Here is a 57,671-nt window from a genome sequence, read left to right on the forward strand (position 1 = left end):
AGGGCCTTGTCCCACCGAAGTGGAACAAGGCCCCGAACTGCGACAACGTTCACAACGCTGTCGGGACGACAGGATTTGAACCTGCGACCCCTTGACCCCCAGTCAAGTGCGCTACCAAGCTGCGCCACGTCCCGGTGCGGACCGGCCGGGGCGGTGCCCCGGAAGATCACGTAAAGAGGAGAATACCCGAAGGACGCTGATCAGCCGAATCGCTCGATCCGAATCCGCCCGGACGGCTGCCCGCCGTCCACCAGGAGGCGGGAGGCGTGCTCCGCGAAACCGTTGCCGCCGCACACGTACGCCTCCCAGCCGCCCGGCGGCGGATCGGCCAGGTACGGGGCCAGATGCGCGGCGGCCAGCCGGCCCTGGGAGCGGGTGAGGACGACGGTGGTCTCGGCGCCGTACTCGCGGGCGTAGATCAGGTCCTCGCTCGTCCGGGCGGAGACGATCAGCCGCAACGGCACGTCCAGCCCGCGCAGCCGGCGGTGGCGGATCATCGACATCAGCGGCACGACGCCCGAGCCGGCGCCGAGCAGCAGCGCGGGCCGGTCGCCCGACCAGGCGAAGAAGCCGCTGTGCGGGCCGCGGACCTCGACGGTGTCGCCGGGCCGGGCGACGGTGTGCAGATGCCCGGAGACCTCGCCGTCCGGGACGTGGTCGAGGGTGAGCTCGATGTGGCCGGAGCCGTCCGGCGCGGAGGCGAGCGAGTAGTTGCGCTGGGCGGTGTAGCCGTCGCCCGCCGTGAGGCGCAGTGTGAGGTACTGGCCCGGCAGGTGCCCGGCCCAGCCGGGCACCGCGAACCGGAACGTCGCGGCGCGCGGGGTCTCGCGGCGCACCTCGGTGAGTGTGGCGCGCCGCCACACCGCGGCGGCTGCCTCGCCGACCGCGACGCGGCCGGGCACGGAGAAGCGCGTCGGCGGGACGAAGGGAGGAACGGCGAGCTCAGTCATGGGCGTAGCGCTGTTCCTGCCACGGGTTGCCGCGGGGGTGGTAGCCGTTCTGCTCCCAGAAGCCGGCCTCGTCGTGGTCGAGCAGGCGGATGCCCGCGATCCACTTGGCGCTCTTCCAGAAGTACAGGTGCGGGACGACCAGCCGGGCCGGCCCGCCGTGCTCGGGGGCCAGCGGCGCGCCGTCGTGCTCGAAGGCGATCCAGGCCCGCCCGCCGGTGACGTCGGCCAGCGGCAGGTTCGCGGCGTAGCCGGTGTGCGCGTACGCCACGACGTGCGTGGCGGCGGGGGAGGGGCGAACCGCCGCCAGGAAGGCGTCCAGTGACACCCCGCCGAAGTGCACGCCGAACCTGGACCACCCGGTCACGCAGTGGATGTCGCCGCGGTAGGTAGACGAGGGCAGGGTCCGCGCCTCGTCCCAGGTCCAGGTGCGCGGCGCCGTCACCAGGCCGTCGACGCGGAACGTCCACTCCGCCGCCGTGAGCCGGGGGGTGACCTCGGCGGACAGCACGGGCCACTCGTCGCCCGCGTCGTACTGCCCGGGCGGCAGCCGCGGGTCGCGGTCGGCGGCCCGGGCGCGGCCGGTGAAGCCGCGGGTGGGTTCCAGCGCGGAGGTCATGCCGGGTGCTCCTGCTCCAGCGCCTCCAGCGCGCGCAGCGCGGCCGGCTCGTCCAGGGTCAGCAGGGCGCGGTCGCGCATGAGGACGCGGCCGTCCACGACGGTGTCGCGCACATCGGCGGCCGCGGCGGCGTACGCGAGCATCGACCACGGGTCGTGGCGCGGGGCCAGGTGCGGCCCGCCCAGATCGAGGACGACGAGGTCGGCGCGCTTGCCGGGTTCCAGGGAGCCGAGGTGGGCGTCCAGGCCCAGGGCGCGCGCGGACTCGATCGTCGCCATCCGCACCGCCTGCTCGGCGCCCACGGCGGTGGGGTCGCCGCCGGCCTTGTGCACCATCGCGGCGGCCCGTACCGCGCCGAGCACGTCGAGGGTGTTGGAGCTGACGACGCCGTCGGTGCCGAGGCCGACCGTCACACCGGCGGCCAGCAGGTCCGGCACGCGGGCGATGCCGCAGCCCAGCTTCAGATTGGAGACCGGGCAGTGCGCGACGGCCGTGCCGGTCCTGGCCAGCGCGGTGATCTCGCCGTCCGTGAGGTCCACCGCGTGGGCGAGGAGCACGTCGGGGCCGAGCACCCCGAGCGAGTCCAGCAGTTCCACCGGGCGCTTGCCGTGGCGTTCGACGACCATGGCGACCTCGGCGGCGTTCTCCGCCGCGTGAACGTGCAGCAGCGCGCCGTGCTCGCGGGCCAGCGCGCTGATCGCCACCAGCTGCCCGGGGTCCAGGGTGTAGGCGCTGTGCGCGAAGACCACCGGGCGGGTGCCCGGTGCGTGGGACGCGCGTGCCGCCAGGTCGGCGGCGGCCCAGGACATGCGGTCCTCGTAAGGGCGGCCGTCCGGCGGGCCGGGGACGTCCATGAACGTCGGGCCGGCCAGCAGCCGCCAGCCGGCCTCCCGGGCGGCCTTCTCGGCGGACTCGTGGAACCAGTACATGTCCAGGCCGGTGGTGACGCCCGCGCGCACGCTCTCCGCCACCGCGACCCGCACCCCGGCCGCCACCGCCGTCGGCGACAGCAGTTCGGCCTCGCGGGGGATCACCCGGGCCAGGAACTCCTGGAGGTCCACGTCGTCGGCGCAGCCCCGCAGCAGGGTCATCGCGAGGTGGGTGTGGGTGTTGATCAGGCCGGGCAGCACCAGGCAGCCCGTCGCGTCGATCTCCTCGGCCGCCCGGTGGGCGGCGCGGACCTGTGCGGCCGGGCCGACCGCCACGATCGCGCCGTCGCGCACCGCGACCGCGCCGTCCGGCACGACGGTGCCCGTCGCGTCGACGGTCAGCACATCGCCGCCGTGCACCAGCAGATCGGCGTCCTGAACGCTCACTTCACGTCGCTTCCGTACTCGGTGGCCAGCAGATGCAAGGCGTCCAACGTTACCCGGCTGCCGCGGGCCACCCCCGCGGCGACCACCGAGCGGTACGGGTCGTAGCCGCCGGTCGCCTCGACGTCGACGAGGTCGTCCGCGTTGGCCCCGTCCACGACCAGCGCGCCGCCCGCGACCAGGCCCCGCGTGGAGGCGAGCACCAGCAGCGCCGACAGCTCCATCTCGATCGCCGCGATGCCGGCGGCCGCGTACGCCTCGCCCGGCAGCGGCAGGAAGCCCGGCTGGAACGCCGCCCGCGTCCAGACCACCCCGCGGTGGTGCGGCGCGTCCAGGGCCCGGGCCGCACGCACCAGGGCCAGCACCGCCTCCGGCGTCGCGAACGCCGGGTACTCCGGCGGCAGCAGTTGCTGCGTCACCCCGTCGTCGCGCACCGCCGCCTCGGCGATCACCAGGTCGCCGTCGCCGATCCCGGCCGCGATCGCCCCGGCGGTGCCCAGCCGCAGGATCGTGCGGACCCCGGCGTCCGCCAGCTCCTGGAACAGCAGCATCGCCCCCGGGGCGCCCACCCCGTGCGAGGCGACCACCACGGCCGTGCCCTTCCACGTCCCGGTGAAGGTGCGGTACTCGCGGTGGTGCGCCACCTCCCGCGCCCCCGCCAGCATCCCGGCGACCTCCGCCGCCCGCGCCGGGTCGCCCACGACAACCGCGTACGCGGGCAGCCCCGATCGGGGGACGCGGGTGATGGGCTGCGTATCGGTGGTCATCGTGCCTCCAGGCGCGGTTGGGATGCTCCCGGACGCTACACGGACGCGCCCCGCCGCCTCAGGCGGCCCGGCGACGGAGCAGCCCGAAGGCCGCGACGCAGGCGAGGGCGGCCACGGCCAGGACGAGCGCCGACTCGACGAACTGGAGCAGCCAGTAGTGCGACGCGGGGTGGATCACGGCGTAGGCGTCCGTGGCGCCCATGTCCCTCAGGCACTGCTCGAACTCCCTCGGCAGGTCCAGATTGCACTGGGCCCCGGACAGGGGTTTCCCGGCGGCCGTGACGAGGCCGACCTCGATCCGGTCGGCACTGGCGGGCAGCCGCGCCGCTTCGAAGCCGGTCCACCGGGTCGTCGGCCACAGACGGGACCGGAACGTGACGAGGGTGAGGTGGACGAGGACGGTGGCGAAGAAGGCGAAGCCGAGACCGCTGAGCGTACGGCGCATCAGCAGGCCGCTCAGCGTTCCGAGTGCCAGACCGAGCAGGACGTACGCGAGCCCGACCGGGCCGCTCGCGAAGAAGACGTCCTTCTCGTACCAACCGGGTGCCGCGTCGCTCGTACCGGAGGTCCAGACCCAGCGGAAGACCAGCGACAGGACAGTCATGCCCACCGTGAGCGCCAGGGCGGGCACCGCCAGGGTGGCGGCGAGCCAGCGGGCCGGGCTGACCGACTGGGTCCAGGCGAGTGCGGCGGTGCCGTTCTCGAGCTCACGGCCGATCAGCGCGCCGCCCGCGAAGACGGCGACGGCGAACGGGAGGAGGACGATCGCGTTGCCGGCCAGATGGAGGCCGGCGAAGTCGTCGCCGGGAAGGGGGTCACGTCCGCCGTTCCCCATGGCCATCCGGTACGACCACAGGAGCCCGCCGACTCCGGCGGCCACGAGGGCGGTCCAGATCCACAGGGCCGTACGGTGCACCCGCAGCACCGACCAGGTCAGGCCGTGCGCGTTCCGCAGGCGGTGCGGGGGGAGCGTCAGGGCGGTCATACGGTGGCCTCCTGCCAGGACGTGGGAACGGCGCTGCCGGTGATGAGGGCGGGTGCCCCGGGATTGCGCAGGTGGGCGAGGACCAGTTCCTCCAGGCCGGGGTTCTCCACCAGCCAGCGGCTGCTGTCGACCGCCCCGCCGGGGCGGACCAGCGCGGTGCGTCCCCGGCCCGAGACGCGCTCCTCGATGACCGTGTGGGCTCCGAAGTCCTCGCCGACCCCGGTGAGCAGGCGGTGGGCCGCCAGGAGATCCTCGATCCCACCGGCCAGCCGGACCTGACCGCCGCCGAGCAGCAGCAGGTGGTCGCAGGACTGCTCGAGTTCCTGCACGACATGGGAGGACATCACGACGGTCGTGCCGTGCTCCACCGCCTCGGCCAGCAGTGCGCCGGTCAGTTCGTGCCGGGCCTGCGGGTCGAGCTCGGACATCGGCTCGTCCAGCAGGAGCAGATCGGACCGTTTGCCGAGCGCCAGGGCGAGGGCGACGCGGGTGCGCTGACCACCGGACAGGGCGCGGATCCGCGCCCTGGGAGACAGCCCCCCTGCCTCCACGATCCGCATCGCCGTCTCGTGGTGCCAGCGGCCGGGGTTCAGCTCGGCGCCGAGGCGCAGTGTTTCGGCGACGGTGAGGTGCGGGTGCAGAGGCTTGTCCTGGGCGACGTACGCGATGCGGGCGCGGGCGGTCGCCGGCGTCGTGCCAAGGACGCGTATCTCCCCCTCGGCCGGCCGGAGCAGCCCCGCGGCCAGCGCGAGGAGCGTCGACTTGCCCGCGCCGTTGGGCCCCACGAGTGCGCAGATCCGGCCCACGGGCAACCGGAACGAGCAGTCCCGCAGGACGGGTTCGCGGCTCCACGGGTATCGCACCGTGAGCCCGGACGCCTCGAGGGCGGCCGTTTCCTCGTTCATTTCTCCTCCTCGGAGAACTCCTGGTCCAGAACGGACTGGAACAGCGCGGAGGCGTCCTCGCGGTCGAGTCCGCTCACGCGTGCCCGGCGCATCCAGCCGGCCAGCTCCGCGGCGAGCGGCGAGTCGGCGGGCGCGGCGCCGAGTGACCTCTGCACGAAGGTGCCGAGGCCGCGGCGGGCCACCACCAGGCCCTCGCGCTCCAGTTCGCGGTAGGCCTTCAGCACGGTGTTCGGATTGACGACGGCCGTCTCGACCACTTGGCGGGCGGTGGGCAGCTGGTCACCGGGCCGGAGCAGCCCGAGCCGCAGGGCCTGTTTGGTCTGATGGACGATCTGCAGGTAGGTGGCGACCCCGCTGCGCCGGTCGATGCGGAACTCGACCATGCGTCAACCCCCCTTTAACTAATCAAGTAGTTAAAGGGTGTTTCAAGAAGGCGCCGATGTCAACCCGGCGCCAACCCGCCCTGTCGCGGGGCGGGTTGGCGGGTTGGCGGGACGGGAACGCGAAAGGGCCCGGGTGGGCTGTGCCGGTCGCACAGCCCACCCGGGCCCGGGGCGCGGGAGTGTCAGCCGCGCCGGTCGGCCAGCATGGCCTCCACGCGGGCGCGGACGTCCGCGGTGTCCAGTCCCCGCACCGTCAGGGTGGTGCGGCGGCGCAGCACGTCCTCCGCGGTCTGCGCCCACTCGTGGTCGCGGGCGTAGACGACCTGGGCCCATATCTCCGGGCCGTCGGGGTGGATGCGCTCACCGAGCGCGGGGTCCTCGTTCACCATGCGGGCGATGTCGAAGGACAGCGCGCCGTAGTGGGTGGCCAGGTGACGGGCCGTCAACGGGTCCATGCGGTGGCCCGGGTCGCGGTCCACGAGCAGCCGGTGGGCGACCGCGTTCGGGTTGGCGACCCCCGGCAGCGGCACCCGGCGCGGCAGCTGGTCCAGCGGCTGCATGTCCTCGTTCAGCGGGCCGCCGGGCAGCTTGGCGAGCTTGGCCATGACGGTGCGCCCGATGTGCCGGTACGTGGTCCACTTGCCGCCCGCGACCGACAGCATGCCGCCGCTGCCCTCGGACACGACCGTCTCGCGCTTGGCCTTCTCCACACCGCCGGGGCCGCCCGGCAGTACCCGAAGACCTGCGAAGGCGTAGGTGATCAGATCGGGGGACAGGTGCTCGTCCCGCACGGAGTGGGCGGCCTCGTCCAGGATCTGCCGGATGTCGGCCTCGGTCGCCCGTACGTCGGCCGGGTCGCCCGTGTACTCCTCGTCCGTGGTGCCCAGCAGCAGCTGGTCCTCCCACGGGAGCGCGAAGGTGATGCGGTACTTGTCGATCGGCGTCGCCATGGCCGCACGCCACGGCGCCTTCCGCTTCAGGACGACGTGGGCGCCCTTGGACAGCCGGATGCTGGGCGCGGCGCCCTTGTCCTCCATCTGCCGCAGGTGGTCGACCCACGGGCCGGTGGCGTTGAGCACCAGCCGGGCGTCGACGCCGAACTCGGTGCCGTCCAGCCGGTCCTTGAGGTCGGCGCCGGTGACCCGGCCATGGGTGAAGCGCAGTCCGGTCACCTCGGCGTGGTTGAGGACGACCGCGCCCGCGTCGACGGCCGCGCGCACGGTCATGACGGCCATGCGCGAGTCGTTCATCTGGTGGTCGTAGTACACGGCCACGGCCTTCAGGCCGTCCGTGCGCAGCGCCGGGTTGGCGGCCGCCGCCCGGGACGGGGAGATGATTTTGCCCACCCCGTCGCCGAAGGCGGACAGCGCCGAGTAGGCGAAGACGCCCGCGCCGAGTTTGGCGGCCCCGACCGGGCCGCCCTTGTAGACCGGCAGATAGAAGGTGAGCGGGTTCACCAGGTGCGGGGCCACGTCCTTGGCCAGCACCCGGCGCTCCATGTGGTTCTCCGCCACCAGCTTGACCGCGCCGGTCTGCAGGTAGCGCAGGCCGCCGTGGACGAGTTTGGAGGAGGCCGAGCTGGTGGCGCCGGCGAAGTCGCCGGCGTCCACCATCGCCACCCGCAGCCCCGACTGCGCGGCGTGCCAGGCCACCGAGGTGCCCAGGATGCCGCCGCCGATGACCAGCAGGTCGTAGGTGGCGCGGCTCAGTAGTTCCCGGGTCTCGGCGCGGCCCGGGTTCCGGCCGGCTATCGGATGCGTCCCGAGTGCCGGGACGTGCTGCGGGGTGGTGGTCATGATCGGTTCAGTTCTCCTCTTCGATCCAGCCCATGGTCCGCTCGACGGCCTTGAGCCAGCTCTTGTACTCGCGGTCGCGGATGCCGGCGTCCATCCGCGGGGTCCATTCGGCGGCCCGGCGCCAGTTGGCGCGCAGTTCGTCGGTGTCCGACCAGAAGCCCACCGCCAGTCCGGCGGCGTAGGCCGCGCCCAGGCAGGTGGTCTCGGCGACCAGGGGGCGCACGACGGGCGCGTCCAGGAAGTCGGCGAGGGTCTGCATCAGCAGGTTGTTGGCGGTCATGCCGCCGTCGACCTTGAGCGCGGTGAGCTCCACGCCCGAGTCCTTGGTCATCGCGTCGACGATCTCGCGGGTCTGCCAGGCGGTCGCCTCCAGCACCGCGCGGGCGATGTGCGCCTTGGTCACGTACCGGGTGAGGCCGGCGATCACACCGCGCGCGTCGGAACGCCAGTACGGGGCGAACAGACCGGAGAAGGCCGGCACGAAGTAGGCGCCGCCGTTGTCCTCGACCGACATGGCCAGCGTCTCGATCTCGGCCGCCGTCTTGATCAGGCCCATCTGGTCGCGCATCCACTGCACCAGCGAACCGGTGACGGCGATGGAGCCCTCCAGGGCGTACACCGGCTTCTGGTCGCCGATGCGGTAGCCGACGGTGGTGATCAGGCCGTTGTAGCTGTTGATCGGCTTGTCGCCGGTGTTCATCAGCAGGAAGGTGCCGGTGCCGTAGGTGGACTTGGCCTCGCCCTCGGAGTAGCAGGTCTGGCCGAACAGCGCGGCCTGCTGGTCGCCGAGCGCGGAGGCGACGGGCACACCGGCCAGGGCGCCCGAGGCGGCCTCGCCGTACACCTCGGCGGAGGAGCGGATCTCCGGGAGCACCGCGGCCGGGATGTTGAGGGAGGAGACGATCTTGTCGTCCCAGTCCAGGGTGTGCAGGTTCATCAGCAGGGTGCGGGAGGCGTTGGTGACGTCGGTGACGTGCCGGCCGCCGTTGACGCCGCCGGTGAGGTTCCAGATCACCCAGCTGTCCATGGTGCCGAAGAGGATCTCGCCGGCCTCGGCGCGCTCGCGCAGCCCTTCGACGTTGTCCAGCAGCCAGCGGATCTTCGGGCCGGAGAAGTAGGAGGCCAGCGGCAGGCCGGTCTCACGGCGGAAGCGGTCCTGGCCGACGTTGCGGCCGAGCTCCCTGCACAGGGCGTCGGTGCGGGTGTCCTGCCAGACGAGGGCGTTGTGCACCGGCTCGCCGGTCGCCTTGTCCCACAGCAGTGTGGTCTCGCGCTGGTTGGTGATGCCGATCGCCTTGACGTCGGCGGAGGTGATGCCCGCCTTGGAGACGGCCTCGGCGACGACCTCCTGGACGTTGGTCCAGATCTCCGCGGCGTTGTGCTCGACCCATCCCGGCTTCGGGAAGATCTGCTCGTGCTCCTTCTGTCCGACCGAGACGATGCGGCCGTCCTTGTCGAAGATGATGCAGCGCGAGGACGTGGTGCCCTGGTCGATCGCTGCGATGAAGGGGCCTTCGGTGTGGGCGTTGGTCACGGTGTGCTCCTCAAGTCCAGTGGGTCGTCGGGTGCTACTGCTCAGAATGCGATCCGGTGGAGGCCCGCAGCGAGGACCGCGCCCACGATCGGGCCGACAACCGGTATCCAGGCGTAGCTCCAGTCCGATCCGCCCTTGTTCGGCAGCGGTAGGAGCGCGTGCACGATGCGCGGGCCGAGGTCGCGCGCAGGGTTGATGGCGTAGCCGGTCGGGCCGCCGAGTGAGAGGCCTATGCCGACGACCACGAGGGCGACCATCAGCGTGCCGGTACCGGAGACGGCGAGGCCCTTGGTGAGGCCGAGGGTCAGGATGAACAGCACGAGGACGAAGGTGCCGATGATCTCGGTGGCCAGGTTCTGGGCCACGTTGCGGATCTCGGGGCCGGTGGAGAAGATGCCCAGCACCGGGCCGGGAGCGGAGGCCGGCCGCTTCCCCGAGGCGTCGGTCGCAGCGGTTGCATCGCCGTGGGGGCCTTCGACGGCGCCGACGATCTCGCCGTCGGTCAGGTGGGCCTGGAACTGACCCGCGTAGGCGGCCCACACGAGGGCGGCGCCGATCATCGCGCCGAGCATCTGGCCGGCCAGGTAGACCGGGACCTTGCTCCACTCGCCGCTGTCGACGGCGAGGCCGATGGTCACGGCCGGGTTGAGGTGGGCGCCGGAGAGGCTGCCCGAGATGTAGGCACCGGTCAGGACGGCGAAGCCCCAGCCGAAGGTGATGGCGAGCCAGCCGGCGTTGCGGGCCTTGGAGCTCTTGAGGGTGACAGCCGCGCAGACGCCGCCGCCGAGGAGGATCAAGATGGCGGTACCGATGGTCTCGCCGAGAAAGATGTGCTCACTGGACACGTGCGACTCCTTTGTCCTTCGTCCAGGGGAAGGCGAACCCTCGTCCCGTACAGGGGTTCGCGAGCCTGTCACCAGGCCCCCCGGCGGTCCCACGGCCAGGTACACCGTACCGACTCCGTCGGCTGCTGTTCGACAATGTCGACCGCCGAACGAGAGTGTTCTCCTGCGTGACCGGATGCGTCAAGAGTTCGACAGGTTGCGGAAGGGTCTCCCGGTCGGGCCCAGAACCGGCCGGACTCAGAACCGGCCGGACTCAGAACCGGCCGGCGCCCAGGTCGCGGGAGACCGCGCGGGCGCAGTCCCGCACCGCGGCGACCAGTTGGGCCCTGATGTCGCCCTCGTCGTCGCAGACCCGTTCGACCGCGCCGGTGACGGCCACCGCGCCGACCGGCATGCGGTGCCGGTCGAGGATGGGTGCGGCGATCGAGGCCACGCCGTCCCAGGTCTCCTCCAGGTCCGCCCCCCAGCCGCGGGCCCGTGTGAGGTCGAGCACTCCCTCGAACTCCGCGGCCCCGGTGACCGTGCGCGGTGTCAGCGGTTCGCGCTTCATCTCGGTCGCCTCGCCGTGCGCCACCGGGTCGTAGGCGGAGAGCACCTTGCCCAGCGCGCTGCTGTGCAGCGGGTGCATGGCGCCGACCTCCAGCACCTGGCGGCTGTCGTCGGGGCGGAAGACGTGGTGGACGATGAGGACGCCCTGCTGGTGGAGGACGCCCAGGTAGACGGCCTCGCCGCTGGAGCGGGCCAGGTCGTCGGTCCACACCAGCGCGCGGGCGCGCAGCTCGTGCACGTCCAGGTAGCTGTTGCCCAGCCGCAGCAGCTCCGCGCCCAGCTGGTAGCGGCCGGAGACCGGGTCCTGTTCGACGAAGCCCTCCTGCTGCAGCGTGCGCAGGATGCCGTGTGCCGTCCCCTTGGCCAGGCCCAGCGAGGAGGCCACGTCCGACAGGCCGAGCCTGCGCTCCCCGCCGGCGAGCAGCCGCAGGATCGCGGCCGCGCGGCTGAGCGACTGGATGGGACCTGGCATGGACAACCCCTCAATCAGGAACGATCATGAACGAGTCGACAATGCTGAACACTGTCAGACGATGCCGACCATCATCATCCCAGAGACGAGTGTGGCACCACGGTCCGCCCTTCGGAATGCCGGAGGCGGATTCCGCGGTCCCGGCTACGCTGGCCTGGTGCGTACCAGCGACAGCCGGTGCGCGCCAAGCCGACAGCCGTCGCACTCAGGGAGCACATCCATGGCCCATCCGTCGTCGTTTTCCTTCGATTCCTCCGAGGGGATCTCCCCGGCACACGCCCGCGCAGCGGCGCTCCGGGAGGCCTTCGCCCAACGGGTCGTGGTCGCCGACGGGGCCATGGGCACGATGCTCCAGTCGGAGAACCCGACCATGGACGACTTCCAGGGCCACGAGGGCCTGAACGACATCCTGAACATCTCCCGCCCCGACATCGTGCGCGCCGTGCACGAGGCCTATTTCGACGCCGGCGTCGACTGCGTGGAGACCAACACCTTCAGCGCCAACCACGCCGGCCTCCTGGAGTACGGCATCGAGGAGCGCGTCCACGAGGTCGCCGAGGCCGGCGCCCGGGTCGCCCGCGAGGTCGCCGACCGCTACGCCACTCCCGACCGTCCCCGCTGGGTGCTCGGCTCCATGGGCCCGGGCACCAAGCTCCCCACCCTCGGCCACGTCGCGTACGGCACGCTGCGCGACGCCTACGAGCAGAGCGCCGCCGGCCTGCTCGCCGGCGGCGCCGACGCGGTGATCGTGGAGACCACTCAGGACCTGCTGCAGACCAAGGCCGCCCTCATCGGCGCCCGGCGGGCCCTGGACGCGGCCCACTCCGTCGCGCCGCTCATCTGCTCCGTCACCGTCGAGACCACCGGCACCATGCTGCTGGGCTCCGAGATCGGCGCCGCGCTGACCGCGCTGGAGCCGCTCGGCATCGACATGATCGGCCTCAACTGCGCCACCGGCCCCGCCGAGATGAGCGAGCACCTGCGCTACCTCGCCCGGCACGCCGGCATCCAGTTGTCGTGCATGCCCAACGCCGGTCTCCCCATCCTCGGCAAGGACGGCGCGCACTACCCGCTGACGCCCGGTGAACTCGCCGACGCGCAGGAGGTCTTCGTCCGCGAGTACGGGCTCTCCCTGGTGGGCGGCTGCTGCGGCACTACCCCCGAGCACCTGCGGCAGGTCGTCGAGCGGGTGCGCGGCCACGAGGTCACGGCCCGCGAGCCGCGCCCCGAGCCGGGTGCGTCCTCGCTCTACCAGACGGTCCCCTTCCGCCAGGACACCGCGTACCTCGCCATCGGGGAGCGCACCAACGCCAACGGTTCCAAGAAGTTCCGCGAGGCCATGCTGGACGGCCGTTGGGACGACTGCGTGGAGATGGCCCGCGAACAGATCCGCGAGGGCGCCCACTTCCTGGACCTGTGCGTCGACTACGTCGGCCGGGACGGCGTCGCCGACATGAAGGAGATCGCCGGCCGGTTCGCCACCGCCTCCACCCTGCCGATCGTGCTGGACTCCACCGAGCCCGAGGTGCTCCGGGCGGGACTGGAGAAGCTCGGCGGCCGCGCCGTGATCAACTCGGTCAACTACGAGGACGGCGACGGCCCCGACTCCCGCTTCGCGCGCACCACCCGGCTCGCCGTGGAGCACGGCGCCGCCCTGATCGCCCTCACCATCGACGAGGAGGGGCAGGCCCGCACGCCCGAGGCCAAGGTCGCGGTCGCCGAGCGCATCATCGCGGACCTGACCGGCAACTGGGGCATCGCCGAGAGCGACATCCTCGTGGACTGCCTGACGTTCACCATCGCCACCGGCCAGGAGGAGTCCCGCAAGGACGGCATCGCCACCATCGAGGCGATCCGCGAACTCAAGCGCCGCCACCCGGCCGTGCAGACCACGCTCGGCCTGTCCAACATCTCCTTCGGCCTCAACCCGGCCGCCCGCATGGTGCTCAACTCGGTCTTCCTTCACGAGTGCGTGGAGGCCGGCCTCGACTCGGCGATCGTGCACGCGTCCAAGATCGTGCCCATCGCCCGCATCCCGGAGGAGCAGCGCGAGGTCGCCCTCGATCTCGTCCACGACCGCCGCCGCGAGGGCTACGACCCGCTGCAGCGCTTCCTGGAGCTGTTCGAGGGCGTCGACATGAAGTCCGTCAGGGCCGGCCGCGCCGAGGAACTCGCCGCGCTGCCGCTCGACGAGCGGCTGCAACGGCGCATCATCGACGGCGAGAAGAACGGCCTGGAGGCCGACCTCGACGAGGCCCTGAAGGCGCGTCCGGCCCTCGACATCGTCAACGAGACCCTCCTGGAGGGGATGAAGGTCGTCGGCGAACTCTTCGGTTCCGGGCAGATGCAGCTGCCCTTCGTCCTGCAGTCCGCCGAGGTGATGAAGACCGCCGTCGCCCACCTCGAGCCGCACATGGAGAAGTCCGACGCCTCCGGCAAGGGCACCATCGTGCTGGCCACCGTCCGCGGCGACGTGCACGACATCGGCAAGAACCTCGTCGACATCATCCTGTCCAACAACGGCTACAACGTCGTCAACCTGGGCATCAAGCAGCCGGTCTCGGCGATCCTCGACGCCGCCCAGGAGCACGCGGCGGACGTCATCGGCATGTCGGGCCTGCTGGTGAAGTCCACCGTGATCATGAAGGAGAACCTGGAGGAGCTCAACCAGCGCGGCCTGGCCGCCCAGTTCCCGGTCATCCTCGGCGGCGCCGCCCTCACCCGCGCCTACGTCGAACAGGACCTCCACGAGATCTACCAGGGCGAAGTCCGCTACGCCCGCGACGCCTTCGAGGGCCTGCGGCTGATGGACGCGCTCATCGCGGTCAAGCGCGGCGTGCCCGGCGCCACGCTCCCCGAGCTCCGGCAGCGCCGCGTGGCCCGCCGGGAGGGCCAGGGCGCGCCGGAGGCGGCCGAGGAGAACCGCGGCCAGATCCGCTCGGACGTGGCCACCGACAACCCGGTCCCCGCCCCTCCCTTCTGGGGCTCGCGGATCGTCAAGGGCATCCCGCTCAAGGACTACGCGTCCTGGCTCGACGAGGGCGCGCTGTTCAAGGGCCAATGGGGCCTGAAGCAGTCCCGGACCGGCGGTCCCGACTACGAGGAACTGGTGGAGACCGAGGGCCGGCCGCGACTGCGCGGGCTGCTGGACCGCATGCAGAGCGAGGGCCTGCTCGAGGCGGCGGTCGTCTACGGCTACTTCCGCTGCGTCTCCAAGGGCGACGACCTGATCATCCTCGGGGAGGACGGCGCGGAGCGGACCCGTTTCACCTTCCCGCGCCAGCGCCGCGGCCGCCGGCTGTGCCTCGCGGACTTCTTCCGCCCCGAGGAGTCCGGTGAGACCGATGTGGTCGGCCTCCAGGTGGTCACGGTCGGCAACCGGGTCTCGGAGGCCGCCAACAAGCTCTTCGCCGCCGACGCCTACCGGGACTACCTGGAGCTGCACGGCCTGTCCGTCCAGCTCGCCGAGGCGCTCGCCGAGTACTGGCACGCCCGTGTCCGCGCCGAGCTGGGCTTCTCCGGGGAGGACCCGGGCGCCATGGAGGACATGTTCGCGCTGAAGTACCGCGGCGCACGCTTCTCCCTGGGCTACGGGGCCTGCCCCGACCTGGAGGACCGGGCCAAGATCGCGGAGCTGCTGGAGCCCGAGCGGATCGGCGTGCGCCTGTCGGAGGAGTTCCAGCTCCACCCGGAGCAGTCCACCGACGCCATCGTCATCCATCATCCGCAGGCGACGTACTTCAACGCGCGGTAACGGGTCATACGTCGTACACTGGACGATCCGAACGGCACCTGGCCGGTCCCACGCCCCCACCACCATGGGCGCGAGGCGACCGGCCTTTGTGCCCCCTGGACTGTGAAGGATGTGGGGCGCATGACCAGCGGTATTCCCGTCACCGAGACCCGGCCGGCCCGGGACGCAGGCCTGCAGGCCGTCCTCCTGGACATGGACGGCACGCTGGTCGACACCGAAGGCTTCTGGTGGAACGCGGAGGTCGAGGTCTTCGCGCAGCTCGGCCACGTCCTGGACGACACCCACCGCGAGGTCGTCGTCGGCGGCCCGATGGCCCGCAGCCTCGGGCACCTGATCTCGGTCACCGGCACGGATGCCACCCTCGCCGAGCTGTCCGCGCTGATCAACCTGCGCTTCGTCGAACTCATCGGACGGGGAGTACCGCTCATGCCGGGCGCGCGGCGCCTGCTCACCGAACTGGCCGCGCACGGGGTGCCCGCCGCCCTGGTCTCCGCCTCCCACCGCCGCATCATCGACGCCGTCATGCTCTCCATCGGGCCCGAGCACTTCGCGTTCTCCGTGGCCGGGGACGAGGTGGTCCAGGGCAAGCCGCACCCCGAGTCCTATCTGCACGCCGCCGCGCGCCTCGGCGCCGACCCCGTGCGCTGTGTGGTCGTCGAGGACACCCCGACCGGGGTCAGCGCCGCGGAGGCGGCCGGGTGCCAGGTGGTGGCGGTGCCCTCGATCGCCCCGATCGAGCCCGCGCCCGGGCGGGCCGTCGTGGCGTCACTCGAAGTCGTCGACGTGCCTTTTCTGCGCTCTCTGATTACGGCCGTTCACTGAGCGTCGCCATAAATTGAGTGGAAACTCTGGGCGTCCGCCCGCTCATTTTCCGTGACGTTTCGCAGGTGCCGAATTCTTTACCGGCGACCCTCGATCCGCGTGATACTTTTCACGTCGACGGACGTCGACAACACCCTCCACACGTGCTTTGGACCGTCAAATGACGGTGCGCGTAGTGCTGTTGTGTCCGTATTGGGGCGCGGAGGGCTGTTCGTTCCGCTGTCCGGATATCGGTGCACCACTCCCTGTTATCCGCCTGTGACGCGGGCTCAACTTCTCGGTGTCAGGGGGCGGTCAGCCGGAATGCCGGGCACCGGCAATTCCGGGTATCGTCGCCCCGCTCGAGACTGCGCGGCCGAGGGCCGGAAGAGGGAGAACAACGAGGATGAATCGCAAGCTGCTGGTGCTGCCGGCCGTGATGGGCCTCGCTGCGCCCGTACTCGCCGGATGCGGTGATTCGAACGCCGGAGGCGGCGGCGGCGACGCGATCGTCGTCGGCACCACCGACCACATCTCGGTGTCCAAGGAACTGCCCTCTCCCGTGGACCCGGCCACCTCGTACGACGGTGGCACGTACACGTTCTTCCAGAACACCTTCCAGATGCTGCTGGGTTACCAGCGCAGCGCGACGACGCCGACTCCGGACGCCGCCAAGTCCTGCGGGTTCTCCGACACCAAGTCCGAGACGTACCGCTGCACTCTGCGTGACGGCCTGACGTTCTCCAACGGGCATGCGCTGACCTCCGAGGACGTCAAGTTCTCCATCGACCGAGTCATCAAGATCAAGAGTGACTACGGCCCGGTCAGCCTCCTGTCGAACATCGAGACCGTCGAGGCCCCGGACCAGAAGACCGTCGTCTTCCACCTCAAGTCCTCCGACGCCACCTTCCCGTACAAGCTGGCGACCCCGGCCGCGGCCATCGTCGACAGCGAGGTGTACTCCGCCGACAAGCCGCTCGAGGGCATGCAGATGGTCGGCTCCGGTCCCTACAAGCTGGACTCGTGGGAGGACGACAAGGCCGTCCTCAGCGCCAACCCCAGCTACAAGGGCCTGGTCGGCAAGCTCAACAACAGCAAGATCGAGGTCCGCTTCTTCGAGACCGCGGACGCGATGGAGAAGGCGCTCGCCGACGGCGAGATCGACATGGTGAACCGCACGTTCACCTCCGCGCAGATCGCCGGCATCCAGCAGGGCAAGGAGCCGAACATCAAGCTGACGGAGGCCTCCAGCCCCTCCGTGCGCTACATGTTCTTCAACATCGACGACCCGTCGGTGAAGGACAAGGCCGTGCGCGAGGCCATAGCCCGCGTCATCGACCGCGACGCGCTCACCCGGGACGTCACCCGCCGCACCGCGACGCCGCTGTTCGGCGCCGTGCCCGCCGGCATCGTCGGTCACAGCAACTCGTACTTCAACATCTACGGGGAGCCCAGCCGCGAGAAGGCCGCCAGTGCACTGTCCGCCGCCGGCATCAGCACCCCGGTCAAGCTGACCTTCTCGTACCCGACGGACCGGCCGGCCACACCGAACAAGGAGGAGGCGCTGGCTGTGCAGAAGCAGCTCAACGCCAGCGGCCTGTTCGACGTGACCGTCAAGGGCTCGCCGTGGAAGACCTTCCTCCCCGGCGCGGTCAAGGGTCAGTGGGCGCTGTACGACCTGAGCTGGCTCCCCGACTTCCCCGACGCGGACACCTACATCGCGCCGTTCTTCGCCGAGGGCTTCCTCAACCTGAACTACCCGGGCGGCGAAATCAAGAACTCGCTGCTGCCCAGCACCCGCCAGGTCGCCGAACGCGGTGAGACGGACAAGGACTTCCTGCAGATGCAGGACATCCTCGCCAGGGACCTGCCGGTGATCCCGCTTTACCAGGACAAGCAGTACGTCGCCACGCGCGACAACATCACCGGGGCCGAGTGGCTGCTGAATTCTTCCTCCACCGCCCAGTTCTGGGAGCTCGGTCGCGGCGTGACAGGATGAGCCGTCGGCTGGTACGGATCCGGGCGTTCTGCTCGGATCCGTACCAGCCGGGCCCATCGGCACGACCTAGACGTGAGGTACCCCGTGAGGAACAGAGTCCAGCTAATGGCTCTCCCGTTGTCCACGACCGCGATACTGGCCGCCGGGTGCGGGAGCGGCACCGGCGACGGGGGTGGCGGGGGGAAACCCGTCACGATGGGGATCACGGACAAGGTGACGGCCGTCGATCCCGCCTCCGGTTATGACGTGGGTTCCTGGATCGTCTTCAACAACGTCTTCCAGTCCCTGATGAGCTTCCCCAGGGGCGCCACCAAGCCCGAACCCGAGGCCGCCGAGAAGTGCGCGTTCACGGACTCGGCCAGCCGGATCTTCGACTGCACGCTGCGGGCGGGCCTGAAGTTCAGCAACGGCGACGATCTCACCTCGCAGGATGTCAAGTACTCCTTCGAGCGCACCATCAAGATCAACGACGAGAACGGCCCCGCGGTCCTCCTCGACTCGATCAAGACGATCGACACCCCCACCGCCGACCACGTCGTCTTCCACCTGAAGTACTCCGACGCGACCTTCCCCATGAAGATCGCCTCCGGCGCCGGCTCCATCGTGGACCACCGTGAGTACCCGGCGGACAAACTTCGCGACGACAACAAGGCGATGGGCAGCGGCCCGTACCGGCTGGACTCCTACACCGCCGGGGACCGGGCCGTCTTCTCGGTCAACGACCGATACCAGGGCACCGCCGAAGTCCGCAACTCCGGCATGACGATGAAGTTCTTCGCCAAGGAGAGCGGCCTGGCAAAGGCCCTCGAGGACGGCGACGTCGACCTCGCCTACCGCGGCCTGGCCGCCAAGGACATCGCCGCCCTCCAGCAGAAGGCGGCCTCCGGGGACAGCGGCGTGAAGGTCGTCGAGGGCACCGGTGCCGAGGTCCAGCACCTCGTCTTCAACGTCAACGACCCCGCGGTCGCCAACAAGGCCGTCCGCCGCGCCGTCGCCTACCTGATCGACCGCAAGGCCATCATCCGCGACGTCTACGACCGCACCGCCACCCCGCTGTACTCGATCGTGCCGCAGGGCATCACCAGCCACAACACGGCCTTCTTCGACCGCTACGGCGAGGGCGGCGACACGGCCCGCGCCCAGGCCGCGCTCATCGAGGCGGGCATCACGGACAAGGTCCGCTTCACCCTCTGGGCCACCCCCGTCCGCTACGGCCCCGGCACCGTGGCCGAGCTGACCGAGATCGCCCAGCAGCTCAACTCCAGCGGCCTGTTCGACGTCGACGTGAAGTCCACCGACGCCGACCGGTACGCCAAGGACATCGCCGCCGGCAAGTACGCGGTCTACGTCCGCGGCTGGGTCCCCGACTACCCCGACCCCGACAACTTCACCGCCCCCTTCTTCGGTGACGGCAACGTGCTGTCCAACAACTACGTGAACCAGCGGATCAGCGGCACGCTCATCCCGCGCACCGCCGCCGAGGACAGCCGCGCCTCCACCGCCGCGGACTTCGAGGAGCTGCAGGACACGGTCGCCGACGACGTGCCGATCATCCCGCTGTGGCAGGGCAAGCAGTACGTGGCCGCCAAGGACACCGTCAACGGCCTGGAATGGACCCTCGACCAGTCCACGGTGTTCCGCTTCTGGGAGATCCAGAAGGTGGACCAGGCCGGCTGACCCACCCCGACGCCTCCGGCCTCCCCGACGGCCGGACGTCCCCCCGCCCCACCGGGGGGCGGCTACTGCGCCCCCGGGCGCACCAGACCGCTCTCGTACGCGTACACCGCCGCCTGCACGCGGTCGCGCAGCGCCAGCTTCGTCAGCACATGTCCCACATGGGTCTTGACCGTCGTCTCGCTCACGAACAGCTCCGCGGCGATCTCGGCGTTCGACAGTCCCCGCGCGACCAGCTTCAGCACCTCGACCTCACGGTCGGTCAGGGTGTGCAGCGCCTGCGGCACCGGGTCCTCGCCCGACGGCAGCCGCCCCGCGTACTTGTCGAGCAGCCGCCGTGTGATGCTCGGCGCGAGCATCGCCTCGCCCGCGGCGACCACCCGGATCGCCTGCACCAGTTCATGCGCCGGGGCGTCCTTGAGCAGGAAGCCGCTGGCCCCCGCGCGCAGCGCCTCGACCACGTACTCGTCCAGGTCGAAGGTGGTCAGCACCAGCACCTTCGCCGGACCGTCCCGGCCGGGACCGGTGATCTGCCGGGTGGCCTCCACCCCGTCCATCCGCGGCATGCGGATGTCCATCAGCACGACGTCCGGCTGCAAGACCCGCACCTGCTCCAGGGCCTGCTGGCCGTCCCCCGCCTCACCCACCACCGCGAGTTCCGGCTCCGCCTCCAGGATCATCCGGAAACCGGTGCGCAGCAGCGGCTGGTCATCGACCAGCAGAACGCGAATGGCCACGTGATCTCCTCAGCTCAGGAATCCCCATTCTTCCCCACCACCGCCAGCGGATACGGCGGGGGAGTGCCGCCGAACGACGGGCAGATCGCCTGGTGGTCGCACCAGTCGCACAGCCGGCTCGGACGCGGCCTCCAGTCGCCGGACTCGGTGGCCCGCCGGATCGCCTCCCACAGCGCCTCCAGCTTGCGTCCCACCGCCAGCAGGTCCTCCTCCGACGGGTCGTACGTCATCACCTCGCCGCTGCCGAGGTAGACCAGTTGCAGCCGGCGCGGCACCACCCCGCGCAGCCGCCACAGCACCAGCGCGTAGAACTTCATCTGGAACAGGGCCTCGTCCGCGTACTCCGGACGCGGGGCCTTGCCGGTCTTGTAGTCCACCACGCGCAGGTCGCCGGAGGCCGGGGCCACGTCGAGACGGTCGATGTAGCCGCGCAGCGTGAGCCCCGAATCCAGCTCGGTCTCCACGTACAACTCGCGCTCCGCGGGCTCGAGCCGCGTCGGGTCCTCCAGCGAGAACCACCGCTCCACCAGCCCGGCCGCCCCCTCCAGCCACTCCGCCAGGTCCTGCCCCTCCCCGGCGGGGAACAGCTGGGACAGCTCCGGACGCTCCCCCAGCAGCCGCTGCCACTGCCCGGGCACCATCGCCCGCGCCCGCTCCGTCGTCCGCTCACCGGCCGGTGTGTCGAAGAGCCGCTCCAGCACCGCGTGTACCACCGTGCCCCGCGCGGCGGCCGGGCTCGGCTTCTCCGGCAGCTTGTCGATCACCCGCAGCCGGTACAGCAGGGGACACCGCATGAAGTCGGCGGCGCGCGACGGCGACAACGACGACGGAGCGGCCGGCGGCCTCGGAGGCGTCGGCGGAACGGGTTCGATGCTGGTGCCCATGGCAGGACCCTATGGGGTAGCACCGACAGCCGGTGTCGGCTCCGGCCGGCCGGGCAATACCATCGACGTCGGACCGACAGCAGAACGAGGGGAACCAGTGAGCGAGAGCCAGCGGTCGCCTGAGGGCGACCAGCAGACTCCCGGAGCCGACGACGGCACCGGCAAACGCCCCGCCGGCCCCGGCGGCGGCATCCTCATGGGCCGCATCTTCGGCGTGCCCGTGTACGTCGCCCCCAGCTGGTTCCTGGTCGCGGCCCTGATCACCTGGGTCTTCGGCGGTCAGCTCGACCGCGTTCTGCCCGAACTCGGCGCCGTGCGCTACCTGGTCTCGCTCTTCTTCGCGGTGGCCTTCTACGCCTCCGTCCTGGTGCACGAACTCGCGCACACGGTCGCGGCACTGCGCTTCGGACTCCCGGTGCGCCGCATCCAGCTCCAGTTCTTCGGCGGCGTCTCCGAGATCGAGAAGGAGTCCGACACTCCGGGGCGGGAGTTCGTCCTCGCCTTCATCGGGCCGCTGCTCTCGCTCGTCCTGGCCGGGGTGTTCTACCTCGGCATGCAGGGCGTGGAACCGGGCACCGTGCCCGGCGTCCTGCTCGCCGGGCTGATGATCAGCAACCTCCTCGTGGCGGCGTTCAACCTGCTGCCGGGGCTCCCGCTGGACGGCGGGCGCATGCTGCGCGCGGTGGTCTGGAAGATCACGGGCAAGCCCATGACCGGGACCGTCGCCGCCGCGTGGATCGGCCGCTTCCTGGCCATCGCGGTCCTGGTCGGCCTGCCCCTGCTGTCGTACGCGGGCGGCCTCAGCGACGGCACCGGCGACGCCACCGGCTTCGACTCCCTCACCGACGCCCTGCTCGCCGCCATCCTGGCCGCGATCATCTGGACCGGCGCGGGCAACGCCCTGCGCATGGCCCGGCTGCGCGAGCACCTCCCCGAGCTCCAGGCACGGACCCTCACCCGGCGCGCCCTGCCCGTCGCCTCCGACACCCCGCTCTCCGAAGCCCTGCGGCGCGCCAACGAGGCCGGGGCGCGCGCCCTGGTCGTCGTCGACGGCCACGGCACCCCCACCGCCGTCGTCCGCGAGGCCGCGATCGTCGGCGTGCCCGAGCACCGGCGCCCCTGGGTCGCGGTCTCGGGTCTCGCGCAGGACATCAAGCCGGGCATGAAGGTTTCCGCGGAACTCGCGGGAGAGGACCTGCTGGACACGCTGCGGGCGACGCCGGCCACGGAGTACCTGGTGGTGGAGAACTCCGGCGAGATCTACGGGGTGCTGTCCACGGCGGACGTCGAAAAGGCCTTCCTCGCAGCCATGGCCCGGCCCTCCGTCTAGAGGCTCGGTTCGCCTCCGGGGCGCTCAAGACGGTGTCGGCGGTCGGCCGTGCCCGGTCATTCGTTCCTCGCGACCTCCGCGCTGCCCCAGCTACCGCTGGGAGGTGCCCCCACCCCCTTTCGGCACCGTCGCGCCCCCTTGGCTCACTCGCCCGTCAGCAGTCCCATGGGCCCTCCCCCTCAGGAGGCCGCCGCCCGAGCGCCCACCACGACCGCTCAGGCGAACCGAGCCTCAAAGAGGATGAGGATGACGCCCCGGAGGCGAACCGAGCACTGAAAAAGGACGGGTAGGCTGGGCGCATGTCCGAACCGACCGGTGCCGCCCGCCGTCGCGGGCCCTTCAAGGTCGGGGACCAGGTCCAGCTCACCGATCCCAAGGGACGCCACTACACGTTCACGCTCGAGGCCGGGAAGAACTTCCACACCCACAAGGGGTCCTTCCCGCATGACGAGCTGATCGGTGCCCCCGAGGGCAGTGTGGTCCGAACCACGGGAAACGTCGCCTACCTTGCGCTGCGCCCCCTGCTCCCCGACTACGTCCTGTCCATGCCCCGCGGCGCCGCCGTGGTCTACCCCAAGGACGCGGGGCAGATCCTGTCCATGGCCGACATCTTCACCGGCGCGCGCGTCGTGGAGGCCGGCGTGGGCTCGGGCTCGCTCAGCATGTTCCTGCTGCGGGCGATCGGCGACGAGGGCATGCTGCACTCGTACGAGCGCCGCGCCGACTTCGCCGAGATCGCGACGCAGAACGTGGAGCGCTACTTCGGCGGTCCGCACCCCGCGTGGCAGCTCACTGTCGGCGATCTGCAGGACAACCTCAGCGATGCCGACGTCGACCGCGTCATCCTGGACATGCTCGCCCCGTGGGAGTGCCTGGAGGCGGTCTCCAAGGCCCTGGTGCCCGGCGGCATCCTGTGCGCCTACGTGGCGACGACCACCCAGCTCGCCCGGACCGTCGAGGCGATCCGCGAGCACGGCACGTTCAACGAGCCGTCGGCGTGGGAGACCATGGTGCGCACCTGGCACGTCGAGGGACTGGCGGTGCGTCCCGACCACCGGATGATCGGGCACACCGGGTTCCTGCTGACCGCCCGCCGGCTGGCGGACGGAGTGGAGCCCCCGCTCCGGCGCAGGCGCCCCGCGCCCGGCGCGTACGGCGAGGACTACACCGGCCCGGGCGCCGGCCGCGCGTCGGGCAGGGCCGCCAAGAGCACCGAGGCGACCGGAGCGGCCGAGGCCGTCGATGCGGCGGAGGCCGCCGAAGGCGCCGAGGCCACCGACTGACCGCACGCCACGAGAGCGCCGCCACCGGGATTCCGGGGGCGGCGCTTTTGCGTCCCCTCCGTGTCTCCTGTCACGTACGTCATATGACGTACCGATAAAAGATTTGCGACACACGGGACCCGGTCGCACCGGCGCCATGTGAGCTGTGGCACCATGCTGGCCACCCCGCTCGACCAACTCCACAGGAGACAGGCGCGTGCAGCCAACCGCAGGACCGGCCCTTCCGCACACCCGGGCCCGTTCGGTGCACTGGATCACCACGGCTGCGGTCATCGCCGCGGTCATAGGCAGCGCCGCACTGGTGCAGCCCGCCGGGGCCTCCACCGCGAAAGGGCCGGCCGTCGGCGCCAAGGCCGCCGTCCCCGCCGTGGCCCCGCCGGACCCGAAGGCCGCCCACTACACGATGAACTGCGCGGGCGCGCCGGTGGACGTGGTCGAACGGGCCTCGGGCGACCTGGACGGCGACGGGCGCCAGGAGACGGTCGCGGTCGCGCGCTGCCACTCCGAGACGGGCACCCCGCCCAGCGGTCTGTACGTGATCTCGGCGGACGCCGCACCGGGCGCCGCGCCGCGGATCGTGGAGACCCTGGTCGACCCGAAGGAGCAGCGGTCCTTCAAGGACCTGCGGATCGAGGGCCGAAAGGTTCGCGCCACGGTCCTCGGCTACTCCTCGGACGACATCCCGCGCTGCTGCCCCGACCAGACGCGGGACTACAGCTGGGAGTGGCGGTCCGGCACCTACTACGAGATCCCGGGACCGCTCGCGAACGGCGTGTGACAGATCACTCCGCGGCGGGTCCGTACAGCTCTACACTGTCCGAAACCCGACGCACATGAATACATTCGCCAGGACATTCCCTGGCCGAATCCACCACATCGGTCAGCAACGGCAGGGGTACCGGGGCGGAGGCCCCAGGGGCCTGACGCAGCTCGTTGTCGTCACCCTTCACATAGGCGAGCCCGTCGATGTCCAGCTCGAACACCTCGGGCGCGTACTGCACACAGATGCCGTCTCCGGTGCACAGGTCCTGATCGATCCAGACCTCAAGCGCCTCGACGACTTCGTCGCTCACGGGTATCTCGCCTGCCGTTCATCGTTCGGGAAGGGACCGCCCCTGACGGGCGTTGACCGAACCGACGATACAACCGGCCGCTTTCGGATGGTGATGGCTGGGTATCTCCCTGGCACGAGGACGTGCGCAAGGGTGAAGATCGGACACACTCCGGACGTCTTTGTGATCTAGGGGTTTCAACCCCTACTGGCCCAGGTAGGGTCTGGAAGCGTCCAGCTCCCCTTGGAGGAGGTGAGGACCGTGGCGGCCCACGACGACGACATCAACCGTGGCGGCCGACCCGCTCGTGGATCGGAAGATCCCATGAGCCAGGTCGCCTTTCTTGAGCAGGAAATCGCCGTCCTGCGACGTAAGCTCGCCGACTCTCCGCGACACACGAGGATTCTCGAAGAGCGGATCGTCGAGCTGCAGACCAATCTTGCGGGTGTCTCCGCTCAGAACGAGCGGCTGGCCAACACCCTCCGCGAGGCCCGCGACCAGATCGTGGCCCTCAAGGAAGAGGTGGACCGGCTGGCACAGCCCCCCGCTGGATTCGGCGTGTTCCTGCAGGCGAACGACGACGGAACGGCGGACATCTTCACCGGCGGCCGCAAGCTGCGGGTGAACGTCAGTCCGTCGGTCGAGCTGGACGACCTCCGGCGCGGCCAGGAACTCATGCTCAACGAGGCGCTCAACGTGGTCGAGGCCATGGAGTTCGAGCGCATCGGAGACATCGTCACCCTCAAGGAGATCCTCGAGGACGGCGAGCGGGCCCTGGTCATCGGGCACACCGACGAGGAGCGGGTGGTGCGGCTCGCCGAACCGCTGCTGGACGGCGCGCTCCGCGCCGGCGACGCGCTGCTGCTCGAACCGCGCTCGGGATACGTCTACGAGCGGGTGCCCAAGAGCGAGGTCGAGGAGCTCGTCCTCGAAGAGGTGCCCGACATCGACTACCGCCAGATCGGCGGCCTGCGGAACCAGATCGAGCAGATCCGCGACGCGGTCGAACTGCCCTATCTGCACGCCGAGCTGTTCAAGGAGTACGAGCTCCGCCCGCCCAAGGGTGTGCTCCTCTACGGCCCCCCTGGCTGCGGAAAGACCCTGATCGCCAAGGCGGTCGCCAACTCCCTTGCCAAGAAGGTCGCCGAGGTCACCGGGCAGCCCCAGGGCAAGAGCTACTTCCTGAACATCAAGGGCCCCGAGCTGCTGAACAAGTACGTCGGCGAGACCGAGCGGCAGATCCGCCTGGTCTTCCAGCGTGCGAGGGAGAAGGCCAGCGAGGGCACCCCCGTCATCGTCTTCTTCGACGAGATGGAGTCGCTGTTCCGGACCCGTGGGTCCGGCGTCAGCTCGGACGTGGAGAACACCATCGTCCCGCAGCTGCTCGCCGAGATCGACGGCGTCGAGGGACTGGAGAACGTCATCGTCATCGGCGCCTCCAACCGCGAGGACATGATCGACCCCGCGATCCTGCGGCCCGGCCGCCTGGACGTGAAGATCAAGATCGAGCGGCCGGACGCCGAGGCGGCCAAGGACATCTTCTCCAAGTACCTGGTCGCGACCCTGCCGCTGCACGGGGAGGACCTGTCCGAGCACGGCGAGTCCGCCGAGGCCACCGTCGACGCCATGATCCAGTCGGTGGTGGAGCGGATGTACTCGGAGTCCGAGGAGAACCGCTTCCTGGAGGTCACCTACGCCAACGGTGACAAGGAGGTCCTGTACTTCAAGGACTTCAACTCCGGCGCCATGATCCAGAACATCGTGGACCGGGCCAAGAAGATGGCGATCAAGGCCTTCCTCGACCACAACCAGCGGGGCCTGCGCGTCTCCCACCTGCTCGCCGCCTGCGTGGACGAGTTCAAGGAGAACGAGGACCTGCCGAACACCACCAACCCGGACGACTGGGCCCGCATCTCCGGAAAGAAGGGCGAGCGGATCGTCTTCATCCGCACGCTCGTCACCGGGAAGCAGGGCGCCGACACCGGTCGCTCGATCGACACCGTCGCCAATACGGGCCAGTACCTGTAACGCGACCACCCTCCGGCTGCGGGTGCCCACGCAGGGCACCCGCAGCCGGACTGTTTCACCCCGGCATAACCCAAGAAAGCGCGTAATGATCTCCCCACCACCGTCATCGCGTTCTAGGCTCATCGGTACCGCCCGAGGGCCATTTGCGGGGCGGTACTTGAGCGACCGGGCCGGCACGGCCCGGAGCCGGGCAAGGAGGGCCGCATGACCGTACGGCGAGTAATGGGCATCGAGACGGAGTACGGGATCTCCGTCCCGGGCCACCCGAACGCCAATGCCATGCTCACCTCGTCCCAGGTCGTCAACGCCTACGCGGCGGCGATGCACCGGGCGCGCCGCGCCCGCTGGGACTTCGAGGAGGAGAACCCACTGCGGGACGCCCGCGGCTTCGACCTCGCCCGCGAGGTCGCGGACTCCAGCCAGCTCACCGACGAGGACATCGGCCTGGCCAACGTGATCCTCACCAACGGTGCCCGGCTGTACGTCGACCACGCCCACCCGGAGTACAGCTCGCCGGAGGTCACCAACCCCCGCGACGCCGTGCTGTGGGACAAGGCCGGCGAGCGCATCATGGCCGAGGCCGCCGAGCGGGCCGCCCAGCTTCCCGGCGCCCAGCCCATCCACCTGTACAAGAACAACACCGACAACAAGGGCGCGTCCTACGGCACGCACGAGAACTACCTGATGAAGCGGGAGACCGCCTTCTCGGACATCGTGCGCCATCTGACGCCCTTCTTCGTCTCGCGCCAGGTCGTCACCGGGGCCGGACGGGTCGGCATCGGCCAGGACGGCCACGACCACGGCTTCCAGATCAGCCAGCGCGCCGACTACTTCGAGGTCGAGGTCGGCCTGGAGACCACCCTCAAACGGCCGATCATCAACACGCGGGACGAGCCGCACGCCGACGCCGAGAAGTACCGCCGGCTCCACGTGATCATCGGCGACGCCAACCTCGCGGAGCTCTCGACCTACCTCAAGCTCGGCACCACCGCCCTGGTGCTGTCGATGATCGAGGACGGCTTCATCAACGTCGACCTCGCCGTCGACCAGCCCGTCCGCACCCTGCACCAGGTCAGCCACGACCCCACGCTGCACCGGCTGGTCACGCTGCGCAGCGGCCGCACCCTCACCGCGGTGCAACTCCAGATGGAGTACTGCGAGCTCGCCCGCAAGTACGTCGAGGACCGCTTCGGCACGGACGCCGACGAGCAGACCAAGGACGTACTCGGACGCTGGGAGGACGTGCTCAACCGGCTCGAGAGCGACCCGATGAGCCTGTCGCGCGAACTGGACTGGGTCGCCAAGCGCGAACTGATGGAGGGCTACCGGCGCCGGGACAACCTCGAGTGGGACGCGGCGCGCCTGCACCTGGTCGACCTGCAGTACGCCGACGTGCGCCCCGAGAAGGGCCTGTACAACCGCCTGGTCGCCCGCGGGCGCATCCAGCGGCTGCTGACCGACGAAGAGGTCGACCGGGCCGTGGGCAAGCCCCCGGAGGACACACGGGCCTACTTCCGCGGACGCTGCCTCGAACAGTACGCGGACGACGTCGCCGCGGCCTCCTGGGACTCGGTGATCTTCGACCTGCCCGGCCGTGACTCCCTGCAGCGGGTGCCCACCCTGGAGCCGCTGCGCGGTACGCGCAACCACGTCAAGGAACTGCTGGACCGCTGCCGCACGGCGGAGGAGCTGGTGCGGATCCTGTCGGGCGGCTGATCAGGGCTGAAATCCTGCCGAACTGGGAATCATGGGGGTGGCCCCCGGACGTTGCGCAATACCAGGGGCCGATGTCAGGCCCTCCTTGTAGGGTCTGATCTTGTAGGACATGGAACCGAGCGGGGTGAGGGACACATGGCTACCAAGGACACCGGCGGCGGGCAGCAGAAGGCCACGCGTTCGACCGAGGAGGTCGAGGAGACCGCGCAGGACGCGCAGGGCACCTCCGACCTCAAGGACCGCCACGAGAAGCTGTCGGACGACGTGGACTCCGTGCTGGACGAGATCGATGACGTCCTCGAGGAGAACGCGGAGGATTTCGTACGTTCGTTCGTTCAGAAGGGTGGGCAGTAGTCCACATCCATGAACGGGGGCGTGAAGCGGTGTTCTCGGTGCAAGGTGGCACTGCCGTGTGAGGCGTTCGCCAAGAACAGGTGGGCGTCGCGCGACGGTCTCCAGGCCTACTGCCGGCTGTGCTGGGCCGAATGCCACCAGCGGAGGCAGTTGGCGAAGGGCAAGAACGTACGGCCGCGAGTGCTTGTGCCCCCGGGGCACAGGCACTGCCGTCGTTGCGGGGAGACCAAGCCGCACAGTGAGTGGGACCGCAACAGCAGCGCGTCGGACGGCCTGTCGACCCGGTGCAAGTCGTGCCGGGCGGTGGAAGGCCGGGCCGGTCACCTGAAGCGGAAGTACGGGATGACCGAGGCCGAGCGGGACGCCATGGTCACTGAGCAGTTCGGTATCTGCTGCATTTGTTTGGAAGCCCCGGCGGAACATGTGGATCACGACCACGGGACGGGTAGGGTCCGTGGCGTACTGTGCTTCAGCTGCAATGCCGCGCTGGGGCAGTTGAAGGATCGGCCCGACGTCATACGGCGGGCGGCCGCCTACGTGGAAGGAAACGTGTGGAAGCCAACACTCGTAGCACCGGGCGTCTACCAGCTGCCTTCCTGACGCCCGGCTCGTCGTCGTTCGTGGACTTCCTGGGCGCGCACGCGCCGGAGATGCTCCCGGGCGGCCGTCCGCTGCCGGCGGTGCAGGGCGCCATCGAACTGCCGCACGGCACCACGATCGTGGCGGCGACGTTCGCCGGCGGCGTGGTGCTGGCCGGTGACCGGCGGGCCACGATGGGCAACATCATCGCGCAGCGCGACATCGAGAAGGTGTTCCCCGCCGACGAGTACTCGGCGGTGGGCATCGCGGGTACGGCGGGCCTGGCCGTGGAGATGGTCAAGCTCTTCCAGCTGGAGCTGGAGCACTACGAGAAGATCGAGGGCGACGTCCTGTCCCTGGAGGGCAAGGCGAACCGCCTGTCGACCATGATCCGGAGCAACCTCGGCATGGCGCTGCAGGGTCTGGCCGTGGTCCCGCTCTTCGCCGGTTACGACACCGACCGCGGGAGGGGCCGGATCTTCTCGTACGACGTGACGGGCGGCCGCTCCGAGGAGCACGGCTTCGCCTCCACCGGTTCCGGCTCGGTCTTCGCCCGCGGCGCGCTGAAGAAGCTCTACCGGCCCGACCTCACCGGCGAGCAGGCCACCACCCTGGTCGTCCAGGCGCTCTACGACGCGGCGGACGACGACTCGGCGACCGGTGGTCCCGATCTGGCGCGCCGTATCTACCCGATCGTCACGGTCATCACCGAGGACGGCTTCCGCAGGCTCACCGAGTCCGAGAGCCAGGAGATCGTCCGCGCCATCCACGAGCGGCGGATGCAGCAGCCCGACGGCCCGCGCGCCGAGCTGCTCTGAGCCCGGACGTCCTCAGATGCACCCGCAAACGACAGAAAGGGACGGATAGCCGGTGTCGACGCCGTTCTATGTATCACCCCAGCAGGCCATGGCCGACCGCGCCGAGTTCGCCCGCAAGGGCATCGCGCGCGGGCGCAGCGTCGTCGTTCTGCAGTACACCGACGGCATCGTCTTCATCGCCGAGAACCCGTCCCGCGCACTGCACAAGGTGAGCGAGATCTACGACCGCATCGCCTTCGCCGCGGTGGGCAAGTACAACGAGTTCGAGAACCTGCGGATCGGCGGGGTTCGCTACGCCGACCTGCGTGGTTACACCTACGACCGTGACGATGTGACCGCCCGCGGCCTGGCGAACGTGTACGCCCAGACCCTGGGCACGATCTTCTCCAGCGTCGGCGAGAAGCCGTACGAGGTGGAGCTGATCGTCGCGGAGGTGGGTTCCGACCCCTCCGAGGACCAGATCTACCGGCTGCCGCACGACGGTTCGATCGTCGACGAGCACGGCGCCGTGGCGGTCGGCGGCAACTCCGACCAGATCGGCAGTTATCTGGACCAGCGGCACCGTGACGGCATGACCCTCGCGGAGGCGCTGAAGCTGGCGGTGGAGTCCCTGAGCCGGGACAACAACGGCAGCGACCGGCAGCTCACGGCGGAGCAGCTGGAAGTGGCGGTGCTGGACCGCACGCGGCCGCAGCAGCGCAAGTTCAAGCGCATCCTCGGCCGGCAGCTGTCGCGGCTGCTGGAGGACGAGGGCACCGGTGGCACGGCGGGCAAGGCCGCGCCGGCGACCGCGGCCGACGATGACGACGACCTTCCGGAGCTCGACGAGGACGTGTGAGTCCGCGCGCTCCCGCATCCCGCCCAACGCCTCGGCCGCCCCAGTGGTGGCCGGGGCGTTCGCGTGCGTGCCGTCAGGCGTCCCGTGGCGGGGCGGTGGACCCGCGGACGACCAGGTGGACGGGGAGTTCGGCGCTGCCCGCCGGGCGGCCCGCCAGGGCGTCCAGCAGGGCGGTCATGCCGCCGGCGCCGACGGCCTCGGCGGGCAGCCGGACGGTGGTGAGTTCAGGTTCGATCGCGGTGGCGAGCGCGAAGTCGTCGTAGCCGGTCACCGAGACGTCGTCGGGGACCCGCAGTCCGAGGCGGCCCAGGGCTTTGCAGGCGCCGACCGCGAGGACGTCGTCGTCGCAGACCACGACGGTGGGACGGGGGCCGGGGCGCGCGAGCAGGCGCTCGGTGGCCTGCCGGGCGGCCTCGAAATCGAGGGCGGAGTGCTCGGTGGCGGGGGTGGTCCCGAGGACGTCGGCGAGGGCCTGGGCGCGTACCCGGAAGGTCCAGGTGTCGATGCCGGCGGCGAGGTGGGCGACCCGCTCCGGGCGGTGGCCGAGGGCCCGCACGTGGCGGGCGATCTGCCGCATCCCGTCGGCGATGGCGAGGTTGACGGTGGCGGCGGGCCCGGGTGCGCCGGGGTCCGCGTCCAGCATCACCAGGGGCAGTCCGCCCTCCCCGATCGCGGCGAGTGCGTCGGCGGCCATGGAGGACGCGATGATGCCGTCCAGCGCGGCCCGTGCCGAGCCGAAGGGGTCGCGGGCCGGCCCGACGCCCTCGGGGGAGGGGTAGAGCACGACGCCGAAGCCGTTCTCCTCGGCCACGCGGGCGGCGCCGGTGTAGATGCGGGCGAAGTACTCGTTGGTGATCGAGGGCACGACCAGCAGGGCGGTCCGGGTCCTGCCCAGGCGCAGGTTGCGCGCGGCGATGTTGGGCCGGTAGCCGAGTTCGCGGGCCTGTGCGCGGACGGTGTCGGCGGTGCTCTCGGACACCCGGCCGCGCCACTTGCCGCCGAGCACGAGCGAGACCGTGGCCTGGGAGACGCCCGCGGCCCGTGCGACGTCCCGGGAGGTAGGGCGCGCTGTTTCGGTCACCGTTGGGGCCCCTCTTGCCGTGCTCGACCTGTGCCACGGCTGGACCCGTGGACTGCGGCCATGGTACGTATGACCCGGGTAGTTATACGTACAACTAGACGAAGGGGCGGCCATGGCGACGGGTTACGCGGACCTGCTGCGCGCACCGCACGCGATGCGGCTGCTGGCCGGCACCCTGACCGGCCGCCTCCCCAACGCCACGGCCGCGCTCGGGATCGTGCTGCTCACCCGGGCGCAGGGCGGCGACTTCGCCCTCGCCGGCGCGCTGTCCGCGGTCTACGGCATCGCCAACGCCGTCGGCCAGCCGCTGCTGGGCCGGGCCGTCGACCGGCTCGGGCAGCCCCGCGTGATGCTGCCCGCCGCGGTGGCCTCGGCCGCGGGGATGACGCTCTTCGCGCTGGCCGGGCTCCGCCCGCTGCCTCTGGCCTACGCGGCGATGCTCGTCGCCGGCTTCTTCACCCCGCCGCTGGAGGGCGGTCTGCGGGCCCTGTGGCCCGGGGTGCTCAAGAGGGCCGACCGGGTCCACGCCGCGTACGCCTTGGACGCCGCCGCGCAGGAGGTCATGTTCGCGGTCGGGCCGCTGCTGGTGACCCTGCTGGTGGCCGGTTTCTCCGAGAGGGCCGCGCTGCTGTGGATCGCGGCCGTCGGCGTGGCGGGGGCGGTCAGCGTGGTGGTCTCGCCGCCGTCGCGGACATGGCGATCGGAGCCACGGGTCCCGGACTGGCTGGGGCCGTTGCGCTCGCGCGGCATCGTCGTGGTGGTCGCGTCCTTCTTCTTCGTCGGCCTGGCGCTCGGTTCCATCGCGGTGGCCGCCGTCGCCTTCGCAGACGACCACGGCGGCGGGATGGTCTCCAGCTACGTGCTGTCCGGCACCGGATTCGGCGCGCTGGTGGGCGGCGTGGTGTACGGGGCCCGGCAGTGGCCGGGGGTGCCCGAGCGCAGGCTGCGACTGCTGATGGCGGGCCTGGCGGTCTGCTATCTCCCGCTCGTCCTCGTGCCCGGCGTGGCCCTCATGGCCGCGCTCGCGGCCCTGTCGGGACTGTTCCTGGCGCCGTCGCTGGCCTGTGCGTTCGTGGTGGTGGACCGGCACGCCCCGGCGGGCACGGTCACCGAGGCGTTCTCATGGATCGTCACCGGGTTCGGTGTCGGCGCGGCGATCGGCACCGCGGCCTCGGGACCCGCCGCCCAGTACGGCGGAGCGGTGGCCGCGTTCACGGTCGCGGGGGCGGGCGGACTGGCCGCGCTGGCGGTCCTGCTGGCCGGGGGTCGCCCGCTGGCCCTTCCAAACCCGGCAAGCGGGACAGAAAAAGATCGAATCGCCGCGGCCCAAGACGGTTTGAGGTCCACGCATCAGGCGTAAAGTCTCAGCATGGACCGCCGCATTTTCGGGCTGGAGAACGAGTACGGCGTCACGTGCACGTTCCGGGGACAGCGGCGTCTGTCCCCGGACGAGGTGGCGCGGTACCTCTTCCGCCGTGTCGTGTCATGGGGTCGTAGCAGCAACGTCTTCCTCCGCAATGGCGCCCGCCTCTACCTCGACGTGGGGTCGCACCCGGAGTACGCCACTCCCGAGTGTGACAACGTGACGGAACTGGTCACCCACGACAAGGCGGGTGAGCGCATTCTCGAAGGGCTCCTCGTGGACGCCGAACGGCGCCTGCACGAGGAGGGCATCGCGGGTGATGTCTACCTCTTCAAGAACAACACCGACTCCGCCGGCAACTCCTACGGCTGCCACGAGAACTATCTCGTCGCCCGCCACGGGGAGTTCTCCCGCCTCGCGGACATCCTCATCCCCTTCCTGGTCACCCGGCAGCTGATCTGCGGCGCCGGCAAGGTGCTGCAGACCCCGCGCGGCGCGGTCTTCTGCGTCAGCCAGCGCGCCGAGCACATCTGGGAGGGCGTCAGCTCCGCGACGACGCGCTCCCGGCCCATCATCAACACCCGGGACGAGCCGCACGCGGACGCCGAGCGCTACCGGCGCCTGCACGTCATCGTCGGCGACTCCAACATGTCCGAGACGACCATGCTGCTGAAGGTCGGTGCGACCGACCTCGTGCTGCGCATGATCGAGGCGGGCACCGTCATGCGGGACCTCACGCTGGAGAACCCGATCCGGGCGATCCGCGAGGTCTCCCACGACATAACGGGACAGCGCAAGGTGCGCCTCGCCTCCGGCCGGGAGGCCTCCGCGCTGGAGATCCAGGAGGAGTATTACTCCAAGGCGGTGGACTTCTGCGAGCGTCGCGGCATCCGCAACGGGGTCATCGAGCAGGTCCTCGAACTGTGGGGCCGGGCCCTGGAGTCGATCGGCAGCGGTGATCTGGACCGGATCGGCACCGAGATCGACTGGGTGATGAAGTACCGGCTGATCGAGCGGTACCGGGCCCGCGACAACATCACCATGTCGCACCCGCGCATCGCGCAGATAGACCTCGCCTACCACGACATCCACCGTCGCCGCGGGTTGTACTACCTGCTGGAGAAGCGAGGTCAGGCCAAGCGGATCTGCAACGACCTCAAGATCTTCGAGGCCAAGTCGGTGCCCCCGCAGACCACCCGGGCCCGGCTGCGCGGCGACTTCATCCGCCGCGCCCAGGAGCAGCGGCGCGACTTCACGGTCGACTGGGTGCACCTGAAGCTCAACGACCAGGCGCAGCGCACGGTGCTGTGCAAGGACCCCTTCCGGTCCGTCGACGACCGGGTGGAGAAGCTGATCGCCGGGATGTAGCACAAGAGCGTGAAGGCAGGCGCGGGGCCCCGTCGGTGTTCGTACGGGGCCCCGCGCACGCCGTAGAGTGGCGCGCACGCCAGATACACAAGATCGACCTGATGGGGATCCCCGTGCGCCGACGTTCTCTCCTCCTCGCCGTGCCGGCCGGCCTGCTCACGCTCGCGGGCTGCGGTGACGACAAGTCCGACAAGGTCAAGCCCGGCGCCTCCCCATCGGGTTCCGGTTCCGCCCCCTCCGCCACCGTCAACATCGTCAGCGGTCCGGTGCCGGACATCACCGCCGGCACGAAGTTCGGCGAGAAGCCGACCGTCGCCAAGGGTCAGGGCGACCCGAGCAGCGACCTGGCGGTCAAGACCCTGATCCAGGGCAGCGGCGCCGTGGTCGCCAAGGGGGACTACCTCCAGGCGAACTATCTCGGCCAGATCTGGAGCACCGCCAAGGTCTTCGACAACTCCTACGACCGCGGCGCGCCGGCCGTCTTCCCCATCGGCGTCGGGCAGGTCATCCCCGGCTGGGACAAGGCCCTGGTGGGCAAGAAGGTCGGCGACCGCGTCGAGCTGGCCATCCCGCCGGCCCTCGGCTACGGCGCGCAGGGCAACGCCCAGGCCGGCATCAAGGGCACCGACACGCTCGTGTTCGTTGTCGACGTGGTGAACACCTTCGGCGCGAAGAGCTCCGCGCAGGGCAAGGCCGTGCCGCAGACCGACGCCGCCCTGCCCAAGGTCGGCACCAACACCGACGGCCAGTCACCCTCGATCGATGTTCCCAAGGGCGCAGCGCCGGCCAAGCTGGTGTCCGACTACGTCATCGAGGGCACCGGCCCCGAGGTGAAGGCCGCCGACAACCTGCTCGTGCAGTACAAGGGCGTTCTGTGGGACGGCGGCAAGGAGTTCGACTCCACGTACTCCCGCGGCCAGCTCGCCTCCTTCTCCCTCCAGCAGGTCATCAAGGGCTGGCAGGAGGGCTTGGTGGGCAAGAAGGCCGGCAGCCGCGTGCTGCTCGTCGTGCCGGCCGCCCAGGGTTACGGCGACAAGGCGCAGAGCGGTATTCCCGCCAACTCCACGCTGGTCTTCACCGTCGACATCCTCGCCGTGATGTAAAACTGTGCAGGTTGTCCGCAATATCAAGAGGAGCACGTACGTGAGCATCGACAAGCCCGAGATCGACTTCCCGGGCGGCGAGCCCCCGGCCGACCTGGAGATCAAGGACATCTGGGAGGGCGACGGCGCCGAGGCCAAGTCCGGACAGAACGTCACGGTCCACTACGTGGGTGTCGCCTTCAGCACCGGCGAGGAGTTCGACGCCAGCTGGAACCGCAACTCGCCCTTCACCTTCCCCCTCGGTGGCGGCCGCGTCATCAAGGGCTGGGACCAGGGCGTGCAGGGCATGAAGGTCGGCGGCCGTCGCCAGCTGACGATCCCGGCGCACCTCGCCTACGGCAACCAGAGCCCGACCCCGGCGATCAAGCCGGGCGAGACCCTGATCTTCGTGGTGGATCTGCTGTCCGTCTGACGGACTGTGGGGCGTCCTTCGCGCAGTGGAGCCCCCGTCGCACCGGCACCCCCGGTGCGACGGGGGCTCCGCCGTGTCCCGGCCCGTTCGCCGGGGACCCCCGGCGAGCAGGCCGCATTCGCTTTTGCCGGGCGGCGCCGTCGCGGTACGGTCTCGATCGAGAGCCGAAGAGGAAGAAGGTTGCGTCGAGTGGCCATTGCCAAGGCCGAGCGGCTGATGAACCTGGCGCTGTGCCTGATGAACACCCGGCGCCCGGCCAGCAAGCGGGAGCTGCGCGCTTCCATCGAGGCCTATCACGAGATCGGTTCCGACGAGGCGTTCAACCGCATGTTCGAGCGGGACAAGGACGACCTGCGTGAACTCGGCATGGTCATCGAGACCGTGGAGAGCATCGACGGCGAGATCGGCTACCTGGCCCGCAGGGACCGCAACCGCCTTCCGGAGATCGCCCTGGACGCCGAGGAGGCCGCCGCGCTGAGCCTGGCCGCCAAGGTGTGGCAGCAGGCCCGGCTCGCCGAGGCCGCCAGCGGTGCCCTGCAGAAGCTGCGCGCCGCCGGCGTGCCGTTCGACGACGCCGACGCCGACGCGGGCTCGCGTGATCCCGCCGCCTCCGGGCAGAGCGCGCTGGAGCCCCGCATCCCGGCCCCCGAGCCGGCGTTCGAGCCGCTGATGCTGGCCACCCGCGACCGCCGGCCGGTCGCCTTCGACTACCGCAAGGCCAACGCGGTCCGCCCCGAACCCCGCCAGGTCGAGCCCTGGGCGCTGGAGTGCTGGCGCGGCCACTGGTACCTGGCCGGCTGGGACCGCGACCGCGGCGCCGTCCGGGTCTTCCGGCTTTCCCGGATCACCGGCCGGGTGCGCACCCGCAGCGGTACCTTCACCGCCGACGTGCCCGACCACGTGGACGTGCGGGCCGCCGTCGCCAGCTGGGCCGGAGAGGGCGCGACCGCGACCGCCCGGATCCGGCTGCGCCGCGATTCGGGCTACCCGCTGCGGGCGCGGGCCGTGGAGATACTGCCGGTGGACGCCGACTGGGACGAGCTGGAGATCCCGTACGGGCACGGACTGGACGCCTGGCTGGTGGAGTTCGGCCCGGACGTGGTCGTACTGGAGCCCGCCGAGCTGCGGGCCGACGTGGTGGACCGGCTGCGCGCCGTCGCCAAGGGCTGAGCGGGGAGAAGGACGAGATGGCGAACGCGATCGACCAGACGCGCCGGATGCTGTCCCTGGTCACCTATCTGCGCGAGCGCCCCGGCGCCCGGGTGAGCGACGTGGCCCGCGCGTTCGGGGTCACCGAGGCCGAGCTGATCGGCGACCTCAACGTGCTCCCGCTGTGCGGCACCAGTTTCCGCGGCGGCGACCTGCTCGACATCGACACCGACGGCGAGCGCATCTGGTGGCACAACGTGGACGACGTCGCCCAGCCGCTGCGGCTGGCCGCCGACGAGGCCGCCGCGCTGCTGGTGGCCGCCCGCGCCGTCGCCAACCTGCCAGGACTGCGCGAGAGCGACCGGCAGGCGCTGCTGCGCGCCACCGCCAAGATCGAGGGCGCGGCGGGCGAGGCCGCCGGCGCCTCGGCGCGGCTCTCGGTGACCTTCGAGTCCGAGGGCAGTGTCTTCGCCGACGTCGACCGGGCCATCGCCGAGCGGCGCCGGCTGTGGATCCGCTACTACTCGCCGGCCCGGGACGAGCTGACCGAGCGCGAGGTCGACCCGATCCGGCTGTTCGCGGTGGGCCACACCTACTTCGAGGGCTGGTGCCGGCTGTCGGAGGACCGGCGCACGTTCCGGCTCGACCGGGTCGCCGAGATCCGGCTGCTGGACGAGGCGAGCGACCCGCCGCGCATCGAGCCCCGGGACCTGTCCCAGGGGCTGGTGCAGCCGGCGGGCGACGACCCGGAGGTGGTGGCCGAGGTCGGGCCCGGCGGGCGCTGGGTCGCCGAGTACTACCCGCACGACCGCGCCGAGGAACTGCCCGACGGGGGCCTGCGGATCACTCTGCGCACCCCCGACCCGGGTTCGCTGCGCCGACTGGCGCTGCGGCTCGGCCGGGACGGCCGCATCGTCTCGCCCGCCGACCTGGTCGCCAGCGCCCGGGACGCGGCCGCCCAGGCCCTCGAGGCCTACGGTGAGTGACGGGGAGCGGCAATGACCGACACGGCGGACCGGGCGGACGCGCCCGGCACCTCCGGTGCGGACGATCCCGCCCCCGGCGACGATCCGGCGCCCGGTGCGGTCTTCCGGGCCTCCTGCACCGAGTGCCGGGCGAGCTTCGAACTCACCGCGGGCGACCTGCGGCTGGCCATCGGGGGCAGCCACCGGACGACGTTCTACTCCTTCACCTGCCCCGACTGCGGCATCTCCGTCCGCAAGCCCGCGGGCGACCGCATAGTGGAACTGCTCACCGACGGCGGTGTGCGCACGATGCGGCTCCACGTCGGCTGAACCGCTACGCTCGGCTGCCATGTGGTGGCTCTACCTGTACGTCGGCCTCGCGACCGCCGGCATCCTCGTGCTCGGCGTCCTCGGCATCCGCGTGTACGCCGAGGTGCTCGGTCTCGCCCGTCAGGTGGGACGCGGCGGCGCCGAACTGACGCGCGCCGCGGACGAGTTGCAGCGGGCGGCGGCTCCGCTGGCCAGGGAAGCCGGCGACCTCTCCCGGCCGTGAACTCCGGTCGGCCGGGCAGCAGTACCACCGTCCGACGGGCTCTCGTTCTCCGCGGTCCCGGGAGGTACGCTGCACTTCGCGGCCCCACAAGAGCGCGGCGGGGGCAGCAACTGTACGGATGCCGGGTGATTGCCACACGTTTACTCCCGCACGTTACGATCGCTGGCAGAGTGGTCGGTGGGCGTACTGCGCCCGCAGGTCACAGACAGGTACCCATGCCGCCTCGGTGAGAAGGTAGACGCACATGTTCGGACGGCTCGGCCCCACCGAGATCATTCTCATTCTCGTCGTCATCCTGCTGCTCTTCGGCGCCAAGCGGCTGCCGGACATGGCGCGCGGCCTCGGCAAGTCGATGCGCATCCTCAAGAGCGAGGCCAAGGCGATGAAGAACGACGACGCCCCGGCCGAGCAGTCTGCGGACGCCCCGCAGGCCGCGCCGCGTACGATCCAGGCTGCGCCCGGCGATGTCGCCAGCGCCCGCCCGGTGAACGAGACGCCGCAGCAGCAGACCCAGCACACCCAGAGCTGACCGCACGGCACAGGTACGCGGTGGCCGACCGGGACGGCGGCGACCGCCCGAATTGAGGACGTGGGTTGCTCAAGTCCGCCCGCAAGCAGGAGAGGGACCCCGACGGGCGCATGCCCCTCGTGGAGCACCTGCGTGAACTGCGCAACAGGCTTTCCAAAGCGCTGCTCGCGATCATCGTCGTCACGGTCGTCGCCGCCTTCTTCTACAACGAGATCATCGAGTTCTTCACCAAGCCGGTGCTGGAGTCGGTCGGCTGCAACAGCTCGTTCACCGAGCTGGCCAGGCAGTCGCAGGGCAACTGCGCCCGGATCACCATCAATGGTCTGCTGACGCCGTTCACCCTGGCGCTGAAGGTCTCGCTGACGGCGGGGGTGGTGCTCGCCGCGCCGGTCTGGCTCTACCAGCTCTGGGCGTTCCTGGCGCCGGGTCTGCACCGGCACGAGAAGAAGTACGCGCTCTCCTTCGTCGGCGCGGGCTTCCCGCTCTTCCTCGGCGGCGGCTTCTTCGCCTACAAGGTGCTGCCGACCACCGCCCGGGTACTGATCGACTTCACGCCCGGCAACGTCGACAACCTGCTGCCCCTGGACGACCTGCTCGACCTCGTCACGCGGATGGTCATCGTCTTCGGCCTCGCCTTCGAGATGCCGCTGCTGCTGGTGCTGCTGAACTTCGGCGGCGTGATCACCGGGCGGCGGATGCTCGGCTGGTGGCGCGCGATGATCGTCGGCATCACCGTCTTCGCGGCGGTCGCCACCCCCAGCACCGACCCGTTGACCATGATGGCGCTGGCGGGCCCGATCTGGGTGCTGTACTTCTTGGCCGTCGCCGTCTCGCTGCTCAACGACCGGCGCAAGCAGCGGGCCAACCCCGACGCCGACCTGGACGACGACGAGGCGTCCGAGCTCGATCTGACCCCGGAGCCCGTCGGGGCTCCGGTGCCCGAGCAGGCGTCGCCCGTGGACGACGACATCCAGCCGAGCGGACGCGGCTTCGACGACGCCACCTGACACGGGGCGTGACGCGCGGTAGGGTCCGCGCGTGACCAGCGAGATCACCCTCATCGTCAATCCCACCGCAGGCCGCGGCCGGGGCGCGCACGCCGCGTCGCCGGCCGTCCGCGCCTTGCGGGAGGCGGGCCACACCGTGCGCACGGTGACCGGCGCCGACGCCGCGGACGCCCTGCTCAAGGCCCGTGAGGCGGTCGAGGGCGGCACCGGCGCGCTGGTCGCCGCCGGGGGCGACGGCATGGTGTCCCTGGCGCTGCGCGCGGTGGCCGGGACCGCCACCCCCATCGGTGTGGTGCCCGCGGGCACCGGCAACGACTTCGCCCGCGCCGCCGGGCTTCCCCTGGGCGACCCCGCGGCGGCCGGACGGCTGATCGCACGGGCGCTGAAGGAGGGGCGGACCCGGGAGATCGACCTCGGGCAGGTGGGGGAGCGATGGTTCGGCACCGTCCTGGCCTCGGGCTTCGACTCCCGCGTCAACGACCGGGGCAACCGCATGCGCTACCCGGCGGGCAGGCTGCGCTACGACGTGGCGATGCTCGCCGAACTGGCGACGCTGCGGCCCATCCCGTACCGGATCACTCTCGACGACGGCGCGGAGCGGGAGATCGAGGCGACGCTGATAGCGGTGGGCAACGGATCCTCGTACGGCGGCGGCATGCGGATCTGCCCGGACGCCGCGATGGACGACGGCCTCTTCGACATCTGCGTGGTGGGCCCCTGCTCCCGCGGCACGCTGCTGCGCGTCTTCCCCCGGGTCTTCCGGGGCACCCACACCACGCACCCCGTGGTCACCGTGCACCGTGCCGCCAAGGTGACGCTCGCGGCCGCGGACCTCACGGGCTACGCCGACGGCGAGCGTCTCGGACCGCTGCCGCTGACCGCGGTCACGGTGCCCCGGGCGGCGCGCCTGCTCACCGGGGCGTGAGCGTCCCGCACCGGCGGGCGCGCGTGCCGCGTCACAGGTCCAGGACGAGGTCCTCGGGCGGCTGCGCGCAGCAGACCAGGACATTGCCCTCGGCGGGCGCGTCGACCGGGTCGGGCTCGTACCGGACGCGGCCCGACAGCAGCGCGGTCTCGCAGGTGTGGCAGACACCGGTGCGGCACGACCAGCGCGTGGGCACGTCGCAGGCCTCGGCGAGTTCCAGCAGCGTCCCGTAGCCGGGATCCCAGGGCACGTTCAGGCCGCTGCGGGCGAAGGACACCGTGGGTCCGGTGGCCGGGCCCGGCGGGTGCGCGGGCTGGTGCGGGGCCCTCGCCGGGCCCTGCGCGATTCCCGGTGTGATCGCGGACTGCGCCCCGAAGGCCTCCGTGCGGATGCTCGCCGGCGTGAGCCCGCAGGCGCGCAGGGCCTCGGTCATGTCCGCCATGAAGGCGTCGGGACCGCAGATGTAGGCTGCCGCGTCGGCCGGCGGTGCCAGTTCGCGCAGCACGTCCGCGGTCAGCCGCCCCGCCGCGGTGTAGTCGGCCCCGAGGCGGTCCTGCGCGCGCGGCCTGCTGTACGCGACGAACGCGCGGCTGCCCGGCAGCCCGGCCAGCAGGTCGCGCGCCTCCGCCGCGAAGGGATGGTGGAGGCCGTCCCGGGCGCCGTGCACCCACCACACCGGGCGCCGGGTGCCGGCGTCGGCCAGTGCGTGCAGCATCGCCAGCACCGGCGTCGCCCCCACGCCGGCGGACACCAGGAGGACCGGTGTGTCCCCCTGGGCCAGCGTGAAGGCGCCGCGGGGCGCGGCCACTTCGAGCACGTCGTCCACCTTCAGCTGCTCGTGCACATAGGTACTCGCCACGCCGTGCGGCTCCTGCTTCACGCTGATCCGGTAGGCCGACGCGCCCGGCCGGCCGGACAGCGAGTAGCTGCGGATCACCGGCGGCCCGTCCGGCCGGGGCCGCATCCGCACGGTGAGGAACTGCCCGGGCAGCCCCGGCGGCACGGGCCGGCCGTCGGCCGCGGCGAGCGTCACGGAGAAGATGCCGTCGCTCTCCGGGCGGATGCCCGCCACCCGCAGCGCCTGGAAGCCCGGCCACGCGGGCGGCGGGCCGACGCTTCCCGCGGTCAGTCCGGCGTTGCCCTTGGCCGCCCCCGGCGGCCGGTCGCTCTCCGTCCCCTCGTCGGCGTCGGCCGCCTCTGCGAGCAGGGCCCGCATCGAGCCCTGCCAGCCGGGGCTGAGCGCCGGGATGCGCAGGGCGCGCTCCACCTGGGAGCGCTCGTGGCCCGGCAGGTAGAGCACCGCGTCGATCTCCGCGACCGTCATCGCCTCGGGACCCGCGGCGATCTTGATGATCTCGTCGCCCGCCGCCACCTCGCCCTCGGTCAGCACGCGGAAGTAGAAGCCCGGCCGGGCGTGGGAGACCAGCAGCGCCGCCATCTGCGGCTCCTCCATCCGCAGGCCGACCCGGTAGCAGGTCACCCGGGGCTGGGTCACCTCGAACTCCGCGCTGCCGATGCGGTAGCGGTCGCCGATGCACACCTCGTCGTCGGGCAGTCCGTCCACGGTGAAGTTCTCGCCGAACTGGCCGTAGGACAGGTCGTCCCGCTTCAACTGCTCCTGCCAGTGGCGGTAGGAGTCGAGCTGGTAGACCAGCACCGCCCGCATCTCCCCGCCGTGCCCGGCGAGGTCCCCCTGGCCGTCGCCGTCCACATTGAGCCGCCGCACGGTGCGCCGGCCCGTGACGGGCCGCTTCCAGACACCGGTGTGCGTGATCCGCCCGTGCCACTCGACGTCCTTGGGCAGTCCGACGTTCACGGAGACCAGAGTGGCCATGAGGTCCCTTCCTCGTCGGTGTGCTCGCCGGGGCGGCGTCCCGTCCCTGCCACGCTAGCGGCGCGCCGATTCTTCGCAAATCGAACATGGGGCGGCCCGCCGGAGCAGCGGGGGTGCGCGGACGGTAAAAGATCAGTCGGGTGTCAGTGGCGCCCGGTAGTCTCGTTTTCAAGATGAACGACGAGATGTCTCCCGCCGAGCGATACGCGGCGTCCAAGGTCCGGGCCGCCGAGCAGGCCACCGCACTCGCGGGCTTCCGCGAGCTGTACGACTTCGCCCTGGACCCCTTCCAGATCGACGCCTGCCGGGCGCTGGAGGAGGGCAAGGGCGTGCTGGTGGCCGCGCCCACCGGATCGGGCAAGACCATCGTGGGCGAGTTCGCGGTCCACCTTGCCCTGCGCGAGGGCCGCAAGTGCTTCTACACCACGCCCATCAAGGCGCTGTCGAACCAGAAATTCACCGACATGGTCAAGCGCTACGGCGCCGAGCACGTCGGCCTGCTCACCGGTGACAACAGCGTCAACGGCGATGCGCCGATCGTGGTCATGACCACCGAGGTGCTCCGCAACATGCTCTACGCGGGCTCCCAGGCGCTCGACGGCCTCGGTTACGTGGTCATGGACGAGGTGCACTACCTCTCCGACCGCTTCCGCGGCGCGGTGTGGGAGGAGGTCATCATCCACCTCCCGCAGTCCGTGACGCTGGTGTCGCTCTCCGCCACCGTCTCCAACGCCGAGGAGTTCGGCGACTGGCTGGACACCGTGCGCGGCGACACCGAGGTCATCGTCTCCGAGCACCGCCCCGTGCCGCTGTGGCAGCACGTGCTGGCCGGCCGCCGGATGTACGACCTCTTCGAGGAACGGGCCGGTGCCACCGGACCGGCCCCGCAGCGTGCCGTCAACCCCGACCTGGTGCGCCTGGCCCGCATGGAGAACCAGCGCTCCTTCAACGGCCGCGACCGGCGCGGGGGCAATGTGCGCGAGGCCGACCGTGAGCGGGACCGGCGCCAGCAGCGCAGGGTCTGGACGCCCAGCCGGGCCGAGGTCATCGAGCGGCTGGACTCCGAGGGGCTGCTCCCCGCGATCACGTTCATCTTCAGCCGGGCCGGCTGCGAGTCCGCCGTCCAGCAGTGCCTGTACGCCGGGCTGCGGCTCAACAGCGAGGAGAACCGGGCCAGGGTCCGGGCGATCGTCGAGGAGCGCACGAAGTCCATCCCCGACGAGGACCTGCACGTCCTCGGCTACTTCGAGTGGCTGGAGGGCCTGGAGCGGGGCATCGCCGCGCACCACGCGGGCATGCTGCCGACCTTCAAGGAGGTCGTCGAGGAACTCTTCGTCAAGGGCCTGGTCAAGGCGGTCTTCGCCACCGAGACGCTCGCGCTGGGCATCAACATGCCCGCCCGCTCCGTCGTCCTGGAGAAGCTCGTCAAGTGGAACGGCGAGACGCACGCCGACATCACCCCCGGCGAGTACACCCAGCTCACCGGACGCGCCGGGCGGCGCGGCATCGATGTCGAGGGCCACGCCGTCGTGTTGTGGCAGCGCGCCTTCGACCCGGCGCACCTGGCAGGGCTCGCCGGCACGCGCACCTATCCGCTGCGGTCGTCCTTCAAGCCCTCGTACAACATGGCCGTCAACCTGGTCGGCCAGTTCGGGGGGCACCGCTCGCGGGAACTGCTGGAGACCTCCTTCGCGCAGTTCCAGGCGGACCGCTCGGTGGTCGGCATCTCCCGGCAGGTGCAGCGCAACGAAGAGGGACTGGAGGGCTACAAGGCCTCCATGACCTGCCATCTCGGCGACTTCGACGAGTACATGTCGCTGCGCAGGCAGCTCAAGGACCGCGAGGCCGACCTGTCCCGCCACGGGGCCAACCAGCGCCGGGCGGCCGTCGCCGAGGCCCTGGAGAAGCTGCGGCCCGGCGACATCATCCATGTCCCGTCCGGCAAGTTCGCGGGCCTGGCCCTGGTGCTCGACCCCGGCGTGCCGGCCGGCCGCAGCCCCGGCCATCACCAGCGGGGCGACCAGCTCCACCAGGACGGGCCCCGCCCGCTGGTGCTGACCGCCGAGCGGCAGGTCAAGCGGCTCGCGCAGATGGACTTCCCGGTGCCGGTCGAACCGCTGGACCGGATGCGCATCCCGAAGTCCTTCAACCCGCGCAGCCCGCAGTCCCGCCGCGACCTCGCGTCCGCCATGCGCTCCAAGGCCGGTACGGCCGGTATCGCGCCGCCGCGGCCGCGCCGCGAGCGGTCCGCCGCCGCGGACGACACCGAGATCGCCCGGCTGCGCACCGCCATCCGCGCCCACCCCTGCCACGGCTGCGACGAGCGCGAGGACCACGCCCGCTGGTCCGAGCGCTACCAGCGGCTCGCGCGCGACACCAAGCAGCTGGAGCGGCGCATCGAGGGGCGCACGAACACCATCGCCCGCACCTTCGACCGCATCTGCGCCCTGCTCACCGACCTGGGCTACCTGGAGGCCGACCAGGTCACCCCCGACGGACGCCGGCTCGGCCGGCTCTACGGCGAACTCGACCTGCTCGCCAGCGAATGCCTGCGCGACGGCGTGTGGGAGGGACTCGACCCCGCGGAACTCGCCGCCTGCGCGTCGGCTCTGGTCTACGAGTCGCGGTCCGCCGACGACGCGCCGCCGCCGCAGCTGCCGTCCGGCAACGCCAAGCAGGCGCTCGCCGAGATGGTCCGCATCTGGGGCCGTCTGGACGCCCTGGAGGAGGAGCACCGCATCAACCAGACCGAGGGCGTCGGCCAGCGCGAGCCCGACCTCGGCTTCGCCTGGTCCGCCTACCGCTGGGCCTCCGGCCATGGCCTCGACGCGGTGCTGCGCGACGCGGACATACCAGCAGGCGACTTCGTGCGGTGGACCAAGCAACTCATCGACGTGCTCGGCCAGATCGCCGGCGCGGCTCCGGAAGGCGGCCAGGTGCGGCGCAACGCCCGCAAGGCGGTCGACGGGCTGCTGCGCGGAGTTGTCGCGTACTCCTCGGTGGGCTGAGCCCTCCGAGGGCGGCGGGTCGGCGCGGGTGGCGAGCGGGCGGGCTGCCGCCGGGTACGCCCGCCCCCTTCGCCCGGCTGCGGGCGGACGGGACGGTTGCCGTGCACCCGTGAGGCCCGCGCGGACCGCGAGACGACCGTGGGCCTGACCGCGGCACCCGGCAGCGGGGCCGCGGCCGGGAGGGCTGTGCGACGATCGGGGGATGAGCGGCACGGGACGGCGGGTAGGTCGGCCACGCGCGCTGGCGCGGCCGGAGAGCGGGCTGTCCCCGCGGGACGAGCTGCTGGGGGCGGCGGCCGAGCTGTTCACGACGCGGGGCTACGCCGCCACGACGACGCGTGCGGTCGCGGAGCTGGCCGGCATGCGGCAGGCCTCGATGTACCACTACTTCGCCGGCAAGGAAGACCTCCTGGCCGCGCTGCTTGAGGGCACCGTATGTCCCTCCCTCGAGCTGGCCGGAGCCCTGATCCGCCGTGACGACGTACCCGGCGAGGTGCGGCTGTGGGCGCTGTGCCGTGCGGACGTGGCACTGCTGTGCGGCGGCCCGCACAATCTGGGCGTGCTCTACCTGCTTCCCGAGGTGCGGGCCGAGCGCTTTGCCGGATTCCGGGCGGTGCGGGGCGAGCTCAAGGCCGCCTACGCCGCGTTGCTGGCCGCCACCACGGCCGGGGCCGCGCTGCCGCCCGCGGCGTTCGCCATCCGCGCCGACCTGGTGTTCGGCCTCATCGAGGGCGTGATCCTGATCCGGCGCGAGGCTCCGATCCCCGACGCCGCGGCGTTCGCCGCCGCCACGGCCGACGCCGCCCTGCGGGTCGCCGGGTGCCCCGGGGAGGTCACGGCCCGCCTGCACCGGGAGGGCGAGGCGCTGCTGTCCCCGTGAGCCGTACGGCCAGGTCCACCAGGTCCGCGAGGCCCAGGACCCGCCCCGGCCACCCGGGCATCGGCACGTGCAGGGGCTCGGTCCACCGCGCCGGGACGGCGCCGAGCCCGTGGACCGCACCGGCCAGGGTGCCGGTGACCGCGGCGACCGTGTCGGTGTCGCCGCCGAGGTCGATCGCGGCGCGCACCGCGTCCTCGTAAGTGCCGGTCGTGCGCACCGCCCAGAGCGCGGAGCCGAGACAGGGCCACACGGCGCCGTTGAACTCCGTGGCCAGCCCGGGGTGCCAGTTGGGCGCGAGCACGACGGCCCACCGTTGCCTGAAGGGCTCCGGCACGTGGGCCAGGGCGTCGGCCACGACCGCGGGCGCGACCGGGTCGCCGCCGTCGAGGGCGACGCGCACGAGGTCGTGGAGGATCGCGCTGCCCTCCCAGGCGGCGCGGTCGCCGTGGGTGAGGGCGGCGATCCGGCGGGCGGCGTCGAGCGAGGCCGTCCGCCCCTGCCCGGCGAAGTGGACGGCGGCCGGGGCGGCGCGCATCAAGGCGCCGTTGCCGGCCGCCCGGTCATGGGTCTGGGAATACAGGGCGGCGGCCAGGTCCCAGGGATCGCCCGAGGTGAGGACGGCCTCGGTCTGCAGTCCGATGTCCTTGGGATCCGCTGCCGACCAGCGTCGGAACCGCGCGAACAGGTCGGGCAGATCCAGTGCTCCCCGTTCCAGCAGGGAGTCCGCGACGAGCACGGCCATCTGCGTGTCGTCCGTGGCCTCGCCGGGGTCCCAGCCGCCACCCCCGCACATCTCGCCCCCGCCCCCCGCCTGCGGGAAACGCGCGCTGAACGCGCCCTCCGGACCGAACTCGAAGGGCGCGCCCAGTGCGTCGCCGACCGCCGAACCCACCACGGCGCCGGCCGCTCTCTCCCTGCGTTCCGTCATGCCGTCAGCCTACGAACACTCAGGCCGGGGCGGGCGGTCAGGTGTCAGCAGTAGTGGTACCAGCCCGAGTTGTACCCGTCGCGGTAGCCCTGCCGGTAATCGCGGTTGTCGCGCCGGGGATCGTAGGAGTCCCGGTAGTCGCGGCAGCGCGGCCGGGAGTGGCGGGAATCCGAACGCCCGTCGTCGTAGCCGTCCCTGAAGCCCCGCCGGTACCTGTCGTTGGAGTGCTGCGGGGCGAGATTGCCGGAGGACGGTGCCGCGACGGCTGCCGCCGGGGTGGCCGCGGCCGCTTGTGATGCGGCGGCCGGCAGGAACGCCACGGCGCCTGCCGCCACCGGGGCAACGAGCAGGGCGAGAAACTGCTGTGCGCGCATGATGTCCCCTTCCGGATGCCGGAACGCGCAGTTGACGCGCCGTCCTGGCCGAGGCGGCCTGTGCGGCGGCCGGCCGGGCGGACGCGGTGGAGAAGCCGAGGTGCACCTTGGTCGAGGGGTGGGCCGGAGCCGTGCCCTCCGTGGCCGGATCACCGTCGGCGCTGTCCGTCCTTCGACCGTAGCGAGGCGGGTGCGATGTGTCCACTTATGGGGGTATTGCCTTGCGGAGAGGGCGTGTTGGGGCTGCGCGGCACGGCCCCGGGGTGCCGGGCGGCGGCGCTTACGGCGCGGCTCGGGCGACGCTCCGCAGCCACTTCGCGGCGGGGTGCGGGCGGCTGTCGCCGCGGAGACGCGAGAAGGCCCCTGGAGTCGCCTCCAGGGGCTCTTTGCCGCGCGCTGCTGACGTGCTGTCATGTCTCCCGCTGCCGGGAGCGCTTGGCGGCCCGTTCGCGGGCCCTGGCGGATCGACCTCGGCGAACCGTCCGCCAAACTCCGATGGCACGTGAGGTCGCTAGCCGAACTCGCCGTCGCGCACGCCGTCCCGGAATGCCGTCCACTCATCCGCGGTGAACCGCAGTGGCGTCAGGCCGGTGTTGTTCGAGTCGCGGATCGCGACGGCTCCGTCGCCGAGGTCTGCCACCTCGACACAGGTCTCCCGGTAGGGGCTCTTGCTGCTCTTGACCCAGCGTGCTTCCGCCAGGTCACGCGAGTACAGGTCCGTCTTTCGCGCTTGCATGGGAAACTCCGTTCGATATTCGATCGGATCTTCAATTCCCACCCTTGTCCTGTCCCTATCGGTCCGCAACCGCGGAGGGTGGGGCGGCGCCCGGTGCGGCCGGCGCCCGACGGGCGGGCTCGGAGCCCCGCCGCGATCCAGCGGTAAATTCGCGATGTATCGCGCTTGTCAGGCCGCGGTACTCGCGATATGTTCGGCCACGGATATACGGAAGCGAGGTGTACGGACATGGCGACGCGGCGCAAGCTCGGCAACCCCTTGGCGCTGGCGGTGATGGCGACGCTCGGCGAGCGGCCCATGCACCCGTACGAGATCGCGCAGGTGCTCCGGCAGCGGGGCAAGGAGCAGAGCATCAAGATCAATTACGGCTCGCTCTACACCGTCGTGCAGAACCTGGAGAAGCACGGATTCGTCGAGGTCACCGGCGTCCAGCGGCAGGGCAACCGCCCCGAGCGCACGCTGTACGGCCTCACCGACGCCGGCCGCGAGGAGATGCACGACTGGCTCTCCGACCTGGTCGCCGTGCCCGTCCACGAGTACCCGTCCTTCGAGGCCGCCCTGTCGCTGCTGCTCGTGCTCCCCGCCGACGAGGTGGTCGGGCTGCTCACCGAGCGGGTGGCCAAGCTGGAGGTCCAGGCGGCCGCCGTCCACGGCGTGCTCGCCCGGCTCCGCCGCGACCTGCCCCGGGTGTTCCTGCTGGAGACCGAGTACCAGGTGCACATGATCGAGGCCGAGGCGGCCTGGATCCGCGGCTTCCTGGGCGACCTCGACAAGGGTGCCGTCTCCGGCGCCGCCGAGTGGCGGCAGTGGCAGGCGACCGGCGAGATGCCGGACACCTGGACCGGGATCGACGAGCTCACCCGGGACGGCGCGGCCGCCCGTCACTTCAGGGAGGAACTGGACAAGCTCACACCCCCGTCATGAAGAACCCCCGGTGGGCCGCTGCGGGAACAGCGGTCCACCGGGGGTGGATCCCGGACCGGACAACCGCGGGAACGGATGCCAGGCGACCGAGGTGCAGCACACCCAGGGTAGCCCGGCACTCCTTCCGCCGACCGGTCCGTCGCAGCACGCCGGCATTCACCGGCATTCACCGGCATTCACCGGCAACCATCGGCACAGACAGGCGGAGGAATCTGTCATGAGCACCCGCGCGCCCGCGATCGTGGCGCACGACCTCGTCAAGACCTATCCCGGGAACATCCGGGCACTGGACGGCATGGGCATCACCGTGGAGCCCGGCACCGTCTTCGGACTGCTGGGCCCCAACGGCGCCGGCAAGTCCACCACCGTCAAGATCCTGACCACCCTGGCCCGGCCCGACGCGGGGACCGCCGTCGTGGCCGGCCACGACGCGCTGCGCCACCCGGACCGGGTGCGGCGCGCCATCGGCGTCGTCGCCCAGAAGTCCGGCGCGGACCCGGTCGCCACCGGCGCGGAGAACCTGCTGCTGCAGGGACGTCTGTACGGCCTGCGGGGCGCAGGCCTCACCGGCCGGGTCGGCGAACTCCTCGCCCGGTTCGACCTCGTCGACGCCGCCAAGCGCCCGGTCAGGACATACTCCGGGGGCATGCAGCGGCGTCTGGACGTGGCGCTCGGCCTGGTCCACCGGCCGGAGGTGCTCTTCCTCGACGAGCCGACCACCGGCCTCGACCCGGAGGCGCGCACCGCGATGTGGGACGAGATCACCCGGCTCGCCGGTGACGACGGGCTGACCATCCTGCTCACCACCCACTATCTGGAGGAGGCCGACCGACTCGCCGAGCGCATCGCGATCGTCGACCGCGGCCGGGTGGTCGCGGAGGGCACGCCCGACGGCCTCAAGGGCGAACTGCGCGGCGACGCCGTGCACGTGGAGCTGCGTGAGCCGGCCGGCCCGGTCGACGCGCACCTGCTGGAGACCGCGCTCGCCGAGTTCGCGGGCGTGCGGGAGGCGGTGCTCGACGGGCGCCGGCTCAGCGCCCGCGCCGACGACGGCGGCGCCGCCGTGCCGCGGGTGCTCGCGGTCCTGGAGCGCGAGGGCGCCGCCGTCGCCTCGGTCACCGTCGCGCGCCCCTCCCTGGACGACGTGTATCTGCGCTACGCCGGACGTCGTTTCGCCGATGCCGACGCCGGCTCCCCGGCGGCCACCGGTGCCGCAACTGTCCCCGCGAACACCGGAGGTGCGCGATGAGCACGACGACCGTGACGAGTGCGGGCCTCGCACAGACCTGGTACATGACGCAGCGTCAGTTGATGGCGGTCTGGCGCCAGCCCGCCTACCTGCTCATCACCTTGGTGCAGCCGGTGATCTGGCTCTTCCTCTTCGGCGGGCTCTTCCGCCGCGTCGTGGAGCTGCCCGGCTTCGGCGGGACCTCGTACCTGGACTACCTCGTGCCGGGCGTCGTCGTGATGAGCGCGCTGTCCTCCAACATGTGGGCCGGGATGGGCACTTTGGAGGAGATCGAGCGCGGCACCCTCAACCGCTTCCTGACCACCCCGGTCAGCCGGGCCGCCCTGATCAACGGCAACGTGGTCTCGCAGGGGCTGAGCACCGCCCTGCAGTCGGTCGTCATCGTGGCGCTGGGCAGGCTGGGCGGCGCCGACTACCCCGGCGGGGTCGTCGGACTGCTGGTGCTGTTCGCGGCGTCGGTGCTGCTCGGCACCTTGGTGGGCGCGTTCTCCAACGCCATGGGCATGCTGGTGCGGCAGCGCGAGAGCATCATCGGCATCAACACCTTCCTGCTGCTGCCGCTGACGTTCCTGTCGTCCGCCTTCATGGCGCCCGCGCTGATGCCTCCCTGGATGCGGCACGTCGCGGACTTCAACCCGGTGAACTGGGCGCTGGTCGCTGGGCGTTCGGCGATGGCCGACACCCCCGACTGGGGCGACGTGCTCAGCCGGGGCGGCGCGCTGGTGGTCGTCGCCGTCGCCGCGGTGTGGCTGTCGACCCGCACCTTCCGCTCGTACCAGAAGTCGGTCTGAGCCCGCCGGGGACAACGGCGAGGCGTGACCCCGAGAAGGGGTCACGCCTCGTGCGTCCGTACGCGGGCGGGCGCCCGGCGACCGGCAGTGTCAGGAAGCCAGGGCCTTCGGGGCTTCCTGCTCCTCCTCCACCCGGCGGTTCCAGTCCGCCTTGGAGGCCTGCCAGCCGTCCTCGTCGTGGCCGGCACGCCAGTAGCCGGAGATCGACAGCCGCTCGCGCGGCACCCCGTGCTCGACGCGCAGCAGCCGGCGCAGCTGCTTGACGAAGCCGGCCTCCCCGTGGACGAAGGCCTGAAGCTCCCCGGCCGGGAACTCCAGCGCGTGCACCGCGCGGAGCAGTGCCTCGCCGACGCGGCCGGTGCCGCGGTGCACCCAGGTGATCTCGGCGTCACCGGGCGTGGGGAGCTTCTGCTCCTCCTCAGGCCCGGCGACCTCCACGAACACATGGGCGCGGGCGCCTTCGGGCAGTCGTTCCAGCGACGCGGCGATGGCGGGCAGCGCGCTCTCGTCGCCCACCAGCAGATGCCAGTCGGCCGCCGCGTCCGGCACGTACGCGCCGCCGGGGCCGAGGAAGAGGATCTCCTCGCCGGGCCGGACGCGGGCGGCCCATGGGCCGGCCAGGCCCTCGTCGCCGTGCAGGACGAAGTCGACGGTCAGCTCGCACGACTCGGCGTCCCAGCGGCGCACGGTGTACGTCCGGGTGCGCGGCCACTGCTCGCGCGGGAACTCCGCGCGGATCGCCTGGATGTCGAAGGGTTCCGGGTAGCGGACACCGTCGGCCGGGAAGAGCAGCTTGATGTAGTGGTCGCTGCAGTCGCCCACGGGAAAGTCCTGGAGGGACCCGCCGCCGAGCACCACGCGGATCATGTGCGGGGTCAGCCGTTCCACGTGCTGCACCCGCGCGCGGTTGACCTGCGGCTTCCTGCGCACCGGACGGTCTGCCATGAACACACTCCTCACGATGGTTAGGCAAGCCTAATCCATCGCTCGCCCGGAATGCCACGACTCCCGGAAAGGCCGCGCCATCGGGCGGGCCTCCGGCGGGCCCTCGCCTCAGCCGGCCTGCGCGGCCCCCAGCACCGTGAGCAGCCGTTGCAGCGCGCCGCCGAGTCCCCACCGCTCGGCCAGGGCCGACAACTCCTGCGGGTGGCGCGGCTCGTGCGGCAGCCGCGGGTCGAAGGCGGGCATCGGCACGTCACCGGCGACGTGGACGACCTTGGGCGCGACGGCGACGTAGTCCGCCGCTTCCTGGAGGCGCTTGCGCTGCGCGGGGGTGATCCTCGAGGCGGGGTCGTGTGCGGCGGCCATGATCCCCGCCAGGTCGCCGTAGGCGTCCAGCAGCTTGGCCGCGGTCTTCTCGCCGATGCCCGGCACGCCCGGCAGGCCGTCGCTCGGGTCGCCGCGCAGCGTCGCGAGGTCGGCGTAACCGGTGCCGTCCACCCCGTACTTGGCGCGCAGCCACGCCTCGTCGACCACGTCGAGCGCGCCCACGCCCTTGATGGGGTAGAGCACGCGCACCTTCCGCGCGTCGTCCACGAGCTGGAACAGGTCGCGGTCGCCGGTGACGATGTCCACCGGCCCGGCCGCCGCCCCCGCCAGGGTCCCGATCACGTCGTCCGCCTCGTACCCCGCGACACCGACCCTCGCGATGCCCAGCGCGTCCAGCACCGCCTCGATCACCGGCACCTGCGGCGACAGCGTGTCCGGCACCTCCTCCACGTCCGAGCCATCGGGGACCTCCTCGGCCACGCGGTGCGCCTTGTACGAGGGGATCAGATCCACCCGCCACTGCGGACGCCAGTCGGCGTCCATGCAGGCCACCAGGTCGCCGGGGGAGTGGTCGGCGACCAGGCGGGCGATGAAGTCCAGCAGCCCGCGCACGGCGTTGACCGGCGTGCCGTCCGGGGCGCGCACCGAGTCGGGCACCCCGAAGTACGCGCGGAAGTAGAGGCTGGCGGTGTCGAGGAGCATCAGGCGTCGAGTCACACGCCGATGATGCCGCACGCCGCCGACACCGTGACGTCCGTCACGGAACGGTTTGCTCCGCTTGTGTCGGGGCACCCGCCGTCCCGGAGCGGGCCAGGAACGTTCCACGACCTGGGTGCGGGGGCAGCAGGTCGTCCTCCGCACGACCCCAGAGGTGTATGTGTACCGGTTGCAGGCAGAGCATCTGTACAAAGTGTTCGGCCCCGATCCCGAGGAGGGCGTGCGCCGTCTGAGAGAGGGTGCGGGGCGCGGGCAACTGCGCGAGAGCGGCATGACAGCTGCGGTGATCGACGCGGGCTTCGACGTCCACGAGGGTGAGATCTTCGTCGTCATGGGTCTGTCGGGCTCCGGCAAGTCCACCCTGCTGCGCACGCTCAACGGGCTGCTCCCCCCGACCTCGGGGCGGGTGCTCTTCGACGGCCGCGACCTCACCGCGCTCTCCCCGCGCGAGCTGCGCCGCGTGCGCTCGCACGGCATCAGCATGGTCTTCCAGCACTTCGCGCTCTTCCCGCACCGCAACGTGCTGGAGAACGCCGCGTACGGCCTGGAGGTGCAGGGCGTCGGCCGCAAGGAGCGCGAGGAACGGGCCGCGCAGGCGCTGGAGCTGACCGGTCTGGCCGGCTGGGGCGAGTCCTGGCCCGACGAGCTGTCCGGCGGTATGCAGCAGCGTGTCGGCCTGGCCCGCGCCCTTGCCACCGACGCCGACGTGCTCCTGATGGACGAGTCCTTCAGCGCCCTGGACCCGCTCATCCGCCGCGACATGCAGGACCAGCTCCTGGAACTCCAGCGCGCACTGAAGAAGACCATCGTCTTCATCACCCACGACCTCAACGAGGCCATGCGCCTGGGCGATCGCGTGGCTGTCATGCGCGACGGCCGCATCGTGCAGATCGGCGCCCCGGAGGACATCCTGCTGCGCCCCGCCGACGACTACGTCGCCTCCTTCGTGCACGACGTCGACCGTTCCCGCGTGCTCACGGCCGGCACGGTCATGGAGCCGCCGTCCGGCCCGGACGCCGGCGGCTGCCGCTGCGGGAGCGTCGAGCCGCGGACGCCGCTCGTCGAGGTCCTCCCCGTCAGCGCCCGCGTGCCGCACCCGGTGGCCGTCCGCGACAGGAGCGGCGGCGTGGTCGGCGTGATCTCCCAGGAGCGGCTGCTCGCCTGCCTCGGCTCGTACGACGGCCCGCCCACCGCCTGCACCGACGAGGCGGCGCCCGCCGAGGCCGCCCCTGACGGGCCCGCCTCCGACGTGCCCGCGCCCGAAGTACCCGCGCCTGAAGTAGCGGCGCAGGCCCGGAAGGAGGCGGCGCGTGCCTAGGCTGCCCCTCGGCGACTGGACGGACAGCGCCGTCACCTTCCTGCGCGACCACTTCGGTCCGCTCTTCGATCTCATCAGCACGGTCGTCTCCGGCATGTACGACGGCCTGGACGCCGTTCTGCAGGCACCCGCGCCGCTGCTGCTCGCCGGGATCCTCGCCGTTCTGGCGTTGTGGCTGCGCGGGGCGACCGCGGGTGTGCTGTCCTTCGCGGGCCTGGCCGTCGTGGTCTCCGTCCAGCAGTGGGAGGAGGCCATGGACACCCTGTCCCTGGTGCTCGTCGCCACCGTCGTCACGATCGTGCTGGCGGTGCCGCTGGGCATCTGGTCGGCGCGCAACCGCACGGTCTCCGCCGCGCTGCGGCCGGTGCTGGACTTCATGCAGACGATGCCCGCCTTCGTCTACCTGATCCCCGGCATCTTCTTCTTCGGTGTCGGCCAGGTGCCCGGCATCATCGCCACCATCGTCTTCTCGCTCCCGCCGGGCGTGCGGATGACGGAGCTCGGCATCCGCCAGGTCGACGGCGAACTCGTCGAGGCCGCCGAGGCGTTCGGCACCACCCCGCGCAACACCCTGCTGCGGGTGCAGCTGCCGCTCGCGCTGCCCACGATCATGGCCGGTGTCAATCAGGTGATCATGCTGGCGCTGTCCATGGTCGTCATCTCCGGCATGGTCGGCGGCGGGGGCCTCGGCGCCTCCGTCTTCACCGCCATCAGCCAGGTCGACATCGGCCTCGGCTTCGAGGCGGGCCTGTCCGTGGTCATCCTCGCCATGTACCTCGACCGCGTCACCGGCGCGCTCGGCAGCCGCGTCTCGCCGCTCGGCCGGCGCGCCCTCGCCGCGGCCGCCGCCCCGCGCCGGTCCCGGCTGTGGACCTACCGTCCGCACAGCTCCGTGGCCGTCGTCGGTGTGGTCGTCCTCGCCGTCGTCGCCGGCGGCATGAACGTCCTCGGCGGCGACGGGGACGACAAGCCCGCCGTCTCCGGCGCGAAGAACGTCGGCAAGGGCCGGCAGGTCGACCTCGGCTACATCCCCTGGGACGAGGGCGTCGCCTCCACCTTCCTGTGGAAGGAACTGCTCGAGCGCCGCGGCTACCGGCCGAAGGTCACGCAGTACGACGTCGGCGCGCTCTACACCGGCATGTCCGCCGGGCGGGTCGACCTCGAGACGGACTCCTGGCTGCCCGTCACGCACCAGTCGTACTGGGAGAAGTACAAGGACCACCTGGACGACTACGGCTCCTGGTACGGCCCCACCTCCCTGGAGCTCACCGTCCCCTCCTACGTCAAGGGCGTGGACTCGCTCGCCGACCTCAAGGGGAAGGGCAAGCGGTTCGGCGGCCGGATCATCGGCATTGAGCCCGGGGCGGGGATGATGAAGATGCTCAACGACACGGTTCTGAGGAAGTACGGACTGGAGGGCGAGTACAAGGTCACCACCGGCTCGACCGCGAGCATGCTGGCGCAGCTCGACCGCTCCATCAAGGCCCGGGAGCCCGTCGTGGTGACCCTCTGGTCCCCGCACTGGGCCTACAGCGAGTACCCGCTGAAGAAGCTGAAGGACCCGCTCGGCGCCTGGGGCAAGGGGGACGGCATCCACACGCTCGCCCGCGACGGCTTCGCCGCGAAGGAGCCCGCAGTCGCCCGCTGGCTGAAGGACTTCACGCTCAGCGAACGGGAGCTCACCGGGCTGGAGGGCGCCGTGCACGGCGCCGGCCAGGGGCGTGAGCAGGACGGCGTCCGCGACTGGCTCGCCGCGAACCCGTCCGTCGAGGACCGGCTGGCCCCGGTCGGCTGACCTCGCGCGGCTGCCCACCGGGCAGCCGTCACATTCCCCGGACGGCGCGGTACCCGGATCCCCCTCCCTCAGTTCCGGCGGCCGCGCCGTCCGGCCGTCCTCGTGCGCCGGGGCTCGATACGGTGGGCATATGACCCGTCGCGACTCCGGCCCGGCACGGCGTGTGGTGTCCCTCGTGCCCTCGCTCACGGAAGCGGTGGCGACCACGGCCCCCGCTCTGCTGGTGGGAGCGACCGACTGGTGCAGCCACCCGCCCGACCTGCGCGTCACCCGGGTCCAGGGGACCAAGAATCCCGACATCGAGCAGATCGTCCGGCTGGCGCCCGACCTGGTGATCGCCAACGAGGAGGAGAACCGCGAGCCCGACCTGGGCGCGCTCCGGTCCGCAGGACTCGACGTGCTGGTCACGGAAGTGCGCAGCCTGCCGCAGG

53 protein-coding genes and 1 tRNA gene (1 of these 54 cut by a window edge) are annotated in these 57,671 nt (G+C 71.3%); 32 read left to right on the forward strand and 22 right to left on the reverse strand.

Annotation, left to right across the window (positions count from 1 at the left end; translation table 11 throughout):
* Positions 1–60: 60 nt before the first annotated feature.
* The 12 genes from RV983_RS28680 to RV983_RS28735 all read right to left on the reverse strand — a co-directional run bounded on the left by RV983_RS28680 (position 61) and on the right by RV983_RS28735 (position 11,115).
* Positions 61–134 (reverse strand) — tRNA-Pro (locus tag RV983_RS28680).
* 66 nt (positions 135–200) lie between these two features.
* On the reverse strand, positions 201–950 hold the full coding sequence (locus RV983_RS28685; RefSeq protein ID WP_475988608.1) for a ferredoxin reductase: 750 nt from the start codon (positions 948–950) through the stop codon (positions 201–203).
* Positions 943–1,554: a sulfite oxidase-like oxidoreductase gene (locus tag RV983_RS28690; protein ID WP_475990488.1), complete on the reverse strand. Its 612-nt coding sequence runs from the start codon at positions 1,552–1,554 to the stop codon at positions 943–945. Before RV983_RS28690 ends, RV983_RS28685 begins: the two co-directional genes overlap by 8 nt.
* Before the next feature lie 8 nt (positions 1,555–1,562).
* Positions 1,563–2,882: an amidohydrolase gene (locus RV983_RS28695; RefSeq protein WP_475988609.1), complete on the reverse strand. Its 1,320-nt coding sequence runs from the start codon at positions 2,880–2,882 to the stop codon at positions 1,563–1,565.
* Positions 2,879–3,646 (reverse strand): nucleoside phosphorylase, encoded by a 768-nt coding sequence (locus RV983_RS28700; RefSeq protein ID WP_475988610.1) that lies wholly within the window; start codon positions 3,644–3,646, stop codon positions 2,879–2,881. Before RV983_RS28700 ends, RV983_RS28695 begins: the two co-directional genes overlap by 4 nt.
* Before the next feature lie 58 nt (positions 3,647–3,704).
* A complete protein-coding gene (locus tag RV983_RS28705) occupies positions 3,705–4,631 on the reverse strand; it encodes an ABC transporter permease (protein WP_475988611.1) in 927 nt (308 codons plus the stop codon).
* Entirely contained in the window at positions 4,628–5,536 is a 909-nt protein-coding gene (locus tag RV983_RS28710; RefSeq protein ID WP_475988612.1) for an ABC transporter ATP-binding protein, read from the reverse strand. Before RV983_RS28710 ends, RV983_RS28705 begins: the two co-directional genes overlap by 4 nt.
* On the reverse strand, positions 5,533–5,919 hold the full coding sequence (locus tag RV983_RS28715) for a GntR family transcriptional regulator (RefSeq protein WP_475988613.1): 387 nt from the start codon (positions 5,917–5,919) through the stop codon (positions 5,533–5,535). Before RV983_RS28715 ends, RV983_RS28710 begins: the two co-directional genes overlap by 4 nt.
* Positions 5,920–6,101: 182 nt before the next feature.
* Positions 6,102–7,715, reverse strand: a complete 1,614-nt coding sequence (locus RV983_RS28720) for a glycerol-3-phosphate dehydrogenase/oxidase (protein ID WP_475988614.1) — start codon at positions 7,713–7,715, stop codon at positions 6,102–6,104.
* A gap of 7 nt (positions 7,716–7,722) precedes the next feature.
* Positions 7,723–9,249, reverse strand: coding sequence for a glycerol kinase GlpK (glpK, locus tag RV983_RS28725; protein WP_475988615.1), 1,527 nt, complete (start codon positions 9,247–9,249; stop codon positions 7,723–7,725).
* Positions 9,250–9,290: 41 nt separating this feature from the next.
* Entirely contained in the window at positions 9,291–10,094 is an 804-nt protein-coding gene (locus RV983_RS28730) for an MIP/aquaporin family protein (RefSeq protein WP_475988616.1), read from the reverse strand.
* Between the two features lie 253 nt (positions 10,095–10,347).
* Positions 10,348–11,115, reverse strand: a complete 768-nt coding sequence (locus tag RV983_RS28735) for an IclR family transcriptional regulator (protein WP_475988617.1) — start codon at positions 11,113–11,115, stop codon at positions 10,348–10,350.
* A 220-nt stretch (positions 11,116–11,335) separates the two neighbouring features.
* Between RV983_RS28735 and metH the strand changes: the two genes are divergently transcribed.
* From metH to RV983_RS28755, 4 genes are all read left to right on the forward strand, one after another.
* Positions 11,336–14,869, forward strand: coding sequence for a methionine synthase (metH, locus tag RV983_RS28740; protein ID WP_475988618.1), 3,534 nt, complete (start codon positions 11,336–11,338; stop codon positions 14,867–14,869).
* Positions 14,870–14,989: 120 nt separating this feature from the next.
* The gene (locus RV983_RS28745) at positions 14,990–15,691 is read left to right on the forward strand and encodes an HAD family hydrolase (protein ID WP_475988619.1); all 702 of its coding nucleotides are present in this window, start codon (positions 14,990–14,992) and stop codon (positions 15,689–15,691) included.
* Between the two features lie 385 nt (positions 15,692–16,076).
* The gene (locus tag RV983_RS28750; RefSeq protein WP_475988620.1) at positions 16,077–17,669 is read left to right on the forward strand and encodes an ABC transporter substrate-binding protein; all 1,593 of its coding nucleotides are present in this window, start codon (positions 16,077–16,079) and stop codon (positions 17,667–17,669) included.
* Positions 17,670–17,753: 84 nt separating this feature from the next.
* Positions 17,754–19,346 carry an ABC transporter substrate-binding protein gene (locus tag RV983_RS28755; protein WP_475988621.1) on the forward strand — a complete coding sequence of 531 codons (1,593 nt, stop codon included), beginning with the start codon at positions 17,754–17,756 and terminating at the stop codon, positions 19,344–19,346.
* 62 nt (positions 19,347–19,408) lie between these two features.
* On the opposite strand, the gene RV983_RS28760 is transcribed toward RV983_RS28755, so the two are convergent.
* Complete coding sequence (locus tag RV983_RS28760; RefSeq protein WP_475988622.1) at positions 19,409–20,080, reverse strand: response regulator; 672 nt, start codon at positions 20,078–20,080, stop codon at positions 19,409–19,411.
* A 14-nt stretch (positions 20,081–20,094) separates the two neighbouring features.
* Positions 20,095–20,964, reverse strand: coding sequence for a RecB family exonuclease (locus RV983_RS28765; RefSeq protein WP_475988623.1), 870 nt, complete (start codon positions 20,962–20,964; stop codon positions 20,095–20,097).
* A 97-nt stretch (positions 20,965–21,061) separates the two neighbouring features.
* On the opposite strand from RV983_RS28765, the gene RV983_RS28770 reads away from it, so the two are divergent.
* The 3 genes from RV983_RS28770 (at position 21,062) to RV983_RS28780 (ending at position 24,355) form a co-directional block, all read left to right on the forward strand.
* Positions 21,062–22,294, forward strand: coding sequence for a site-2 protease family protein (locus tag RV983_RS28770; RefSeq protein ID WP_475988624.1), 1,233 nt, complete (start codon positions 21,062–21,064; stop codon positions 22,292–22,294).
* A gap of 299 nt (positions 22,295–22,593) precedes the next feature.
* The gene (locus RV983_RS28775; protein ID WP_475988625.1) at positions 22,594–23,577 is read left to right on the forward strand and encodes a tRNA (adenine-N1)-methyltransferase; all 984 of its coding nucleotides are present in this window, start codon (positions 22,594–22,596) and stop codon (positions 23,575–23,577) included.
* A gap of 196 nt (positions 23,578–23,773) precedes the next feature.
* Positions 23,774–24,355: a hypothetical protein gene (locus RV983_RS28780; RefSeq protein ID WP_475988626.1), complete on the forward strand. Its 582-nt coding sequence runs from the start codon at positions 23,774–23,776 to the stop codon at positions 24,353–24,355.
* Between the two features lie 4 nt (positions 24,356–24,359).
* Here RV983_RS28780 and RV983_RS28785 read toward each other — a convergent pair whose 3' ends face one another.
* Positions 24,360–24,656: a ferredoxin gene (locus RV983_RS28785; protein WP_389253928.1), complete on the reverse strand. Its 297-nt coding sequence runs from the start codon at positions 24,654–24,656 to the stop codon at positions 24,360–24,362.
* A 234-nt stretch (positions 24,657–24,890) separates the two neighbouring features.
* Here RV983_RS28785 and arc point away from each other — a divergent pair, with 234 nt between their 5' ends.
* From arc to prcA, 6 genes are all read left to right on the forward strand, one after another.
* A complete protein-coding gene (arc, locus tag RV983_RS28790; RefSeq protein ID WP_384280420.1) occupies positions 24,891–26,657 on the forward strand; it encodes a proteasome ATPase in 1,767 nt (588 codons plus the stop codon).
* 204 nt (positions 26,658–26,861) lie between these two features.
* Positions 26,862–28,373 carry a depupylase/deamidase Dop gene (gene dop, locus RV983_RS28795; protein WP_475988627.1) on the forward strand — a complete coding sequence of 504 codons (1,512 nt, stop codon included), beginning with the start codon at positions 26,862–26,864 and terminating at the stop codon, positions 28,371–28,373.
* 135 nt (positions 28,374–28,508) lie between these two features.
* Positions 28,509–28,727 (forward strand): ubiquitin-like protein Pup, encoded by a 219-nt coding sequence (locus RV983_RS28800; protein ID WP_384280417.1) that lies wholly within the window; start codon positions 28,509–28,511, stop codon positions 28,725–28,727.
* Between the two features lie 9 nt (positions 28,728–28,736).
* Complete coding sequence (locus RV983_RS28805) at positions 28,737–29,327, forward strand: endonuclease VII domain-containing protein (protein ID WP_475988628.1); 591 nt, start codon at positions 28,737–28,739, stop codon at positions 29,325–29,327.
* Positions 29,279–30,124, forward strand: coding sequence for a proteasome subunit beta (gene prcB / locus RV983_RS28810; RefSeq protein WP_475988629.1), 846 nt, complete (start codon positions 29,279–29,281; stop codon positions 30,122–30,124). Before RV983_RS28805 ends, prcB begins: the two co-directional genes overlap by 49 nt.
* Positions 30,125–30,176: 52 nt before the next feature.
* On the forward strand, positions 30,177–30,962 hold the full coding sequence (prcA, locus tag RV983_RS28815) for a proteasome subunit alpha (protein WP_475988630.1): 786 nt from the start codon (positions 30,177–30,179) through the stop codon (positions 30,960–30,962).
* 73 nt (positions 30,963–31,035) lie between these two features.
* Here prcA and RV983_RS28820 read toward each other — a convergent pair whose 3' ends face one another.
* A complete protein-coding gene (locus RV983_RS28820; RefSeq protein WP_475988631.1) occupies positions 31,036–32,043 on the reverse strand; it encodes a LacI family DNA-binding transcriptional regulator in 1,008 nt (335 codons plus the stop codon).
* 112 nt (positions 32,044–32,155) lie between these two features.
* Here RV983_RS28820 and RV983_RS28825 point away from each other — a divergent pair, with 112 nt between their 5' ends.
* The 11 genes from RV983_RS28825 to RV983_RS28875 all read left to right on the forward strand — a co-directional run bounded on the left by RV983_RS28825 (position 32,156) and on the right by RV983_RS28875 (position 41,417).
* Positions 32,156–33,403: an MFS transporter gene (locus tag RV983_RS28825; protein WP_475988632.1), complete on the forward strand. Its 1,248-nt coding sequence runs from the start codon at positions 32,156–32,158 to the stop codon at positions 33,401–33,403.
* A 9-nt stretch (positions 33,404–33,412) separates the two neighbouring features.
* On the forward strand, positions 33,413–34,774 hold the full coding sequence (gene pafA / locus RV983_RS28830) for a Pup--protein ligase (RefSeq protein ID WP_384280409.1): 1,362 nt from the start codon (positions 33,413–33,415) through the stop codon (positions 34,772–34,774).
* Positions 34,775–34,887: 113 nt separating this feature from the next.
* Positions 34,888–35,877, forward strand: coding sequence for an FKBP-type peptidyl-prolyl cis-trans isomerase (locus RV983_RS28835; RefSeq protein ID WP_475988633.1), 990 nt, complete (start codon positions 34,888–34,890; stop codon positions 35,875–35,877).
* A gap of 40 nt (positions 35,878–35,917) precedes the next feature.
* Positions 35,918–36,289, forward strand: coding sequence for an FKBP-type peptidyl-prolyl cis-trans isomerase (locus RV983_RS28840; RefSeq protein ID WP_319662005.1), 372 nt, complete (start codon positions 35,918–35,920; stop codon positions 36,287–36,289).
* Between the two features lie 189 nt (positions 36,290–36,478).
* Positions 36,479–37,459 carry a helix-turn-helix transcriptional regulator gene (locus RV983_RS28845; RefSeq protein WP_475988634.1) on the forward strand — a complete coding sequence of 327 codons (981 nt, stop codon included), beginning with the start codon at positions 36,479–36,481 and terminating at the stop codon, positions 37,457–37,459.
* 17 nt (positions 37,460–37,476) lie between these two features.
* Complete coding sequence (locus RV983_RS28850) at positions 37,477–38,424, forward strand: helix-turn-helix transcriptional regulator (protein WP_475988635.1); 948 nt, start codon at positions 37,477–37,479, stop codon at positions 38,422–38,424.
* 12 nt (positions 38,425–38,436) lie between these two features.
* Entirely contained in the window at positions 38,437–38,733 is a 297-nt protein-coding gene (locus RV983_RS28855; protein ID WP_475988636.1) for a hypothetical protein, read from the forward strand.
* Positions 38,734–38,752: 19 nt separating this feature from the next.
* Entirely contained in the window at positions 38,753–38,956 is a 204-nt protein-coding gene (locus RV983_RS28860) for a hypothetical protein (protein WP_475988637.1), read from the forward strand.
* Positions 38,957–39,200: 244 nt separating this feature from the next.
* The gene (gene tatA, locus RV983_RS28865; RefSeq protein WP_475988638.1) at positions 39,201–39,485 is read left to right on the forward strand and encodes a Sec-independent protein translocase subunit TatA; all 285 of its coding nucleotides are present in this window, start codon (positions 39,201–39,203) and stop codon (positions 39,483–39,485) included.
* A gap of 65 nt (positions 39,486–39,550) precedes the next feature.
* Positions 39,551–40,492 carry a twin-arginine translocase subunit TatC gene (gene tatC, locus RV983_RS28870; protein WP_475988639.1) on the forward strand — a complete coding sequence of 314 codons (942 nt, stop codon included), beginning with the start codon at positions 39,551–39,553 and terminating at the stop codon, positions 40,490–40,492.
* Positions 40,493–40,523: 31 nt separating this feature from the next.
* Positions 40,524–41,417 carry a diacylglycerol kinase gene (locus tag RV983_RS28875; RefSeq protein ID WP_475988640.1) on the forward strand — a complete coding sequence of 298 codons (894 nt, stop codon included), beginning with the start codon at positions 40,524–40,526 and terminating at the stop codon, positions 41,415–41,417.
* Positions 41,418–41,448: 31 nt separating this feature from the next.
* Here RV983_RS28875 and RV983_RS28880 read toward each other — a convergent pair whose 3' ends face one another.
* Positions 41,449–43,251, reverse strand: a complete 1,803-nt coding sequence (locus tag RV983_RS28880) for an MOSC domain-containing protein (RefSeq protein WP_475988641.1) — start codon at positions 43,249–43,251, stop codon at positions 41,449–41,451.
* A gap of 173 nt (positions 43,252–43,424) precedes the next feature.
* On the opposite strand from RV983_RS28880, the gene RV983_RS28885 reads away from it, so the two are divergent.
* Together RV983_RS28885 and RV983_RS28890 are read left to right on the forward strand one after the other, a co-directional pair.
* A complete protein-coding gene (locus tag RV983_RS28885) occupies positions 43,425–46,259 on the forward strand; it encodes a DEAD/DEAH box helicase (RefSeq protein ID WP_475988642.1) in 2,835 nt (944 codons plus the stop codon).
* 202 nt (positions 46,260–46,461) lie between these two features.
* A complete protein-coding gene (locus RV983_RS28890) occupies positions 46,462–47,139 on the forward strand; it encodes a TetR/AcrR family transcriptional regulator (RefSeq protein WP_475988643.1) in 678 nt (225 codons plus the stop codon).
* Here RV983_RS28890 and RV983_RS28895 read toward each other — a convergent pair.
* The 3 genes from RV983_RS28895 to RV983_RS28905 form a co-directional block, all read right to left on the reverse strand.
* Positions 47,093–48,067: an ADP-ribosylglycohydrolase family protein gene (locus RV983_RS28895; RefSeq protein WP_475988644.1), complete on the reverse strand. Its 975-nt coding sequence runs from the start codon at positions 48,065–48,067 to the stop codon at positions 47,093–47,095. The genes RV983_RS28890 and RV983_RS28895 overlap by 47 nt on opposite strands.
* A 44-nt stretch (positions 48,068–48,111) precedes the next feature.
* A complete protein-coding gene (locus RV983_RS28900; RefSeq protein ID WP_475988645.1) occupies positions 48,112–48,441 on the reverse strand; it encodes a hypothetical protein in 330 nt (109 codons plus the stop codon).
* A 511-nt stretch (positions 48,442–48,952) separates the two neighbouring features.
* Entirely contained in the window at positions 48,953–49,177 is a 225-nt protein-coding gene (locus RV983_RS28905) for a DUF397 domain-containing protein (RefSeq protein WP_475988646.1), read from the reverse strand.
* A gap of 228 nt (positions 49,178–49,405) precedes the next feature.
* Here RV983_RS28905 and RV983_RS28910 point away from each other — a divergent pair, with 228 nt between their 5' ends.
* The 3 genes from RV983_RS28910 to RV983_RS28920 all read left to right on the forward strand — a co-directional run bounded on the left by RV983_RS28910 (position 49,406) and on the right by RV983_RS28920 (position 52,141).
* Positions 49,406–50,101 (forward strand): PadR family transcriptional regulator, encoded by a 696-nt coding sequence (locus tag RV983_RS28910; RefSeq protein ID WP_475988647.1) that lies wholly within the window; start codon positions 49,406–49,408, stop codon positions 50,099–50,101.
* 217 nt (positions 50,102–50,318) lie between these two features.
* A complete protein-coding gene (locus RV983_RS28915; protein ID WP_475988648.1) occupies positions 50,319–51,350 on the forward strand; it encodes an ATP-binding cassette domain-containing protein in 1,032 nt (343 codons plus the stop codon).
* Positions 51,347–52,141 carry an ABC transporter permease gene (locus RV983_RS28920; protein ID WP_475988649.1) on the forward strand — a complete coding sequence of 265 codons (795 nt, stop codon included), beginning with the start codon at positions 51,347–51,349 and terminating at the stop codon, positions 52,139–52,141. Before RV983_RS28915 ends, RV983_RS28920 begins: the two co-directional genes overlap by 4 nt.
* Before the next feature lie 90 nt (positions 52,142–52,231).
* On the opposite strand, the gene RV983_RS28925 is transcribed toward RV983_RS28920, so the two are convergent.
* A complete protein-coding gene (locus tag RV983_RS28925) occupies positions 52,232–53,086 on the reverse strand; it encodes a siderophore-interacting protein (RefSeq protein ID WP_475988650.1) in 855 nt (284 codons plus the stop codon).
* A 108-nt stretch (positions 53,087–53,194) separates the two neighbouring features.
* Positions 53,195–54,112: a 5'-3' exonuclease gene (locus RV983_RS28930; RefSeq protein WP_475990489.1), complete on the reverse strand. Its 918-nt coding sequence runs from the start codon at positions 54,110–54,112 to the stop codon at positions 53,195–53,197.
* Positions 54,113–54,287: 175 nt separating this feature from the next.
* Between RV983_RS28930 and RV983_RS28935 the strand changes: the two genes are divergently transcribed.
* The 3 genes from RV983_RS28935 to RV983_RS28945 all read left to right on the forward strand — a co-directional run.
* Complete coding sequence (locus tag RV983_RS28935) at positions 54,288–55,445, forward strand: quaternary amine ABC transporter ATP-binding protein (protein ID WP_475988651.1); 1,158 nt, start codon at positions 54,288–54,290, stop codon at positions 55,443–55,445.
* The gene (locus RV983_RS28940; RefSeq protein WP_475988652.1) at positions 55,438–57,240 is read left to right on the forward strand and encodes an ABC transporter permease/substrate binding protein; all 1,803 of its coding nucleotides are present in this window, start codon (positions 55,438–55,440) and stop codon (positions 57,238–57,240) included. Before RV983_RS28935 ends, RV983_RS28940 begins: the two co-directional genes overlap by 8 nt.
* Positions 57,241–57,370: 130 nt before the next feature.
* Positions 57,371–57,671 carry the start of a helical backbone metal receptor gene (locus RV983_RS28945; RefSeq protein ID WP_475988653.1) on the forward strand. Its footprint extends 434 nt past the window's final position, so the window shows 301 of its 735 coding nt (coding positions 1–301); it begins with the start codon at positions 57,371–57,373; the stop codon falls past the right edge of the window.

It is taken from the genome of Streptomyces sp. RLA123, assembly GCF_056270165.1.

Coding starts and splice junctions, on each gene's coding strand:
- RV983_RS28685 (WP_475988608.1), bottom strand. CDS start 950: ATGACTGAGCTCGCCGTTCCTCCCTTCGTCCCGCCGACGCGCTTCTCC.
- RV983_RS28700 (WP_475988610.1), bottom strand. CDS start 3,646: ATGACCACCGATACGCAGCCCATCACCCGCGTCCCCCGATCGGGGCTG.
- RV983_RS28705 (WP_475988611.1), bottom strand. CDS start 4,631: ATGACCGCCCTGACGCTCCCCCCGCACCGCCTGCGGAACGCGCACGGC.
- RV983_RS28710 (WP_475988612.1), bottom strand. CDS start 5,536: ATGAACGAGGAAACGGCCGCCCTCGAGGCGTCCGGGCTCACGGTGCGA.
- RV983_RS28715 (WP_475988613.1), bottom strand. CDS start 5,919: ATGGTCGAGTTCCGCATCGACCGGCGCAGCGGGGTCGCCACCTACCTG.
- RV983_RS28720 (WP_475988614.1), bottom strand. CDS start 7,715: ATGACCACCACCCCGCAGCACGTCCCGGCACTCGGGACGCATCCGATA.
- RV983_RS28735 (WP_475988617.1), bottom strand. CDS start 11,115: ATGCCAGGTCCCATCCAGTCGCTCAGCCGCGCGGCCGCGATCCTGCGG.
- metH (WP_475988618.1), top strand. CDS start 11,336: ATGGCCCATCCGTCGTCGTTTTCCTTCGATTCCTCCGAGGGGATCTCC.
- RV983_RS28745 (WP_475988619.1), top strand. CDS start 14,990: ATGACCAGCGGTATTCCCGTCACCGAGACCCGGCCGGCCCGGGACGCA.
- RV983_RS28750 (WP_475988620.1), top strand. CDS start 16,077: ATGAATCGCAAGCTGCTGGTGCTGCCGGCCGTGATGGGCCTCGCTGCG.
- RV983_RS28765 (WP_475988623.1), bottom strand. CDS start 20,964: ATGGGCACCAGCATCGAACCCGTTCCGCCGACGCCTCCGAGGCCGCCG.
- RV983_RS28775 (WP_475988625.1), top strand. CDS start 22,594: ATGTCCGAACCGACCGGTGCCGCCCGCCGTCGCGGGCCCTTCAAGGTC.
- dop (WP_475988627.1), top strand. CDS start 26,862: ATGACCGTACGGCGAGTAATGGGCATCGAGACGGAGTACGGGATCTCC.
- RV983_RS28800 (WP_384280417.1), top strand. CDS start 28,509: ATGGCTACCAAGGACACCGGCGGCGGGCAGCAGAAGGCCACGCGTTCG.
- RV983_RS28805 (WP_475988628.1), top strand. CDS start 28,737: ATGAACGGGGGCGTGAAGCGGTGTTCTCGGTGCAAGGTGGCACTGCCG.
- RV983_RS28825 (WP_475988632.1), top strand. CDS start 32,156: ATGGCGACGGGTTACGCGGACCTGCTGCGCGCACCGCACGCGATGCGG.
- pafA (WP_384280409.1), top strand. CDS start 33,413: ATGGACCGCCGCATTTTCGGGCTGGAGAACGAGTACGGCGTCACGTGC.
- RV983_RS28850 (WP_475988635.1), top strand. CDS start 37,477: ATGGCGAACGCGATCGACCAGACGCGCCGGATGCTGTCCCTGGTCACC.
- RV983_RS28855 (WP_475988636.1), top strand. CDS start 38,437: ATGACCGACACGGCGGACCGGGCGGACGCGCCCGGCACCTCCGGTGCG.
- RV983_RS28860 (WP_475988637.1), top strand. CDS start 38,753: ATGTGGTGGCTCTACCTGTACGTCGGCCTCGCGACCGCCGGCATCCTC.
- tatA (WP_475988638.1), top strand. CDS start 39,201: ATGTTCGGACGGCTCGGCCCCACCGAGATCATTCTCATTCTCGTCGTC.
- RV983_RS28880 (WP_475988641.1), bottom strand. CDS start 43,251: ATGGCCACTCTGGTCTCCGTGAACGTCGGACTGCCCAAGGACGTCGAG.
- RV983_RS28885 (WP_475988642.1), top strand. CDS start 43,425: ATGAACGACGAGATGTCTCCCGCCGAGCGATACGCGGCGTCCAAGGTC.
- RV983_RS28890 (WP_475988643.1), top strand. CDS start 46,462: ATGAGCGGCACGGGACGGCGGGTAGGTCGGCCACGCGCGCTGGCGCGG.
- RV983_RS28895 (WP_475988644.1), bottom strand. CDS start 48,067: ATGACGGAACGCAGGGAGAGAGCGGCCGGCGCCGTGGTGGGTTCGGCG.
- RV983_RS28900 (WP_475988645.1), bottom strand. CDS start 48,441: ATGCGCGCACAGCAGTTTCTCGCCCTGCTCGTTGCCCCGGTGGCGGCA.
- RV983_RS28905 (WP_475988646.1), bottom strand. CDS start 49,177: ATGCAAGCGCGAAAGACGGACCTGTACTCGCGTGACCTGGCGGAAGCA.
- RV983_RS28910 (WP_475988647.1), top strand. CDS start 49,406: ATGGCGACGCGGCGCAAGCTCGGCAACCCCTTGGCGCTGGCGGTGATG.
- RV983_RS28915 (WP_475988648.1), top strand. CDS start 50,319: ATGAGCACCCGCGCGCCCGCGATCGTGGCGCACGACCTCGTCAAGACC.
- RV983_RS28920 (WP_475988649.1), top strand. CDS start 51,347: ATGAGCACGACGACCGTGACGAGTGCGGGCCTCGCACAGACCTGGTAC.
- RV983_RS28925 (WP_475988650.1), bottom strand. CDS start 53,086: ATGGCAGACCGTCCGGTGCGCAGGAAGCCGCAGGTCAACCGCGCGCGG.
- RV983_RS28930 (WP_475990489.1), bottom strand. CDS start 54,112: ATGCTCCTCGACACCGCCAGCCTCTACTTCCGCGCGTACTTCGGGGTG.